50 protein-coding genes and 4 pseudogenes (1 of these 54 running past the window's edge) are annotated in these 56,163 nt (G+C 70.5%); 26 read left to right on the top strand and 28 right to left on the bottom strand.

The genetic code is table 11. The features are described from left to right. Window positions 1-14 precede the first annotated feature (14 nt). Window positions 15-1,223: a hypothetical protein gene (locus ACH4S8_RS08540; RefSeq protein WP_398391952.1), complete on the bottom strand. Its 1,209-nt coding sequence runs from the start codon at window positions 1,221-1,223 to the stop codon at window positions 15-17. Between the two features lie 281 nt (window positions 1,224-1,504). Between ACH4S8_RS08540 and ACH4S8_RS08545 the strand changes: the two are divergent. After that, a pseudogene (locus ACH4S8_RS08545) lies at window positions 1,505-1,621 on the top strand (transposase family protein); the annotation flags it as partial. 917 nt (window positions 1,622-2,538) lie between these two features. Here the strand turns inward: ACH4S8_RS08545 and ACH4S8_RS08550 are convergent. After that, entirely contained in the window at window positions 2,539-3,708 is a 1,170-nt protein-coding gene (locus tag ACH4S8_RS08550; RefSeq protein WP_398391953.1) for a hypothetical protein, read from the bottom strand. A gap of 40 nt (window positions 3,709-3,748) precedes the next feature. Continuing rightward, window positions 3,749-4,855, bottom strand: a complete 1,107-nt coding sequence (locus ACH4S8_RS08555) for a hypothetical protein (protein ID WP_398391954.1) — start codon at window positions 4,853-4,855, stop codon at window positions 3,749-3,751. Window positions 4,856-5,027: 172 nt separating this feature from the next. Between ACH4S8_RS08555 and ACH4S8_RS08560 the strand changes: the two genes are divergently transcribed. The 4 genes and pseudogenes from ACH4S8_RS08560 to ACH4S8_RS08575 all read left to right on the top strand — a co-directional run bounded on the left by ACH4S8_RS08560 (window position 5,028) and on the right by ACH4S8_RS08575 (window position 9,751). Then, on the top strand, window positions 5,028-5,180 hold the full coding sequence (locus ACH4S8_RS08560) for a hypothetical protein (protein ID WP_398391955.1): 153 nt from the start codon (window positions 5,028-5,030) through the stop codon (window positions 5,178-5,180). 328 nt (window positions 5,181-5,508) lie between these two features. After that, window positions 5,509-5,638 (top strand): annotated as a pseudogene (locus ACH4S8_RS08565) (DNA-directed RNA polymerase subunit alpha); the annotation flags it as partial. Window positions 5,639-6,123: 485 nt separating this feature from the next. Beyond that, window positions 6,124-8,277: an ATP-dependent nuclease gene (locus ACH4S8_RS08570; protein ID WP_398391956.1), complete on the top strand. Its 2,154-nt coding sequence runs from the start codon at window positions 6,124-6,126 to the stop codon at window positions 8,275-8,277. Continuing rightward, on the top strand, window positions 8,270-9,751 hold the full coding sequence (locus ACH4S8_RS08575) for a UvrD-helicase domain-containing protein (RefSeq protein WP_398391957.1): 1,482 nt from the start codon (window positions 8,270-8,272) through the stop codon (window positions 9,749-9,751). The genes ACH4S8_RS08570 and ACH4S8_RS08575 overlap by 8 nt, the downstream gene beginning before the upstream one ends. 632 nt (window positions 9,752-10,383) lie before the next feature. On the opposite strand, the gene ACH4S8_RS08580 is transcribed toward ACH4S8_RS08575, so the two are convergent. Further along, window positions 10,384-11,046, bottom strand: a complete 663-nt coding sequence (locus ACH4S8_RS08580; RefSeq protein ID WP_398391958.1) for a hypothetical protein — start codon at window positions 11,044-11,046, stop codon at window positions 10,384-10,386. A gap of 997 nt (window positions 11,047-12,043) precedes the next feature. On the opposite strand from ACH4S8_RS08580, the gene dhaK reads away from it, so the two are divergent. From dhaK to ACH4S8_RS08595, 3 genes are all read left to right on the top strand, one after another. Beyond that, window positions 12,044-13,036, top strand: coding sequence for a dihydroxyacetone kinase subunit DhaK (gene dhaK, locus ACH4S8_RS08585; protein ID WP_398391959.1), 993 nt, complete (start codon window positions 12,044-12,046; stop codon window positions 13,034-13,036). Window positions 13,037-13,138: 102 nt separating this feature from the next. After that, window positions 13,139-13,738 carry a dihydroxyacetone kinase subunit DhaL gene (gene dhaL, locus ACH4S8_RS08590; protein WP_398391960.1) on the top strand — a complete coding sequence of 200 codons (600 nt, stop codon included), beginning with the start codon at window positions 13,139-13,141 and terminating at the stop codon, window positions 13,736-13,738. After that, a complete protein-coding gene (locus ACH4S8_RS08595) occupies window positions 13,731-14,147 on the top strand; it encodes a PTS fructose transporter subunit IIA (protein ID WP_398391961.1) in 417 nt (138 codons plus the stop codon). The genes dhaL and ACH4S8_RS08595 overlap by 8 nt, the downstream gene beginning before the upstream one ends. A gap of 29 nt (window positions 14,148-14,176) precedes the next feature. Here ACH4S8_RS08595 and ACH4S8_RS08600 read toward each other — a convergent pair whose 3' ends face one another. Further along, window positions 14,177-14,842, bottom strand: a complete 666-nt coding sequence (locus tag ACH4S8_RS08600; RefSeq protein WP_398391962.1) for a TetR/AcrR family transcriptional regulator — start codon at window positions 14,840-14,842, stop codon at window positions 14,177-14,179. 176 nt (window positions 14,843-15,018) lie between these two features. Here ACH4S8_RS08600 and ACH4S8_RS08605 point away from each other — a divergent pair, with 176 nt between their 5' ends. Continuing rightward, window positions 15,019-15,783 (top strand): SDR family NAD(P)-dependent oxidoreductase, encoded by a 765-nt coding sequence (locus ACH4S8_RS08605; RefSeq protein ID WP_398391963.1) that lies wholly within the window; start codon window positions 15,019-15,021, stop codon window positions 15,781-15,783. A 142-nt stretch (window positions 15,784-15,925) separates the two neighbouring features. Here ACH4S8_RS08605 and ACH4S8_RS08610 read toward each other — a convergent pair whose 3' ends face one another. Continuing rightward, the gene (locus ACH4S8_RS08610) at window positions 15,926-16,636 is read right to left on the bottom strand and encodes a glycoside hydrolase family 75 protein (RefSeq protein ID WP_398391964.1); all 711 of its coding nucleotides are present in this window, start codon (window positions 16,634-16,636) and stop codon (window positions 15,926-15,928) included. Window positions 16,637-17,001: 365 nt separating this feature from the next. Here ACH4S8_RS08610 and ACH4S8_RS08615 point away from each other — a divergent pair, with 365 nt between their 5' ends. Then, window positions 17,002-17,991, top strand: a complete 990-nt coding sequence (locus ACH4S8_RS08615; protein WP_398391965.1) for a fibronectin type III domain-containing protein — start codon at window positions 17,002-17,004, stop codon at window positions 17,989-17,991. A gap of 299 nt (window positions 17,992-18,290) precedes the next feature. Then, the gene (locus tag ACH4S8_RS08620; RefSeq protein ID WP_398391966.1) at window positions 18,291-18,845 is read left to right on the top strand and encodes a hypothetical protein; all 555 of its coding nucleotides are present in this window, start codon (window positions 18,291-18,293) and stop codon (window positions 18,843-18,845) included. 184 nt (window positions 18,846-19,029) lie between these two features. Here the strand turns inward: ACH4S8_RS08620 and ACH4S8_RS08625 are convergent, their stop codons facing one another. The 4 genes from ACH4S8_RS08625 to ACH4S8_RS08640 form a co-directional block, all read right to left on the bottom strand. Next, complete coding sequence (locus ACH4S8_RS08625; RefSeq protein ID WP_398391967.1) at window positions 19,030-19,575, bottom strand: PadR family transcriptional regulator; 546 nt, start codon at window positions 19,573-19,575, stop codon at window positions 19,030-19,032. A 123-nt stretch (window positions 19,576-19,698) separates the two neighbouring features. Next, window positions 19,699-21,714, bottom strand: coding sequence for an FAD-dependent oxidoreductase (locus ACH4S8_RS08630; protein WP_398391968.1), 2,016 nt, complete (start codon window positions 21,712-21,714; stop codon window positions 19,699-19,701). A gap of 152 nt (window positions 21,715-21,866) precedes the next feature. After that, window positions 21,867-22,670 carry an alpha/beta fold hydrolase gene (locus ACH4S8_RS08635; RefSeq protein WP_398391969.1) on the bottom strand — a complete coding sequence of 268 codons (804 nt, stop codon included), beginning with the start codon at window positions 22,668-22,670 and terminating at the stop codon, window positions 21,867-21,869. A 110-nt stretch (window positions 22,671-22,780) separates the two neighbouring features. Then, the gene (locus tag ACH4S8_RS08640; protein ID WP_398391970.1) at window positions 22,781-23,596 is read right to left on the bottom strand and encodes a putative protein N(5)-glutamine methyltransferase; all 816 of its coding nucleotides are present in this window, start codon (window positions 23,594-23,596) and stop codon (window positions 22,781-22,783) included. A gap of 409 nt (window positions 23,597-24,005) precedes the next feature. On the opposite strand from ACH4S8_RS08640, the gene ACH4S8_RS08645 reads away from it, so the two are divergent. Then, complete coding sequence (locus ACH4S8_RS08645) at window positions 24,006-24,440, top strand: MarR family winged helix-turn-helix transcriptional regulator (RefSeq protein WP_398392353.1); 435 nt, start codon at window positions 24,006-24,008, stop codon at window positions 24,438-24,440. Window positions 24,441-24,483: 43 nt separating this feature from the next. Here ACH4S8_RS08645 and ACH4S8_RS08650 read toward each other — a convergent pair whose 3' ends face one another. After that, a complete protein-coding gene (locus ACH4S8_RS08650; RefSeq protein WP_398391971.1) occupies window positions 24,484-25,254 on the bottom strand; it encodes a GNAT family N-acetyltransferase in 771 nt (256 codons plus the stop codon). A 338-nt stretch (window positions 25,255-25,592) separates the two neighbouring features. On the opposite strand from ACH4S8_RS08650, the gene ACH4S8_RS08655 reads away from it, so the two are divergent. From ACH4S8_RS08655 to ACH4S8_RS08665, 3 genes are all read left to right on the top strand, one after another. After that, window positions 25,593-26,198, top strand: coding sequence for a sulfite oxidase-like oxidoreductase (locus ACH4S8_RS08655; protein WP_398391972.1), 606 nt, complete (start codon window positions 25,593-25,595; stop codon window positions 26,196-26,198). Then, complete coding sequence (locus ACH4S8_RS08660; RefSeq protein ID WP_398391973.1) at window positions 26,191-26,952, top strand: ferredoxin reductase; 762 nt, start codon at window positions 26,191-26,193, stop codon at window positions 26,950-26,952. The genes ACH4S8_RS08655 and ACH4S8_RS08660 overlap by 8 nt, the downstream gene beginning before the upstream one ends. Window positions 26,953-27,146: 194 nt before the next feature. After that, window positions 27,147-28,340: a M48 family metallopeptidase gene (locus tag ACH4S8_RS08665; protein WP_398391974.1), complete on the top strand. Its 1,194-nt coding sequence runs from the start codon at window positions 27,147-27,149 to the stop codon at window positions 28,338-28,340. Window positions 28,341-28,370: 30 nt separating this feature from the next. Here the strand turns inward: ACH4S8_RS08665 and ACH4S8_RS08670 are convergent, their stop codons facing one another. Beyond that, window positions 28,371-28,544 (bottom strand): hypothetical protein, encoded by a 174-nt coding sequence (locus tag ACH4S8_RS08670; RefSeq protein WP_398391975.1) that lies wholly within the window; start codon window positions 28,542-28,544, stop codon window positions 28,371-28,373. A 45-nt stretch (window positions 28,545-28,589) separates the two neighbouring features. Then, window positions 28,590-29,237 carry a class I SAM-dependent methyltransferase gene (locus tag ACH4S8_RS08675; RefSeq protein ID WP_398391976.1) on the bottom strand — a complete coding sequence of 216 codons (648 nt, stop codon included), beginning with the start codon at window positions 29,235-29,237 and terminating at the stop codon, window positions 28,590-28,592. Between the two features lie 558 nt (window positions 29,238-29,795). Here ACH4S8_RS08675 and ACH4S8_RS08680 point away from each other — a divergent pair. Further along, complete coding sequence (locus ACH4S8_RS08680; protein ID WP_398391977.1) at window positions 29,796-30,761, top strand: acetylxylan esterase; 966 nt, start codon at window positions 29,796-29,798, stop codon at window positions 30,759-30,761. A gap of 8 nt (window positions 30,762-30,769) precedes the next feature. Beyond that, window positions 30,770-31,171 carry a nuclear transport factor 2 family protein gene (locus tag ACH4S8_RS08685; protein WP_398391978.1) on the top strand — a complete coding sequence of 134 codons (402 nt, stop codon included), beginning with the start codon at window positions 30,770-30,772 and terminating at the stop codon, window positions 31,169-31,171. Window positions 31,172-31,278: 107 nt separating this feature from the next. Here ACH4S8_RS08685 and ACH4S8_RS08690 read toward each other — a convergent pair whose 3' ends face one another. Together ACH4S8_RS08690 and ACH4S8_RS08695 are read right to left on the bottom strand one after the other, a co-directional pair. Continuing rightward, complete coding sequence (locus ACH4S8_RS08690) at window positions 31,279-31,980, bottom strand: hypothetical protein (protein WP_398391979.1); 702 nt, start codon at window positions 31,978-31,980, stop codon at window positions 31,279-31,281. An 88-nt stretch (window positions 31,981-32,068) separates the two neighbouring features. Then, on the bottom strand, window positions 32,069-32,995 hold the full coding sequence (locus ACH4S8_RS08695; RefSeq protein WP_398391980.1) for an aldo/keto reductase: 927 nt from the start codon (window positions 32,993-32,995) through the stop codon (window positions 32,069-32,071). A 500-nt stretch (window positions 32,996-33,495) separates the two neighbouring features. On the opposite strand from ACH4S8_RS08695, the gene ACH4S8_RS08700 reads away from it, so the two are divergent. After that, window positions 33,496-34,221, top strand: coding sequence for a GntR family transcriptional regulator (locus ACH4S8_RS08700; RefSeq protein ID WP_398391981.1), 726 nt, complete (start codon window positions 33,496-33,498; stop codon window positions 34,219-34,221). Between the two features lie 22 nt (window positions 34,222-34,243). Here ACH4S8_RS08700 and ACH4S8_RS08705 read toward each other — a convergent pair whose 3' ends face one another. Continuing rightward, window positions 34,244-35,068 (bottom strand): class I SAM-dependent methyltransferase, encoded by an 825-nt coding sequence (locus ACH4S8_RS08705; RefSeq protein ID WP_398391982.1) that lies wholly within the window; start codon window positions 35,066-35,068, stop codon window positions 34,244-34,246. A 129-nt stretch (window positions 35,069-35,197) separates the two neighbouring features. Here ACH4S8_RS08705 and ACH4S8_RS08710 point away from each other — a divergent pair, with 129 nt between their 5' ends. From ACH4S8_RS08710 to ACH4S8_RS08720, 3 genes and pseudogenes are all read left to right on the top strand, one after another. Then, the gene (locus ACH4S8_RS08710; RefSeq protein WP_398391983.1) at window positions 35,198-36,805 is read left to right on the top strand and encodes an alpha-amylase family glycosyl hydrolase; all 1,608 of its coding nucleotides are present in this window, start codon (window positions 35,198-35,200) and stop codon (window positions 36,803-36,805) included. A 608-nt stretch (window positions 36,806-37,413) separates the two neighbouring features. Next, window positions 37,414-37,698 (top strand): annotated as a pseudogene (locus tag ACH4S8_RS08715) (winged helix-turn-helix domain-containing protein); the annotation flags it as partial. Window positions 37,699-37,725: 27 nt separating this feature from the next. After that, window positions 37,726-40,431 carry a BTAD domain-containing putative transcriptional regulator gene (locus ACH4S8_RS08720; RefSeq protein WP_398392354.1) on the top strand — a complete coding sequence of 902 codons (2,706 nt, stop codon included), beginning with the start codon at window positions 37,726-37,728 and terminating at the stop codon, window positions 40,429-40,431. On the opposite strand, the gene ACH4S8_RS08725 is transcribed toward ACH4S8_RS08720, so the two are convergent. The 3 genes from ACH4S8_RS08725 to ACH4S8_RS08735 form a co-directional block, all read right to left on the bottom strand. Further along, window positions 40,395-41,375, bottom strand: a complete 981-nt coding sequence (locus ACH4S8_RS08725) for an aspartyl/asparaginyl beta-hydroxylase domain-containing protein (protein ID WP_398391984.1) — start codon at window positions 41,373-41,375, stop codon at window positions 40,395-40,397. The genes ACH4S8_RS08720 and ACH4S8_RS08725 overlap by 37 nt on opposite strands. A gap of 4 nt (window positions 41,376-41,379) precedes the next feature. After that, a complete protein-coding gene (locus tag ACH4S8_RS08730) occupies window positions 41,380-42,150 on the bottom strand; it encodes a TSUP family transporter (RefSeq protein WP_398391985.1) in 771 nt (256 codons plus the stop codon). A 61-nt stretch (window positions 42,151-42,211) separates the two neighbouring features. Beyond that, complete coding sequence (locus ACH4S8_RS08735; protein WP_398391986.1) at window positions 42,212-43,201, bottom strand: TauD/TfdA family dioxygenase; 990 nt, start codon at window positions 43,199-43,201, stop codon at window positions 42,212-42,214. A 176-nt stretch (window positions 43,202-43,377) separates the two neighbouring features. On the opposite strand from ACH4S8_RS08735, the gene ACH4S8_RS08740 reads away from it, so the two are divergent. After that, complete coding sequence (locus ACH4S8_RS08740) at window positions 43,378-44,136, top strand: hypothetical protein (RefSeq protein WP_398391987.1); 759 nt, start codon at window positions 43,378-43,380, stop codon at window positions 44,134-44,136. Window positions 44,137-44,188: 52 nt separating this feature from the next. Here ACH4S8_RS08740 and ACH4S8_RS08745 read toward each other — a convergent pair whose 3' ends face one another. From ACH4S8_RS08745 to ACH4S8_RS08775, 7 genes are all read right to left on the bottom strand, one after another. Beyond that, window positions 44,189-44,665: a hypothetical protein gene (locus ACH4S8_RS08745; RefSeq protein WP_398391988.1), complete on the bottom strand. Its 477-nt coding sequence runs from the start codon at window positions 44,663-44,665 to the stop codon at window positions 44,189-44,191. A 313-nt stretch (window positions 44,666-44,978) separates the two neighbouring features. Then, a complete protein-coding gene (locus ACH4S8_RS08750; protein WP_398391989.1) occupies window positions 44,979-45,221 on the bottom strand; it encodes a hypothetical protein in 243 nt (80 codons plus the stop codon). A gap of 94 nt (window positions 45,222-45,315) precedes the next feature. Next, entirely contained in the window at window positions 45,316-46,593 is a 1,278-nt protein-coding gene (locus ACH4S8_RS08755; RefSeq protein ID WP_398391990.1) for an RNA polymerase sigma factor, read from the bottom strand. Next, entirely contained in the window at window positions 46,590-46,931 is a 342-nt protein-coding gene (locus ACH4S8_RS08760) for a YciI family protein (protein ID WP_398391991.1), read from the bottom strand. Before ACH4S8_RS08760 ends, ACH4S8_RS08755 begins: the two co-directional genes overlap by 4 nt. Next, entirely contained in the window at window positions 46,928-47,674 is a 747-nt protein-coding gene (locus tag ACH4S8_RS08765; RefSeq protein WP_398391992.1) for a nuclear transport factor 2 family protein, read from the bottom strand. The genes ACH4S8_RS08760 and ACH4S8_RS08765 overlap by 4 nt, the downstream gene beginning before the upstream one ends. Before the next feature lie 115 nt (window positions 47,675-47,789). After that, window positions 47,790-49,043, bottom strand: coding sequence for a cytochrome P450 (locus tag ACH4S8_RS08770; RefSeq protein ID WP_398391993.1), 1,254 nt, complete (start codon window positions 49,041-49,043; stop codon window positions 47,790-47,792). Window positions 49,044-49,121: 78 nt separating this feature from the next. After that, a complete protein-coding gene (locus ACH4S8_RS08775) occupies window positions 49,122-49,955 on the bottom strand; it encodes an alpha/beta fold hydrolase (RefSeq protein WP_398391994.1) in 834 nt (277 codons plus the stop codon). 131 nt (window positions 49,956-50,086) lie between these two features. On the opposite strand from ACH4S8_RS08775, the gene ACH4S8_RS08780 reads away from it, so the two are divergent. From ACH4S8_RS08780 to ACH4S8_RS08795, 4 genes and pseudogenes are all read left to right on the top strand, one after another. Next, a complete protein-coding gene (locus tag ACH4S8_RS08780; protein ID WP_398391995.1) occupies window positions 50,087-50,536 on the top strand; it encodes a MarR family winged helix-turn-helix transcriptional regulator in 450 nt (149 codons plus the stop codon). Between the two features lie 170 nt (window positions 50,537-50,706). Next, window positions 50,707-51,504, top strand: a complete 798-nt coding sequence (locus ACH4S8_RS08785; protein ID WP_398391996.1) for a nitrilase-related carbon-nitrogen hydrolase — start codon at window positions 50,707-50,709, stop codon at window positions 51,502-51,504. A 542-nt stretch (window positions 51,505-52,046) separates the two neighbouring features. Beyond that, the gene (gene rho, locus ACH4S8_RS08790; protein WP_398391997.1) at window positions 52,047-53,186 is read left to right on the top strand and encodes a transcription termination factor Rho; all 1,140 of its coding nucleotides are present in this window, start codon (window positions 52,047-52,049) and stop codon (window positions 53,184-53,186) included. Between the two features lie 312 nt (window positions 53,187-53,498). Continuing rightward, window positions 53,499-54,404 (top strand): annotated as a pseudogene (locus ACH4S8_RS08795) (D-alanyl-D-alanine carboxypeptidase family protein); the annotation flags it as partial. An 11-nt stretch (window positions 54,405-54,415) separates the two neighbouring features. Here the strand turns inward: ACH4S8_RS08795 and ACH4S8_RS08800 are convergent. Both ACH4S8_RS08800 and mptB read right to left on the bottom strand, forming a co-directional pair. Next, entirely contained in the window at window positions 54,416-55,906 is a 1,491-nt protein-coding gene (locus ACH4S8_RS08800) for a glycosyltransferase 87 family protein (RefSeq protein WP_398391998.1), read from the bottom strand. Beyond that, on the bottom strand, window positions 55,903-56,163 hold the end of the coding sequence (gene mptB, locus ACH4S8_RS08805; RefSeq protein ID WP_398391999.1) for a polyprenol phosphomannose-dependent alpha 1,6 mannosyltransferase MptB. 1,155 nt of this gene lie beyond the right edge of the window; only the last 261 of its 1,416 coding nucleotides appear in the window; the start codon falls outside the window, past its right edge; its stop codon occupies window positions 55,903-55,905. The genes ACH4S8_RS08800 and mptB overlap by 4 nt, the downstream gene beginning before the upstream one ends.

Below are 56,163 nucleotides of genomic sequence, written 5' to 3' on the forward strand. Positions count from 1 at the left end.
CGCCTCCGCACTAGTCACATGGGCCTCCGCTCTCGCTCGAACACGCCAGGAGTAAGCCAGGACGGCACGCTGCCCGCCCGTACCTGGACAGGGCCAGACCATGTCAGCCGGTAGCCGAGCCGGTCGTTGTTGCTCGCGGCAACTAGGTCGGCCAGCACGCGGCGCGCCGTCACCCAGTCCATGCCCGACAGCAATTGCTCGACCGCAACAGAGTCCCGGCCACTGAGCACCTCTTCGGCGACTCCCGCCAGTCGCTCGGCCTCCGCGTCTGACCGTTCCTGGGAGGGCTGCTCATCGCCATCGGGAACGCGGGAACGCGGCGGCGTCGAACGGCTGCCGTTCGGCTGCGACCTACCAGCAACGGCCTCCGCCAGGTCGGCGACATCGTGCCACGGGGAAGGCGCGTCGAAGACTTGATCAGCCAGGACCGCCGCGAGCTCATCCACGGTTGCCCGCCGCGCAAAGCGCTTCCACATCTCGGGCGGTAGCAGGTTCAGCGCCCTCGTGGTCCCCGCTGCGGTCATCAGGCGTGCCGACGCGTTCGTCGAAGCATCTTCGTAGGCTGCGATCGCCGATCGCAGCTCCCCGCACATGCGGCTGAGCCCCGGCCAGAACTCCAGCAAGATCTCATGCACCGCAGATGCTTGGTCGATGAGCGACTTCGCGTTCCACAGCAGCGGCGCGCGCTCCCGCAGCGCCTCCACGGTGCCGCCGACGGTCAGCGCCACAAGCTCGGCGACGAGGAGCCGGAGCGCCGTGGTTATTCCGACGACAACCTCAAGGGCTTCCTCGGGTGTACCCTGCCCGCCCTCCAGCCTGATCTTCTCCATCGTCAGAAGCTGATGCAATTCCGACTGCCCCCCACGGGCCAGCATCCGCTGGACGAACAGCATCGACACGTAGCTAGTGAACGAGGCCCGGTACTCACGCTGGTAGGGCTTATCAAACGCGGGCTGAATCGCTCCAAGCCTCCGCAGGACGCCCAGCCGATTGTCGACCACCTCGTCCGGGAAGGCGGAGCACGCCGCCCTGATCTGCTCAGCTGTCAGCCCGTCCTCACCCGCGCGGGCAAACGCAGCAAACAGCGTGTCCGCCAGTCGGAACAGAGCCGCGTCATCGATCGCCGCGTTCGCCTGGCGTGCAAGGACGGCGACAATCTGCTCAAACACAGAAACGACGGCCTGCTCGGCCGCCACTGTCTCCAGTCCAAACTGCTCGTCCACCACTGAACCGTTCCTGGTTGTGTCCTGACTCTAGGGTTGAGGTTCCAGCTGCGACTTCGCCTAGTTGAGGTAGAACTCAGATTCGTAGTTGACGGTGACGTACTTGTACAGGGGAAGCTGGCACTCCAGGCTGATCTCGTCACCCCCAGTCCCACTCATAGAACGTAGGGTAGCCGAGCTGATGGGAAGGGCGGGGGTAGATGGCGATCACGGTCATACCCAAGGGCGTGGTCGACGTCGAGGCCGTGGTGCTCAATCCAGCCAGGTCGGCGTGCACACGTGATCGTCGTTGCAAGCTCCCACCACACCAGCACACTCTGGCCGGCCTGGCGTACCTGCGCTGGCACAACCCCCTCGGCCAGTTCGCCGCTGGATTTGGCATCTCCGTCAACACGGCCACGCCAGCCGCGATCCGCGTGATCGCAGGATGAACCAGAGTAGGTGGTCGCGCCCGGACTGGCCTTCGAACCGAACCGATGTCAGTGCGAGAGCCGGGCATCCACGAGTAGGCGCACGACGAGCACTCCGTCCCGAAGTCACTCAACGAGTTTCACCGGGACCTGACTCCGGACGCTTGCCCCTACCCCGGCACATCGGCTGGGGCCCGCACAGCGAGTACGACCTAGGCGGTTTCGTTTGGGTCCGGCTCTTGATGGGGATTCGCAATTTCCCCCACAGATGCTCTTCGATCCCCACTCGGTTGCTGTGGGCAATGAGGGCCGGGGCCGCCCGCTCGTGGAGTGTGCGGGCCGTGCCGGCCGGTCAAGGGCGCCTTCGGCGGCGCTACGCGCTGGGCTTCGCCCACCCTGGACAGTCCGCCCCGTCCCTGGACCTGGCTGGCTATCGGGCGGCCCCTCCCTTGTGGTGCCCGTCCGCAGGTCAGCGGCCTGCGGGTGGGGAATCAAGGCGCGCAGGTCTGTCCCACCCCCGAGCACGGGGTGGGGAGATTCAAGATTCAAAAGTCGCCATCACCCTCATGTCGAGCCTGCGCTCGATGTCCCGTCGCGGATACGACAGAAGGTCAAACGCTGATAATGCCGCACGCCCACCCCCTCGCGATCGACGGAGCCGTACGGGCGTGCGAGGCATGCGACGCCTGTCACGACTGGGGGGTGATCAGCCTCGGTGACGAACTGCAGCTGCGCTGCCTTACAGGCCACGAGCAGGAGATGCGCAGACGCAGCTGGGAGGGATCTCCAGCCAGTAGGGCTGGTACATCACCGCTGCAGCGTGGCGACGCACCACGGGCAGCACGCCAGCTGCCAAGACCAAACTCCGGTGGCTAGCCTGCCGGCCGACGTGCGCGATACGGGCTTCAGGACTGCTCCACCAACTCTCCGCTGATCCGGTCCCAGCTCGGTCGGGGGCCGTCGACCGAGCGCACGACTGTGAGCAGGCGGCCGTCGAGGAACGTATCGAGCCGATCGCCCGTCAGGGTGGCCAGCCGCTCGCGTTGAGCACGGCGGTTCACCTCTACCCGCTCGCCCAAAACTCCGAGCAGTACCTCGTGACGCGCCTCGCCGAGGGCGTCGCCGCGGATCCACCGTCCTCGGACCGGTACGTCGGCGAGCGTGCCGAGCTGGTGCTCCTCGCGGCTGAAGGCCCGGTCCATCGCCTCCTCGGCCACCAGTCCCACCCGGCTGATCGCCGCCCGGCTGGCAGCCCCCTCACCCCTGAACTCCGGCCTCGGAAGGTCGCCCATGAGGTTCCCTTCCGGGGCCAGGTCCACAACACGGCGAGAATCGGGCCGGGGAACACGGAATTGCCAGGGCTTTGCGTCTCCTGGGGCGTCGATCCATCCGGTCTTGAGGCCCGTCAGTGCGGCGGAGCCGTCGGGCAGGAAGATGTCGACGTAGACGCCGCCCGCACCAAGCCAGACCCAGCTCATGAAGTAGGCGTGATCGCCATGGTCAACGGACCACTGCGCGAGCTTCTCCAATCGCTTCCTCTGCTCTGGGGTGCCCTTGCCCGCTGGGAACATCTGCTTGGCGCGCCGTCGCCGTCCCCGTGCCTCTCCAGCGACCGGCCCCGCTGCCAGGTCGTACAGCAGATCTGGCCGCACACCCGTCTTCGAGTAGACCCCGGAGAGTTTGCCCGGCAGCACGTCGAAGCTGCTCAGTCCGCTGGCGCCGGGCTTCCAGTCGAACAAGGCCTCGCTGGCGGCGGTCATCACGCCGAGCCCGGTGCACTCGCTGACAAAGCGCTGGATGTGACCGGCGCTGGAGTCGAGGGCGGGGCACTCGACTCCGAACGGTCCTTTGCCCTGGCCGCCGATGATGTAGCTGAGGAGAAGGCTGATCTCGTGATCGCGCACACGCTGGTCGACCGTCCTACGCAGGTCGCAGGCGAGGGCGTTGATGTTGACCATGGCGGCCAAAGAGACCGGCAGCGAGCCCTGCCCGATCTCGACAGCCTGGACAGCCTCCGCGCTGGCCTGCCCCTTCTCGATCGTGAAGCGCCACACCCGGGCGCGCACCGTACTCATAGGAGAAGCCTAAGATCTGCCTTGCGTCGCGATTCATGCGTCAGCACGTAGGTCTGGGACCAGGATCCAATTCGCCCTCCAGGAGGGCCTTGATGATCCTTTGGGTGCGGTCCCGCATCTCGGGCCCGTGGCCGGCGAGATTGTGGTCGAGTTCGTGCTGCGGCATGTCCAGCACCTGCTTCATCTCGCCGACCAAGGCGGGCCATGGCGCCAGCGAGTCACTCAAGCCCTCTACGTTGCCGGACCAGTCGGCCCGGCGTGCTCCCAGGGCGAAGGCAACCAGAAAGACGGCCATGATGGGCTCGCTGTCAAGAGCGATGTGCCCGCCCATACCTGCGAAGTTCTCCTTCCCGGTCATGGCGGCGATAGCGCGGGTGACAACGGGGAGTTGGAGGAAGAGGGCTGCGGCTGGGGAGCGGGCTTCCTCCCATTCGGAATCGGTGGCGTCGGCAAGCGCTCCAGCCATTCTCGGCAGGGAGACGAAGTCAGCGGCGCCAACGAGGGCGCTCGCCGGACCGGTCAGCCAGGGATCGACGTCTTCCACGCGCTGTCGTCTGCCCGGGGAAACGCCGAGGACCTTCTCGATCGTCTCCGCTTCCTCCTCTGTCACGTTCGGCTGCTTGCCGAGAGCGAAGATCTGCAGCAGATGCGCGACCGCTGTTGCCCGTTCGCCGGCCGGGACGCGGATCGGGCGGGGCAGGGCGTTCTTGCCGCGCTTAGCAGCCATGGTCATAGCGACGGCACTCACCACCGCGTCCTGTTCGGCAACCGGGTCGAGGCCTTGGCGAGATGCCTCGGCCTGAAGGTCCTGTTCCACCTCGTGCAACAGCCTGGTCAGCACGGCGGTCGCCGATGCACGGACTGCGTCCAGGGCGAGGGGGAAGCCCTCGATCCAGAGCACGACGCGCAGCACGTCCACGTTCTGCGTGTGCTCACGCCAACGCAGGAGTCGGACGAGCTGCTGGTCGCTGCCAAGCGGGTAGATCCAAACGGGCTGGCGCCCATCGTTGCCGACGCGCACGGGGCGCGGCATGAGGCCGTCTTGACGGAAGTCCTCCAGCCGCCTCTCGGTCATCGCGCCGAAGCCGGCAGACATCGCGGCGCGAAGGAGGTCGTCGCGCTGCAGGACACGGGGTTCAACTGCCATGCGGGACAGCGTAGAGGCGCAGCGGGCAGCAGAACCAGCCGAGTACTCCCGTCCCGGGCCGCTCTAACTTGCAAGCGTTCCTTTGCCCGTTGTCGCCTGCGGCTTTGCCCTGCTTCTGTGAGTCCACGACGCCAACACGGGCGTCTTTCCCTTCTCTCGAAAGGACTTGATCATGTCCAGGAATCAGGTTGCGGCGGTGACCGGTGTGATCGTGCGAGCTCTCGCGAAGCGGTGGGCCGACGACAACGGCCTCACCAGGGGTCAGGCTGTGCTGCTCGCCTGGGCGGCTGGAGCCCTCGCGTCGGTGGCCGTCATGCATGTCTGATCCTTCCAACCGGGCGCTGCGCCTGCCGCAGGCGTCGTGCGCGGTGAAGTCTTCGCCGGATATGCCGATGCCCCCGGGAACCATGTGGTTCCCGGGGGCATCGGGTTGGGGTGGACGTGCATCAGATGGTGGCAGTATGTCGGCGCCGGTCTGTGTCGAGACAGACAAAGTTCCCGAAGGAGGCGCCCTCTTGGGACCTTGACAGTGATCAGTTCGTAGCCGCTCTACCGGCCAGCTGGTGGTCTGAGTCTCTTCCTCGGCTTCGGACTGTTTTCGTCATGCCGCGATGAGGGCATTGCCTCCAGCGGCAGTTGTCTTCTAACAATCTCAGGCGAAGCTGGCCAGCTTTGGCCTGAGCCTCAAAAACAGCCCGCCCGGATTCGACCCGCCCGCCGCCGACGCCCATCGGCGCGAGCGACGACACGGAAACCGGCTTCGTCGAGACCGAGCAGTACTGAACGCTGCGCCGCGCCGGTCATAGAGACACTTCGCGTACTGGGGCAGGGAACCTCCACACTGTTCCCTGGCCGCCGGGCGGTCTCGGCCGGGTCCGCGCCCGCGCACAAACCCGGCGAAGGTGGCCAGCGGCAAAGCGGCGCAGCTCCGATGCTTCACGTACAACCCGCCGCTCGGTCAGCCGACGGTTTCCGGCCCTGCCCGCCGGCAAGGAGCGGCCCGCGTAGGCCGGCCACCCGCCTCGATGCTTGGCGCCGTCCTGTGCTGCCTGCGGATCGCGGCGGTGGCAATGGTCCCGTTCGGGCAAGTCACCCTGGGGGACACAGCGTTCCGGAGGGGAATCTGCGCACCGCTGAGCGATGATGTCGACAGAGTGACGGAGTCGATCAGGGGGCCTGCCATGTATCTGAGTCGCGTCAAGGTGAGCGGTCTGCGTGCGAGCGCAGAAATACCAATGAGCTGCGACCTTCCGGGCAGGTTCAGTGTGATGATCGGGCCGAACGGCGCGGGCAAGACCACACTCACAGACGCGCTCTACCTCGCGCACCCAGGGAACCGGTTTCCGGTGCTCCCGAGGCCGACTTCAGCCGCGCTGGCATCCCCTGATGCCGGCGTCGAGCGCAGCATCGACATCACGTACAACCTGGCCGACGACCTCCAAGCCGAGGGGCGCCTCGGCCACGAGATACACACCACAGGGCACAGGCGGCCCGGTGGAGAAGCTGAATCCTGGAGTGTCTCCCTGCACCGACAACTGGGGACAGTCACCTCGCGCCTGACAAGCAGCCACGGCCTCGCCCGGAGGGTCGACCAGTTCAAGCTCATCTATCTTCCCGCCTGGCGTCATCCACTGGACGAACTGGCACGCCGCGAGGTGCGCATCTTGGTGGAGTTGCTACGCGCACGGCAGCAGGAACTCCATGGCAGCCGCAACCTAGTGGCTCTACGGGCCCGTGCCTCCCGACTATTGGAGGATCTAGCCAAGGACAGCCTGATCGACGCCGTTGAGGCCCGCATCGGCGATCAGCTGGGCAGACTGTCGGCTGGCGTGAGCCCACAATGGCCCTACGTGCGCGGCCAGGTCATCGACGACACCTATCTCGCCCGCGTCCTGGAAATCATGCTCGCCGTGATCGAAGGGCGTTCCGCAGCCCGTCCTCTGGAAGTTTCTGGCCTTGGGTACGTCAACCTGCTTCATATTGCCGTGACGTTGGCTGCCATACCTGATTCAACAGAAGTCCCCCTCGCCTCCGCGGACCCACCGGAAAGCAGCGACCACGAATCCCCGTCCGAGGAGGAGCAGGCGCGGCAAGCGTTCGAGAACTTAGCTCAAGCGCATGCTGAGGCGGCCTCCGAGGAAGACTCCTTCTTCTCCACGGCCCCGTTTCACGCAACGGTCATCATCGAGGAGCCTGAAGCCCATCTCCACCCTCAGCTGCAGCACTCGTTGGTCCGTTACCTGCGCAGAACCGTCAAAGCGCGCCCCGAGCTACAGGTGATCCTCACCAGTCACGCGACTGACATCATCACAGCGTGCGACCCTACGGAGCTCGTCGTCGTGCGTCGCACCGACCATGGAAGTGTGAGCCGCTGCGTCAAGGACGTGGTCCCGTCCCAGCATCGCGATGCCACGCTCCGCATGGCCAGATTGCACCTCGACGCGAGTCGTTCGTCAGCTCTCTTCGCCGAACGCCTGCTCCTAGTTGAAGGAGTTACCGAGGGCGCGGTGGTGCGCGAGTTCGGCTGGGCCTGGGCAGGCGACGATGAAGCGAAGCAAGCCTTCATCGATGCCCTGAGCATCGTCCCGATGGGCACCAAAGTCGGCCAGTGGGCCGCCCATCTGCTGGCGACACCGGGCAAGGAGCTGTGCACAAAGCTGGCCATCCTCCGTGACAGCGACAGCGACCTTCCCTTCGACAGCGCTCGCGACGTGCCCAAGTGGGCTGCAGAGCACGATAGGTCCGTAGTCCAGGTTTTCATCAGTCATCCCACCCTCGAGCCGGCGATCACTCCGGGCAACGAGAGCCTTGTCGCGGAAGCCCAACAAGCGGTCGACCCAAACCATCCATTGGCTGAAGTCACCGTCGACAGCGTCCGGTCCTACTTCGCCAGCCGAAGAGCAGGAAAGAACGGCGAGGAAGCAGCCAAGGAAGGCCGGGGTGCACGGCGTAAGGCCGAGTTCGCCCTCGCTCTCGCCGCAGTGCTCCGGGAAGCCAACGACACCGACCGCGAGGCGGCCGACGGCCTTTCCCTCGTGACGGTCCCCGAGCACCTCGAGGACCTCTTCGACTTCCTGTATCCGGCCGCCACTCCAGACACCACCGGCGATCTGACGTCCGAGGATGCCGCCATGGAGCCGCCGGGGTGGCTTACTCCCGACAACATCTGGGACAAGCTGCCAGACAACATCGAATCGGATGACGATCTCGACGACCCGGCATACTGGCCAGAAGTCGAGCCCATCGACGCAGAGCACGAGTTCGAGGCCGCGGCAGGCGAAGCGCAGGAAACCCAGAACTGGGACGATCTTCTGCGCTCACGTCCAATCCGGCAGAACCAGACAACAAGTCGTCAGCCAGGAGGCTGGCCCACACACGTGCAGATACCTGGTCCCTGGCCACAGGGACAGCACAATGCCTAGATCCAGCACAGGGCTTCACGCACTGACACGACAGCAGCTCACCGCAAGTGGCAGCCCGCACAGCCGCGTCTACGTCGAAGCGGCACCCGGCTCCGGAAAGACCACCGTGTCGGCCCTGCGATTCGGCCTGCACCGATTTGCCGCCCCCACCGACGCACGCGCGGTCGTAGCGGTCAGCTTCACCAGGTCAGCCACCGAGGAACTGCGAACGCGTGTCGCCCGGCAATGGGGGTCGGCATCACTGCGCTGGCCGCACCGTATCGTGACCCTGGACACCCTTCTGCGCGACCTGCTCTTCCACCTGCTCAATGAAGGCGTTCTGCACTGGCCAGGAGGACACACGGAAATTGACGTGTTGGACTCATGGCGGACAGCCCTCCCGACAAAACCCAGCCGCATAAAGCCCGTTCTGCGGGTCGACGGCGGCCACGTCGTCATAAGAACCGTCAACGAGCCCCAGACCGCGAGCCACCCATCAGCCATGCACTTCAAGGAAGCGGTCTCCGCTGGCGCATGTACCCATGACAACGTACGGGAGGTCCTTCAAGAGGCCCTCACAGCTGGTCCCGCACGCCGAGCACTGATCTCGTACTTCGAGACCTCGGTGCGCTCGTTGACGGTTGATGAGGTGTTCGACGCCAACGATCTGGACCGGGACATCTTCTCACTCGCTGCGTCAGCATCCAGCTCTCTCACCTTGGTCGGCGATCCGTGGCAGGCCCTCTACCAGTTCAGAGGCGCCCGTCCCGCTGCTATGGCGGCATACATAAGGGAGAACGGCTTCTCCACGCACTACCTGGACGACTCCTTTCGGTGGGGAACCGACAGACAGGCATGGCTTACGCGGCGCCTGCGACGACGCGTGCCCGTCACGCTGCCAGCCGGTTCTGCCCGCGATGCCGACATGGTCCTCGCACTCAAGTGGAAGGCACTGTGGGAGTGCGATCCGTGCGTCCTGCCCCTCGCCATCAAGCCTGGTGTCGGTCAGGTTCAAGAGGCGATCTGCACCCTGCTCCTCAATGAGATCGCGCAGAATGCGCTGGGCACACAGGCAGTATTTCTGCACGATGCTCTGGTCACGCTCGGGCTGGACAAAGAGGTGCTAGCAACAACGATCCGCCCCTGCCTGCAGGCCACGGTGGCTGACCTCAAGAACGGTCACCAACCGGCCTTGGTGTGGCAGAGACTGGCTCCCAGTCTCGCGGACCTCATTCCGGAGATCGCTACGACACAACTCGCGCGCAAACCGCTCCGCGCACTGGAGCGCCTACAACTCCGTCTCGCATACCACCAGTTGAGACCTGGCCTTACCTGTCACCAGTCCAAAGGGCGAGAGTGGAACACGGTAGCGGTCAAGCTGAGCCCGGCAGACGCCTCGGCCCTGGCGCACGGCCTCGACCCGGCACGGGAGGACCATCGCGCCCTGTACGTGGCGCTCACGCGTGCCCGCCTCAACACCTATGCCATGAGCTGAATGTGGCAGGTCGTGTGCACCGAGGCCGACCGTCGCGGGCGTGTCCCCACAGGGAAGAAGGAGTTGCTCCTCGGCGGACAGGCGGCCGCGAAGTTGCGCCAAGGCACCTCTGACCAATCCCCCAAGGGTTCCAAGAGGGCGGTTCATGACTTTTTGAGTTGTTCTGAGTTCGCCTGATGGTGTGGTCGGCGGGGTATTTTGGAGTCTCGGTCAGACCTCCGTCAGCGCGCCCCCGACAGGTGTGTGGACGCTGCTGACCCGGCTCTACTCAGGTCGCGGACCGCCCATGCGGCGGAACCGTGGAGGTCAGAGCCTGGCACACCGTCCGTCGGTGCACCCCGTACTTCTCCGCCGGAGTTCGCTGCGACATCTCCGGATCGAGACGCTTGCCCCTCCGGATCGCCGCGAACAGCTCAGCGCGCGACAAACTCACCCGGCCTCCCGGCACGACCGTGATCGACGCACACCCTGCCGTCGCCGGGCGACGGAGCAGCGCATTCGCTCCAAGGAGGGCACGCCGCGGACCTTCCTGTCGGCGTACTCGCGAACGTCGCCGGCCTTCGGTGCGGCGCTGGGTGCCGTTGGCGGATGCGGGTGGATCTCGCTGGGCACCCGGCTGGGCTGACGGTCTTCTATGGCCTGCTGTCAGCGCGGGGAGTGCCGTACCAGCGCCACTCGGTAAGGCGCGGCCGGCCGGGAAGTTCCGCGCGGCCGGTGGCCCAGAGGAGGGTTGGCCACCGGCCGGTATCGGTCGGGGCATCGGGGAAGAGCCGGTCCAGCACCCGGCCGCACAGGTCTGCGGGCGGGGTCCAGTCCAGGCCCAGACCCTCGGCGACGTCGTGGGTGTGCACCAGGGTCTCGACGATGCCCATCGCGGCGAAGCCTTCGGGGTCGGCGGGGCCGAAGACGTGATGTGCCCGGACCGTGGGGGGCGTCGTGCGGACAATTGCGGTCAGCAAGGCGCCGCTGGCATCAAGTACTTGCAGCAGACCTGCTGGGCCGGCCTCGCGGTCCGCGAAGACAGCATTCGCGGGGCCGCCCGGCCTCTTGCGGCTCCACGCGAACGGCACGTGGGTGTCCAGCGGCGGGCTCGCCGGGCTCAGTTGGACGGCGTAGGAGAACAGGTCGTCGGCCAGGTGCTCCACCGTCTCCCAACAGTCCCACTCCAAGGAACCGGCCTTGGCACTCCAGTCCGGCGCGGTCGCCCCGCGCAGAGCGGCGAGCGCCAAACGGACGGCATGTTCGACATCGGCCGCGGTAACCGGGCCGTTCGGTGATCCCCGTACTCCAGCCATGACGGGACCGTATCAATGATCACCCGACCCCAGTGAACCCGTGTTCGAGTTGAAGGCGGCAAGAGCCAGGCCGTTTCCGGTGAGTCTTTCGCGGCTCCGCCCGCAGTGGAGCCAGATCAACTTCTTACGCCGTGGAGCCACTTCCGGTCCGTGCAGTGGAGCTCAAAAAAGTGCTTACAAACAGGGTGCTCCGTGCTCGGGGTTGAAACGCGGCAGGTCCTTGTCGTCCTCCCCACCCCAATGTGGGAGTGCTCCGTCCACGGCCTTCACCCTGTCGGGGATCACGGCGCCCTCCCCAGCACCAACCGAATCACCGACATCGTGAAGACTGCCCTCGTCCTTCACCACGCGTCAGCGTGAGGCTGGAAAACGCTCACGGGTCGGATCCCACGGCGGTACTTGTCGTGGTCGCAGCCGCGGTCGGCCGACAACGCGTCGGGGCGTCGGCACGGTCTGCCCACCCGGCCCGCGATCGCCGGGATCTTGCCCAGCAGAGACAGAAGCCGGGTCACGCCGCCCGCCGTTTCCGCCGGTCAGCGACACCGCGAGCGGTATGCCCCGCCCGTCGACGATGAGGTGGCGCTTGCTGCTCGGACGTGCTCGGCAGACCGGGCTGGGACCGCTTTGGGGCCCCGCCGGCCAGCCTGCACGTGCGAGGAGCCGATCGCCGCCCGGAACCGGTCCAGCCCCGTCCCCCGCCCCAGACGTAGACGCAGAGAGCGGTTCCAGCATGCGCGCACATCCCCGAGCGTCCGCACGCGTGACCTTCGCTACCGCAAGGTCAATACTGGGAGTGACAGCCCTCCCACCGACTCACCTCTCACCACTCCACACACCTGACAGGCCGTCACTAAAGTCAGCATCGGGTCAGCATCAGTACCGCCAGAACCCGACAACGAGCGCCATGAAGCGTCAAGATCAAGAACCGTCCGCACCAGGCTTGACCAGGGAAAACGCAGGCCAGGAACCCTTCTGCTAATCTCACCGGGAGGTACCCATGAGGATGCTCATCAACGTGGCGGAGACGGTGGTGGCGGACGCGCTGCGGGGCATGGCGGCGGCCCATCCGGAGCTGACGGTGGACGTCGACAACCGCGTGATCGTACGCAGGGACGCCCCGGTCGAGGGAAGGGTCGCCCTGGTCTCCGGCGGCGGGTCCGGGCACGAGCCGCTGCACGGCGGATTCGTGGGCCCCGGGATGCTGTCGGCGGCTTGCCCCGGCGAGGTTTTCACGTCCCCCGTTCCGGATCAGATGGTGCGGGCCGCGGCCGCCGTGGACAGCGGCGCGGGCGTGCTGTTCATCGTCAAGAACTACACCGGCGACGTCCTCAACTTCGACATGGCGGCCGAGCTGGCCGAGGACGAGGGCATCCGCATCGCCAAGGTCCTCGTCAACGACGACGTGGCCGTCACCGACAGCTTGTACACCGCCGGGCGACGCGGCACGGGCGCGACGCTGTTCGTGGAGAAGATCGCGGGCGCCGCCGCCGAGGAGGGCGCGCCCCTGGAGGCGGTCGAGGCGCTGGCCCGGCAGGTCAACGAGAGCTCCCGCAGTTTCGGTGTCGCACTCAGCGCGTGCACGACTCCGGCCAAGGGCAGCCCGACGTTCGATCTGCCGGCCGGGGAGCTCGAGCTCGGGGTCGGCATCCACGGCGAGCCGGGCCGGGAGCGGCGCGCGATGATGACCTCGCGCGAGATCGCCGACTTCTCGGTGCACGCCATCCTGGACGACCTCGCGCCGCGCAATCCCGTGCTGCTCCTCGTCAACGGCATGGGCGCCACCCCGTTGCTGGAGCTGTACGGCTTCAACGCGGAGGTGCAGCGGGTACTGGCCGAGCGGGGCGTCCCCGTGGCGCGCACCCTGGTCGGCAACTACGTCACCTCCCTCGACATGGCGGGCGCCTCGGTGACCGTGTGCCAGGTGGACGAGGAACTGCTGCGTCTGTGGGACGCGCCGGTGAAGACTCCGGGGCTGCGCTGGGGCGTGTGAACCCGGGTCGGCGGGCCGGGAACGTCCACCGGATCCGGCCCAGCGGTCCTTGACCGACCATCAGGTCAACAGGTCGACATTCGTACCATGCAAGGAGATTCCGTGCTCGACGCCGATTTCTTCCGCCGCTGGATGACCGTAACCGCCGCTTCGGTGGACCGTGAGGCGGAGCGGCTCACCGACCTGGACTCGCCCATCGGCGACGCCGACCACGGCAGCAATCTGCAGCGCGGATTCGCCGCCGTGGCCGTCGCGCTGGAGAAGGACGCTCCGGACACTCCTGGCGCCGTACTCACCCTCGCCGGACGGCAGTTGATATCGACGGTCGGCGGCGCGTCCGGGCCGCTGTACGGCACCCTGCTGCGCCGGACCGGCAAGGCGCTCGGGGACGCCGCCGAGGTCACCGACGAACAGTTCACGGACGCGCTGCGCACGGGCGTGGACGCGGTCATGGCGCTGGGCGGGGCCGCGCCCGGCGACAAGACCATGATCGACGCTCTGGTCCCCGCGGTCGACGCGCTCGCCGAGTCGTTCGCCGCGGCGAAGTCCGCAGCCGAGGAGGGCGCGGTGGCGACGACGCCGCTGCAGGCCCGCAAGGGCCGGGCGAGCTATCTGGGCGAGCGCAGCATCGGGCACCAGGATCCGGGCGCCACGTCCTCGGCCCTGCTGATCGCGGCACTCGTGGAGGCGGCCGGTGAGTGACACCGAGGAAGGACTCGTGGGCATCGTGCTGGTCTCGCACAGTGCCGCCGTCGCCGCGTCCGTCGCCCAACTGGCCAGGGGCCTGGCCGGTGGTGGCACGCTCGCTCCCGTCGCGCCGGCGGGCGGCACCCTGGACGGGGGCCTCGGCACCAGCGCGGACGTGATCGCCGCCGCCGCGGCCGCCGTGGACCGCGGCGCCGGGGTCGCCGTCCTCGCCGACCTGGGCAGTGCCGTGCTCACCGTCAAGGCGCTGCTCGCCGAGGGAGGCGAACTCCCGGACGGCACACGGCTGGTGGACGCTCCCTTCGTCGAGGGCGCGGTGGCGGCGGTCGTCACGGCCTCGGCGGGCGCCGACCTCGCGGCGGTGGAGGCGGCGGCAGCGGAGGCGTACACCTACCGGAAGGCGTGAGGAGGGACCGGGGCGGGTGAGAACCGGGGTCAGGTGATTCCGGTCGCCGCGAAGGTCAGGGCCGAGCGGATGGTCCCGGCCAGTTCCGACCGGGCCGTCGCGGGATCGGGCTCCGCTTCGTCGGTGCGCCATGCGTAGTGCTCGACCGCCGCGCGCAGCGCCGCGTTGAGCATGGCGGCCTGGATCTCCGAGCGCAGATCGACGGCGCCGAGCCCGGCGCGATCGGCGAGCGCGCGGGCGAACACCGGCTCGGCCTCGTCATGGGCCTGGAGCCAGACGGCACGCAGTCCCGGCTCGGTCCGGGTGAGTCTCAGCAGCGTACGGACCCTCGGCGGCTCCGGCCGCGCCATCAGCACCTCGCCGTTCGTGGACGCCTGTTCCAGGGCGTCCTCCAGCGGAACACCCGCGGGCCAGGCCCGCAGCGCCGTGGCGATCGCGTCGATCCCGGCCGCGAACAGCGGGCTCACGCAGGCTTCCTTGCCCGGGAAGTAGCGCCACAGGGTCCGCGTGGACAGGCCGACGGCCTGGGCGATCTGGTCCCCGGTGGTGGCGGCCACGCCCTGGTCCACGAACAGTTCCACCGCGGCGCGGGCGATCTCCTGCCGGATCTCGGCCTTGCGTTCGTCGGTGAGCGGCGGCCGCCCGGTACGGCCGCGTCCCTGGCCGGGGTGTTCGCCGATCGCGCCGTCCGGCACTGATGACTCCTCGGTTCTCGGTTCCGTCCCTCGAATGCCGCCCGGGATCGCGGCTGCGGCGATTCTAGCGATCTCCGGATTCCCTCGAAGACTTTCTGTCATTCAGCGACAATAAGTCGTACTGTGGCGGCGCGCGGCACTTCGCCGACGCTCGTACACGCTTCTGGGAGAACGTCATGAGCAGCACGGAACCGGACGGCCGCAGTGTCATCGTCACCGGCGCCGGATCGGGCATCGGCCGTGCCACCGCCCTCGCCTTCGCGGCCCGGGGCGCACGGGTGGTCGTGGCCGATCTCAACGCCGAGGGCGCCGTGGCGGTCGTCGGCGAGATAGAGGCGGCCGGCGGCAGCGCCGTGGCCGTGACGGGCGACCTCAGTGAGCAGGAGGTCGTCGACCGCGTGACCGCGACCGCCGTCGAGCGGTTCGGCGGCGTGGACGTGCTGGTGAACAACGCCGGGATCATGGACCGCATGTCGGCGGTGGCCGAGGTCGGCGACGCGGAGTGGGAGCGGGTCATCCGGGTCAACCTCACGGCCCCGTTCATGCTCACCCGGGCGGTGCTGCCGCACATGCTCGCCGCGGGCAAGGGGGCCATCGTGAACACCGCCTCGGAGGCGGGTCTGCGGGGCAGCGCCGCCGGGGCCGCGTACACCGCCTCGAAGCACGGAGTCGTGGGACTCACGAAGTCCCTCGCCGTGATGTACCGGGACAAGGGCATCCGCGCCAACGCCATCGCCCCGGGCGGCACCAGCACCGGCATCACCGTGGACATCGAGGCGGGCGCCCACGGCCCGGCCGCCCTCGGCGCCTACATGGGCAACGTCGGCCGGCTCGCCGAGGCCGAGGAACAGGCCGCGGCGATCGTGTTCCTCGCCTCGGACGCGGCGAGCAACGTCAACGGCGTGATCCTGCCCGTCGACAACGGCTGGGCCGCCGTGTGACGCCGGTACGACCGAAAGCCGCCGACCGTCGCAGAAGGCCGTCGGCCGTCACCGGACATGCCACCAGTCGGCTGCCAGGGTCAGATGTCGGCTGCCAGGGTCTGATGTCAGGTGTCAGGTGCCAGCCGTCGAACGTCAACTGTCAGCCGTCACCCAGGAGTTTCCGGGCCAGCCTCTCCCCCGCCGCCACCGCCGCGGCGTGGTCCTGGATGGGTGACACCCGGGCGTTCTTGAACACGAGGTAGGTGACCCCGGAAGGCGTGCCGCCGCCGCGTGGATCGGGGCGCACCCCGAGCCCCACGGCCGTCGCGTACGAGGCCTCGCCGATGATGCCCTGCGGGCCGATGTCACCGACGACGGCGTACTGGACCCGGTCCCGGTAGATCACGGCCGCCACCGAGCCGGGCCCGATGCCGTGGTCCCGGTAGTCCCAGATGACGCTCGGCGCCGGTACGACGATGTAGGGCAGGGTCTCGGCGCTCAGGTACCGGCCGTCGGGCTGCTGGAAGGCGGTGGACTCGGAGAAGAGCGGGTCGGTACGGCTGTTGCACGAGGGTCCCGCTCTGCCGTCGCAGTCGATGTCCATGTCGGCCGTCCAGAAGACCGCGTCCGGGGCGCCGCAGACCGGGATGTCCGCACGGGTGCCGTCGTCACTGCGGTAACGCCCGTGCGAGACGGCGGTACAGCCACCGAGTTTCGCCAGCAGGTCCGCGGCCCGGACGGAGCCTTCCCGCACGGGTGCGGCGGAACTTCCGGGGCGGCCCGTGGTGGAGGTCGTGGACAGCAGCACCGGGGCCGAGGCGAGCAGGGCGGCCGCCGCGGCCCCGGCCAGCGTCAGCGACTGGACACGCACGATGGGAGACCCTCTCCTGGGGGACATGGACGCTCATTTGGCCAAATCTGGTGGGCCTTTGACGGCGCGGCCACCGGGAGGGGGCCGGACGGTGCACGGCCGCGCCCGCGGGAGTCGCACGGCCGAGGACTCGAGCCGGACCCGGCTCGGGCCGCTCGGCCGCACGCGTCGGCGCGGGATCGGCGACGACGGCGTTCCGCGCCGCGGGCAGGAACTCCCCTGACGATGGGGAGAGTTCACACCGCGCCGAGAATCGGCACGCATACCCCCGCGTCGGCCCGGTCGACGACGCCCACCCTCTTGATGTGGCCGCGTCACCCATGTCTTATAGGTACAGACCAATCCCGTCGAGGGAGGGCTGACCCGTGCGACGACGCATTCCCCCCGCCGTCCCGCGCGCGCTGGTGTGCGGCGCGCTGTTCGCGCTCGTCTCCTGCGGATGGGGTGCCCCGGAGTCCGGCCGGGACGAACGGACGCCTGCCGCGGCGACGGGCGTGACCGCCGCCGCGGGCAGCTCGACCAGCGTGCACGTCATGTGGAACCTGGCCACCGAGAACCCGAGGATCACCCGCTACGAGGTGTATCGCGGCACCACCAAGGTCAAGGAGGTATCGGGTTCGGAGCACATGGTGGACATCACCCGGCTCGAACCGTCCACCTCGTACGTCTTCAGGGTCCGGGCCCGGAACGCCGACGGGGTCCCGGGGCCGCTCAGCCGACCGGTGCGGGCCACCACCCCGGCGGCGGTCGCGGCCGACCGCACCGCGCCCACCCGCCCCGGGAGCCCGCGCGGGAGGGCCCTCGGGGGCCGGGCCGTGCAACTGTCCTGGACGAAGGCGTCCGACGCTCGGGGCGTGGTGTCGTACGACATCTACCAGGGCACGTCGAAGATCCACAGTGTGGGCGGCGCACAGACGGCCGCCGTCGTCACCGGGCTGCGGCCGAACACCGCGTACGTGTTCACCCTGCGGGCCCGCGATGCCGCGGACAACGTCTCCGCGCCGAGCGGCTCGGTCCGCATCACCACCGCGCCGGGGCCGGCGGACGACCGGAGCACGGCACCGGCCGGTTTCCGGGCGACGGCCCACCGGCGCGACGGGGCGTACTACATCGACCTGGCGTGGACCGCACCCGAGGTCGACGGGGTGGTCACGGAGTACCGGATCCAGCTCGACGGGCGCGGTGTGACCTCACTCGTCTGGGGCGGCAGCCCGCCCAGCGGCACCTGCACCTACAGCTTCTACATCGGCCGCGAGGCGGACGTGACGCACCGGGTACGGATCCGGGCGAAGCTGCCGGACGGCACCTGGGGCGCGCTCTCCGCGGAACGCTCCGTCACGACGGGCGGGAAGTGACGGGCGGGAAGTGAGGCGCCCCCGCGCCCGGTGACGGAGGCGGCGGCGCGGATCGCACGGAGGACGCGGGCCGCCGGTCGCGTCGACAGCGCATCGACAGCGCATCGACAGCGCATCGACAGCGCATCGACAGTACGTCGGCAGTGCGCCGGACGATGGAATTCGTCACCTGGCCGGTCCCCGTCCGCATGCGGGCCCCGGCCCGGGCGCATTGGCTCGCACCGAGGCAGTACGGGCCTTTCCAATCCTCGGTGGTGCATGGGATGTACCGCCAACCGTGCCGCTGGAGGGCAGTTCCTATGCGTACCACTCAGAGACTTCTCCGCTCCGGCCTGACCGTGGCCGCCACCGCTGCGCTTCCGCTCACCCTGGCCGCCCCGGCGGCCGTCGCCTGGGGTTCCGGGATCTCCGTGAGTACCAGTGGCACCTCGGTCTCGGTCACCACCAGCGCCTGCCCGAGCAACGGGAGCAGCTTCGGCAACGCCTCGCTGCTCTCCAGCGGGCAGACGAACTTCGCCCAGGGCCGCCAGATGTCGCTCACCGGGACGAGCGGCAACCAGTCGGCGGCCTGGACGGGCGTGAGCCCCGGGACGTTCACGGTCATCGTCGTCTGCCAGGACGGTACGACGGCGGGTACCCAGGCGATCGTCGTCGCCGCCAGCGTGGCCCCCGCGACCCCCACGATCTCGACGACGGTCTCCCCGTCGCCGTCGCTGGGCGTCATGGGCGGGCTGGGCGGAGCCGTGAAGGACTACGGCACGGCCACGGTCGTGGGCGGCGGAGTCCTGGTCGTGACCGGCCTGGGGGCGACGGTCTGGTTCCTGCGCCGCCGGTCCAAGCCCCACCGGCTCTGACCCGGGGTCCGTCGCGACGGACGGCCGTTCCGCCGGCCCCGGCCACGGACGGCCGCCTGGTGCCGGTTCGGCCACGGACAGCCGCCTGGTGCCGGTTCCGGCCGTCCGCGCCGGATTCCGTACGGGACGGACGTGTTCCCGGGCCGGGCACGGGTGCGGCCGCGGCCCGGCTCCCGGGCGGCGCTCAGTCGCCCGCCTCCATGCTCTCGAACTCGGCCAGGGCGTGGGTCAGCCACTGGGTCCAGAAGGTCTCCAGGTCGATGCCGGCCCGCAGCACGAGGTGGCGCAGCCGGTCCTCCGGGGTGCTCTTCTCCGGCGGGAAGTCCCGGTCCTGGATCTCCTCGTACTCCGCCAACTGACGCCGGTGCAGGGCGAGATGGCGACGCAGATCGGCCTCGACGCCTTCGGTCCCGACGACGGCCGCGGCGCGCAGGCGCAGCAGCATCGTGTCGCGCAGCGGCTTCGGGTCCTGCGAGGCGGCGGTCCAGCGGGCGAGTTCGGCGCGGCCGGCGGGCAGGACTTCGTAGCTCTTCTTCTGGCCGCGGGCGTGCTGCTCCTGGGGCAGCGCCCGGATGTACCCCTCGGCCTCCAGTTTTCCCAGCTCGCGATAGATCTGCTGGTGCGTCGCCGACCAGAAGTAGCCGATCGACTTGTCGAACCGCCGGGTCAGTTCGAGGCCGGACGAGGGCTTCTCGAGCAGGGCGGTGAGGATCGCGTGCGGGAGAGACATGAGGTCATCCTAGGGAGGGCCGGGGGCGCTGCCGGATGACCGGCCGTCCGGCGCCGGACACCACGGCGGCCCTCCCCCGGTCCGTCTTCCGCGGGAGGGCCGCCGTTCGTCTTCTTCGGCGTCCTAGAGGGCCGCCGCCAGTTCCGTGCCCTGCTTGATGGCCCGCTTGGCGTCCAGTTCGGCGGCCACGTCGGCGCCGCCGATGAGGTGGACACCGCGGCCCGTGGCGCGCAGCGCCTCGTACAGGTCGCGGCGGGGATCCTGTCCGGTGCACAGCACGATCGTGTCGACCTCCAGGACCTGGCTGTGCCCGTCGACGGTGACGTGCAGTCCGGCGTCGTCGATCCGGTCGTACCGAACGCCCGGGACCATGGTGACGCCCCGGTGCTTGAGCTCGGTGCGGTGGATCCAGCCGGTGGTCTTGCCGAGTCCCGCGCCGACCTTGGACGCCTTGCGCTGCAGGAGGTGCACCGTGCGCGGCGGGGCGGGCCGTTCGGGGGCGGCGAGTCCTCCGGGGGTCCGGTAGTCCATGTCGACGCCCCAGCCGCGGAAGTACGTCGCCGGGTCCTCGCTCGCCTTGTCGCCGCTGTCGGTGAGGAACTCGGCGACGTCGAAGCCGATGCCGCCGGCGCCGAGGATGGCGACGCGGTCGCCGACGGGGGCTCCGTCGCGCAGCACGTCGAGGTAGCCGACGACGCTCGGGTGGTCGACGCCCTCGATCTCCGGGGTGCGCGGGGTGACGCCGGTGGCGACGACGACCTCGTCGTACGTCTCCAGGTTCTCCACGGTGGCCGGGGTGTTCAACCGGACGTCCACGCCGTGCAGTTCGAGCTGGGTGCGGAAGTAGCGGATCGTCTCGTCGAACTCCTGCTTGCCGGGAACCCGGCGGGCCACGTTCAGTTGACCGCCGATGTCGTCCGCGGCGTCGAACAGGGTGACCTCGTGGCCGCGTTCGGCGGCGCTGACGGCGCAGGCGAGTCCGGCGGGCCCGGCGCCGACGACGGCGACGGTCTTGCGCAGCCGGGTCGGCGCGAGGACCAGCTCCGTCTCGTGGCAGGCGCGCGGGTTGACCAGGCAGGAGGTGATCTTGCCGCTGAAGGTGTGGTCGAGGCAGGCCTGGTTGCACCCGATGCAGGTGTTGATGGCTTCCGGGCGTCCGGCCTCGGCCTTGGCGACGAAGTCGGGGTCGGCGAGCATCGGCCGGGCGAGGGAGACCATGTCGGCGTGGCCGTCGGCGAGCAACTGCTCGGCGATCTCGGGGGTGTTGATGCGGTTGGTGGTCACCAGCGGGATGGAGACGGAGCCCATGACCTTCTTGGTCACCCAGGCGTACGCGCCGCGCGGCACCGAGGTCGCGATGGTGGGGATACGGGCCTCGTGCCAGCCGATACCGGTGTTGATGATCGTCGCGCCGGCGGCCTCGACGGCCCGTGCGAGCGTGATGACCTCGTCGAGCGAGGAGCCGCCGGGCACCAGGTCGAGCATCGACAGGCGGTAGATGATGATGAAGTCGTCGCCGACGGCCTCGCGCACGCGGCGGACGATCTCGACGGGGAAGCGCGTCCGGTTCTCGTACGAGCCGCCCCAGCGGTCCTCGCGCCGGTTGGTCTGCAGGGCGATGAACTCGTTGATGAGGTAGCCCTCGGAGCCCATGATCTCGACGCCGTCGTAGCCTGCCTGCCGGGCGAGCCGGGCGGCGCGCGCGTAGTCGTCGATGGTCCGCTCGATCTCGGCGTCGCTGAGCTCGTTCGGCACGAAGGGGCTGATGGGGGCCTGCAGCGCGCTGGGGGCGACCAGGTCCTGGTGGTAGGCGTACCGGCCGAAGTGCAGGATCTGCATCGCGATCTTCCCGCCCTCGCGGTGCACCGCGGCGGTGATCTCGGCGTGCTGCTCGGCCTCGGCCTCGGTGGTCAGCTTGGCGCCGCCCTCGTACGGGCGTCCGGCGTCGTTGGGCGCGATGCCGCCGGTGACGATCAGACCGACGCCGCCTCGCGCGCGGGCGGCGTAGAACTCCGCCATGCGCTCGAAGCCGCGCTCGGCCTCCTCCAGGCCCACGTGCATGGAGCCCATGAGCACGCGGTTGGGCAGCGTGGTGAAGCCCAGGTCGAGCGGGTTCAGCAGATGCGGGTAACGGCTCATCGGGCCCTCCGTGCGCGGTGTCGTACGTCTGTTGTAGACGACGGGCCGCGGGTTATGCAACTAGTTGCACAATGAGGAGGATCACTCGGCCGACCGCCCGGGGAGGGCCGGGCACGGACCGCAGCACACGTGGTGCGGACCCTGCGGCACGGTCAGCCGAGAGCCACCCCCACCACCAGTTCGGCGACCGCGTCGGGCTGTTCGACCATCACCAGGTGGCCGGCGTCGGGGACGGACACCATCGTCACGCCGGGGGCCGCCTCCAGTCCGGTGCGCTCCTCCTCGGACAGGCCGATGTCGTCGTGGTCGCCGCGCACGACCCAGGCGGGCACACCCGAGTCGCGGAGCCGGGCGACCAGGTCCGGGTACCGGTCCAGGTAGTCGAAATAGTGCCGGATCACCTGGCGGCAGAACGCCGGATCGTTCTTCTCGAACTCGGCGGTCAGCGCCTCGCGCCGGGCCGGCGGCAGCCGGTTCGCCATGGCCCGGGGCGCCAGCTTGACCAGGCCCGCCCAGGCCAGCATCCCGACCCCCGGCACCCGCCCGAGGCTGTTGGCGATCGCGAGCGCCTTGTCCTCGTCGGATGCCGAGAACGCCGGGGAGAGCAGGACCACGGGCCCGGCGAAGTGCCCGCCGGCCGCCATCTCCAGGGCGACGTTGGCACCGATGCTGTGGCCGACCACGACACCGCAGTCGCGCTCCGCGGCCAGGGCACCCGCCAGCGCCGCGTAGTTCTCCATGGACAGATCGTGCGGCGGCGTGGTGCCCGCGTGCCCCGGAAGGGTCGCGGCCACCAGCCGCACCGGCGCCGAGGCGAGCGGCGGTGCGGCCGTCAGGTCGTCGTAGAACGCGGTGCTGCACATCCCGCCGGGCAGCAGCAGCACCCGGACCTTGGCGTCCGCGGGCCCCGATTCCTTGATGTCCCAGGCGTCGAACCTCTCGGGGGCTCTGCTCATGTCCGGACCCTCCTCTGGCAGCTGCGGTCAGCCAGAGTGTGGCGCGCGGGACGGGACGACCGGCCGACCAGGGGCCGAACGCGGCATGTCGCCCGCGCCGGCCCGACGGATCAGGGCTTCACGCCGATCACCACGTTGGCGTACCGCTCCTCCGAGACGGCCAGGCGCGCGATCAGCCCGGCGCGGGCGAAGGCCTCGACGGCCGTGGGCGCCTGGCGCTCGCTCGTCTCGATCAGCAGGCAGCCGCCGCGCGCCAGCCAGCGCGGCGCCTCGGCGGCGACCCGGCGCGCGAGGTCGAGCCCGTCCGCGCCCCCGTCGAGGGCGACCAGGGGTTCGTGGTCCCGGGCCTCCGACGGCAGCAGGCCGACCTCGTCGGTCGGGACGTACGGCACGTTGGCGGCCAGGACGTCGACACGGCCGCGCAGGGTTGCGGGCAGCGCCGCGAAGAGGTCCCCTTCGTGGACCCGGCCCGCGAACGGCGCGACATTACGGCGGGCACAGCGCACCGCCGCCGGGTCGATGTCGGCGGCGTGCAGCTCGGGACCGCCGAGGGACGCGGCCAGCGCGGCGCCGACCGCGCCCGAGCCGCAGCACAGGTCCACCACGACGGACGCGCCCCGCGCGAGCGCGACGGCCTGCTCGACGAGGAACTCGGTACGGCGGCGCGGCACGAAGACGCCGGGATCGAGACTGACGCGCAGACCGTGGAACTCCGCCCAGCCGAGGACGTGTTCGAGGGGCAGTCCCGCGACGCGCCGGTCCACCATCGCGGCGGCCTCGTCCGGGGTGCGGGCGGCGGAGCGGATCAGCTCCGCCTCGTCCTCGGCGAAGACACAGCCGGCGGAGCGGAGCGCGGCGACCATGGGGTCGGCGGCGCCGGGAACGTCAGGGGAGACGCCGGGAACATCAGGAGAGAGAGGAGGCATGAAGCCGAGGCCTTTCGACGAACCGAAGGGCGCTCCCACGGCCACCGTCAGACGGCGACCACGTTGCCTGGAGAGGAGAGCACCCGACCTGACACAGCGGTAATGGGTCTCACCTCCTGGGCGACTCGTCGGCCGCGACGGTCCGCGGCCGGGACGGCCACCCTACAGGAACGATCAGCCGACGGACACGGACAACCGGACGTCGCGTGCCGTCCGCCCGCCTCCGGGTGCACCGGGGGCCGACCTGCGTCACTCCTCCCCCTCCCACCTCAAGTTGTAGTATGCAACCAGGACAGCTCGAGGAGGTCCTGCCATGCCGTCCGAGGAGTCCGTTCACCACGTCGCCGACGCCGGGGCGCCGGCCGACGGGGTGCCGCCCGAGTCGGCCGTGGAGATCATCCAGCGGGAGATGACGGTGTTCGCCCGCCGGGCCCGGGCCTCGGCGGAACGCATGCATCCCGAGCTGTCCCTGGTCTCGTACACCCTCCTGGGCCACCTGCGGGAGGTCGGCGGCTGCCGGGCCACGGACCTCGCCGCGCACTACGCGCTGGACAAGTCCACGGTGAGCCGTCAGGTGGCGGCGCTGGAGCGGGCCGGGCTGATCGAGCGGCGCCTGGACCCCGAGGACCACCGTGTCCATGTGCTGCATCTGACGCCCACGGGCACGGCGGTCCTCGCCCTGGTGACCCGCAGCCGCCGGGCGGCGTTCCGCGAGCGGCTCGCGGGCTGGCCCGACGAGGACCTGGCCCGGTTCGCCTCGTATCTGATGCGCTACAACGCCACGGCCACCGCGTACGACACGGAGAAGCAGGAGAAGCCGGAGGCGAGGCCGCCGGGCGGCTGACCCGGCTTCACCGTGGTCCGCCGGCCCCGCGGGCCGCACGCCGTCATCCCGTGTCCGCGGTCCGGACGTGGCCGGGCCGCTGCGGCACCCGTGCGGCCATGAAGCGGACCGGACGGCGCAGCCGGAATCCCAGTGACTCGTAGAGGCGGATGGCGCCGGTGTTGCTCGCCGCGGTGTGCAGGAACGGGGTCTCGCCGCGTTCGCGGATGCCGTGGGCGACGGCCAGGATCAGACGCGTGGCCAGCCCCTCGCCCCGGTGGCCGGGGTCCGTGCAGACCGCGCTGATCTCGGTCCAGCCCGGCGGGTGAAGCCGCTCGCCGGCCATGGCGACCAGGGCGCCGTTCCGGCGGATCCCGAGGTACGTTCCGAGTTCGACGGTGCGCGCCTCGAAGGGGCCCGGCTGGGTCCGTTCCACCAGGTCCAGCATGTCCGGCACGTCGGCCGGGCCGAGCCGCACGGCCTCGGCGTCGGGCGCCGCGCGCAGTCCGTCGTCCACGAGCTGGACGCCGTCGAGGCTGAAGATCACCTCCCAGCCGTCCGGGGTCCGCCCGTCGAAACCGGCCAGCGGAGCCTCGCCCCCGGGGCCGACCAGGTCCGCCAGATCCGCCCAGTCGGCGGCGCCCGGATCGTCGGGCAGCGCCAGCCACGGGGACACGTCACGGGGGTAGCGCAGCACGCGACCGCGCCGCTCGGCGAAGTGCGCGTGGGGCCCGGTGAGGGAACCGAGGGCCGGGTTGTCGAGAGGGTGACGGACGGCAGGAGCCTCCCGCGTCTCCGGGCTCCCGAACTCTGTGGAGACGTACGCCTCGGTCATCTGTTCCCTCACTCTCCTTCGCTGCGGTCACCGGTCGCCGTCACACCGCTCACCGATTGTGCGTGTACGGGCCAACGGGTCGACTCCAAGGGCAAGGAAGATCGGGGCGCGGCTATTCCCGGACGACGGGAGAGTTCATGCGTACGCAATGATCAGCGCCCCTCACCGGCTCGGAGCACGATCCATGTGCGCGTACCGTTGAATGGTCAATGAGCGGTGCGCACCCGGGACACCGACCCGCGCTCGCACCGGTCACCCCGATCCGCGGGCCGCCGTCCCCGGCGACCGCGCTCGATCCGCGGGCCGTCGCCCCCGGCGGTCCTGGAGGCACCACCCGTATGAACGTCACGCGAGGCTTCACCGGGCGCCCGCGCGTCCACAACCCCGGACTGCCACCCGGCCAGTACGACGCCGGCGACGACTGGCCCGTCCTGTCCGCCGAGGTGACCCCGGACCTGGCGCCCGCCGACTGGAACCTGCGGATCGACGGCCTGGTGACCGAGCCGCGGACCTGGGACTGGGAGCAGGCGCACGCGCTGCCCGGCTCCTCGTACGAGGGCGACATCCACTGCGTGACGAGCTGGTCGAAGTTCGGGGTGCAGTTCGGGGGCGTGTCCCTGGACACGTTCCTGGAAGCCGTACGGCCGGACCCGGCCGCCACCCACGCGGTCGCGTACGCGCACACCGGGTACACCGCGAACCTCCCGCTGGCCGACCTCGCCGGCGGCCGGGCCTGGATCGTGTGGGAGTGCGACGGACGCCCGCTGTCGGCCGAGCACGGTGGCCCGGCGCGGCTGATCGTGCCCCATCTGTACTTCTGGAAGAGCGTCAAGTGGATCGCGGGCATCCGGATCCTCGACCATGACGAGCCGGGATTCTGGGAACAGAACGGCTACCACGCCCGCGGCAACCCCTGGGAAGAGCAGCGTTACTCCGGTGACTGAGACCACGACCTTCGTACCGCCCACCCGGTTCGCCGTGCCCGGACGCATCGCGGTGGACACGCGGACGGCCACCACCTGGCAGACCGCGACGCTCACCGAGATTCGCCGCGAGACCCCGCACGCGGCGACGTTCCGGTTCGCGGTGCCCGCGTGGGAAGGACACCTTCCCGGCCAGCATCTGATGCTGCGGCTCACCGCCGACGACGGATACGCGGCGCAGCGCCACTACTCCATCGCGTCCTCGCCCGACGACACCGGTCACATCGAACTGACCCTGGACCATGTCGACGGCGGCGAGGTCTCCGGCTGGTTCCACACCGTGGCCCGGCCCGGCGACTCCGTCGAGGTCCGCGGCCCCAACAGCGGCTTCTTCGCCTGGCCCGGGGACCGGCCGGCGCTGCTCGTCGGCGCCGGCTCCGGTGTCGTACCGCTGATGTCGATGCTGCGGCACCACCGCGCCCGGTCGCTCGACGTGCCGGTACGCCTTCTGGTCTCCGCGCGCAGCCCCGAGGAACTCATCTACGCGGCGGAGTACGGCGACGAGACCACGGCCGTGTTCACCCGCGCGGCCCCGGACGGTGTGCCGGTCGGACGTATGACCGCCGCACAGGTGGCGCCCCTCGTGGCCGATCAGCCGCCCGGTGGGTGGGAGGCCTACATCTGCGGTTCCAACGGCTTCGCCGAGCACGCTTCACGCCTGCTGGTGGCGGCCGGGCAGCCGGTGGGCCGGATCCGGATCGAGCGGTTCGGCTAGGGGGTGTCGCTCGGATCGGGTTCGGATCGGTCCGCGACCGCCGCGAGTCGTCCCGCGGGCGGAACGTCGACGCCGTCGGCGCCGGGCCGTCTTGTCCCTGTTCCGCGAGAGGAGGAGGATGCCGCTTTCGGTGTCGGTCGGGATCGGGGCCGAATCGGGGACGGGGTCGGGGGAGGGTCATGCATGGTCGAGGGGTGGCCGCTGAGGCCGAGCCCGACATACCGTTCCGGGAGCATGTGGCGACGGCTGCCGCCTGTGGCGTCGCCTGTCTGCTGCACACCCTGACGGCGAGTCTGCTGATCGGCGGTCTGCTGCTGATCGTTCTCCGCCTCGAGACGGTTGTGCAGCCGCTGATCGGGGTGCTGCTGGTCCTGTGCGCCGCCGTACTGCGCCCCCGTTTCGACAGGCTCGACCCGAATCTGCCCACGCTGCTGCGGGAAGAAGCGCCCGCTCTGTACGCGCTGTTGGACGAGGTGGCGGACGCGGTGGGCGTGCGGCGCCTCGATGCCGTACAGGTCGGCACGGATTTCTCCGTACGAGCCGGCACCTACGGCATACGGCGCAGACGACGGCTGGTGCTCGGCTATCCCCTGTGGCTGGCCTTCGCACCGCAGCAGCGAGTCGCCGCTCTCGCCCATGAATTGGGCCACTTCGCGTCGCGCGATGTCCGACGGGGGGCGCTGGTCGGTACCGCACTCGCTTCCCTGGCCGGCGGGGCGGAGCAGATGGAACACCGGACGAGCGCGTCCGAGGCGGCCTTCGACGCGTCCCCGCTCTCCCGGTATGCCGATGAGATGGCCGTAGCAGCCGTGCGCTTCAAAGTCCATGGCCAGACCGTGAATTGGGTGCTGTGGATCCCGGGCCTGCTGATGAAGGGCGCCGTTCGGCTGCTGGTTCGGCTCACACGGTCCAGCGCCCGGCGCGCGGAGTTCCGGGCGGACGCTGCGGCTGCTCGCATCGCTTCCACCCAAGCGGCTGTCTCGGCGTTGCACGACCGGCAACTGGCCGACGCCATCGACATCGAGGTGCACCGACTGGGCGTTGCGGCGCGAACATTCGGCTGGGCCGGCAGCACCCAGAGCGTCGACCAGGACTTTTGGGCGAAGGTCGGCGCATACGCGTCCTCCTGGCGCGACAGCGGGGGGAGCACGCGCGATCGAGCCGACTCGGGCAACAGGGCCCCTGCGGATTCCGACCCGTCGAGGCGACAGGACAGGGATTTCGGTCTCCCGGCCATCGGGCTGCGTGTGGCTCGGCTGTCCACGGGGACGAAGCACCCGGCCACCGTCATGCTCGACACGGCCCGGGCCGACGCCATCGAGGACGAACTCCGCGAACCGAAAGGCCTGCTGGCTCGCAAGATCGTTCAAGACTGCGTCCAGCCCTGAAGTTGTCGCCCGTGCCGGTTCCGCGCACGATCAGGCGGTTCCGGTGATCAGCGGGCCGGTTTCGCGGCAGGTCAGCAGGCCTGCCGCGACTCTCGACGTCCACCTCGGCAGGAGGAACGCGTACGCGCGGATCCGCGCGGCGGCACCCTGCTCGATCCGGGCGAAGACGAACACTTCGTCCACGACACGCTCGCCGTCCGCCACGAGGCGACCGTCACCATCGCCGCCATCGACGAGTGGCCGTGCCGGTTACCCCTTACGGACCAGCAACTGCACCGCCTGGGACCGGTGGCCGTTCATCGTGGCGACATCGATCCGCTGCTCGTCCACCATGTCGAAGTCCGACAGCAGGGCACGCAGCTCTGTGATGTCGTGGTGCCGGCACACCGCACCGTCGTCCGTGGCGAAAACCCCATGAGGTGTGCCGAACTGCTGCGCATGGGCGGCGTAACGACTGTGGTTGCGTTCGTCGTCCTGCAGGACCAGGTCGCTGACGTAAAGCAGCCCGCCGGGCACCAGAACACGGCTGAGCTCGGCGATCAGAGCCCGCTGGGCATCTTCCTCAGGGACACAGGTCAGCACGGCGAACAGCAGGACGACGTCGAAACCCGCTGACGCACACATCAGGTCCGGAGGGGATTCCAGGACGGCGAAGCGCAGGTCAGGACTCAGCCGACGGCCCCGCTCGATCAGCGTCGGAGACAGGTCCACGCCGGACACATCGGAGAAGCCGTGATCGCTCAACTCCGCCATGACACGGCCGTATCCACAGCCGTAGTCCAGGATCCGAGCGCTTGCACCCACCCCTGCCAGCCAGCTGGGATTCACCGGATGGGTGAATGTCTTCGTCGCGCCGACGCCGTCCCAGTATGCGATCTGGCTACCGAGATCCTTCATGCGAGTGCAGCATACGGCTCCGCCGACTCCCGCACTCGCCGCTTGATCCACTTATCGCGAAGGACGGGCCACCAGCCGTGGAGGACGCGCGGAGGGCGAGGCCCTCGGCGCCGGGCGGTGGGACGCGCTCACTCTCCCGCACCTGTTCACCGGACGGGGTCCGACGGAACGGTGTGGACCGTTCCGGCGGGTGTGCCCGCGGGTCTGCGGCGTGGTGCGCGCGTCGATGTGTGGACCGATGCCCGGGGCACGATCGCGCGTCCGGCGGCGAGTTCTTCCGGACAGGCTCTGGCCATGGGTGTTTTCACCGGCGCGGGCGCCGTATTCGCCGTCCCGGTCTCGTATCTCTGCGTAAGTGGGCTCTGGTACGCCGCCGACCGGCCCGGTGGGGCACGACCGGGCGCGGACGGAACCGGACCGGACCCGGCGAACGGCCTGAGAAGCGGCGCGCTCCCGGACCGCCGGGAACCGCCCTGTTCCCGGCGCGGCCGAGACGGGCCCGCGAAAGCGGACGTACGGTGTGATCATCCGTGGTCGTTTGCCGAAAGGTGGTCCCCGATGGCCCTGTTCGACCTCCCGCTCGACGAACTCCGCGCCTATCGCAGCGCGTCCACCGAGCCCGAGGACTTCGACTCCTTCTGGGCCAGGACGCTCAAGGAGGCCCGCGAACACGACCTCGCCGCCCGTTTCGATCCGGTCGGGATCCCGCTGAAGACCGTCACGGTCCACGACGTCACGTTCGCCGGGTTCGGCGGGCACCCGATCAAGGGCTGGCTGACCGTTCCGGCGTGGGCGAACTCCCCGCTGCCCACGGTCGTCGAGTTCATCGGGTACGGCGGCGGACGCGGGCTCCCGCACACGCATCTGCTGTGGGCGTCGGCCGGCTTCGCGCACTTCGTGATGGACACCCGCGGCCAGGCGAGCGTGTGGGGCGGCGGCGAGACCCCGGACCCGGTGGGCAGCGCGCCCGCCTTCCCGGGGTTCATGACGCGGGGGATCGAGGACCCGGAAACCTACTACTACCGGCGGCTGTTCACGGACGGGGTACGCGCCGTGGAGGCGGCCCGCTCGCATCCGCTGGTCGACGCGGCGCGCGTCGCGGTGCTCGGCGGGAGCCAGGGCGGCGGCATCGCCATCGCGGTCGGCGGTCTGGTGCCCGATCTGGCGGCGGTCGCCCCCGACGTACCGTTCCTGTGCGACTTCCCCCGCGCCACGACCCTCACGGACCGCGCCCCCTACCGGGAGATCGGCAATTACCTCAAGACCCACCGCGGCCGCACGGAACAGGTGCAGCGCACCCTCTCCTACTTCGACGGCGTCCACTTCGCCGCGCGCGGCCGGGCACCCGCCCTGTTCTCCGCCGCCCTGGAGGACCAGACCTGCCCGCCGTCGACGGTCTTCGCAGCCTTCAACGCCTGGGGGAACACGGACAAGGAGATCGAGGTGTACGACTTCAACGACCATGAGGGCGGCGGCCCTTACCAGCAGGCGGCGCAGCTTCGCTGGCTGCCCGCGCGGGTCTGAGGCCGGCGATGGACACGACCACCGCGGCACGGCACTTCGTCCAGGTCTGGGAACGCGCCTGGTCGGCCCACGACGTCGAGGCGATCCTGGAGCTGTACGCGGAGGACTGCGTCCACCGGTCCATGCCGTTCCGGGAGCCCCACCGCGGCCGGGACGAGCTCGCCGCGTACCTCCGCTGGTCCTTCGAGTCCGAGACCACGACCGACGTCCGCTTCTCCGAACCCCTGGTCGGCCAGGAAGGCCGGGCGGTCGCCGAGTTCCGCGTCCTCGCGCGGGAGGACGGCCGGCCCACGACGCTCGCGGGCTGCGTCCTCGTCCGTTTCGACGCCGCGGGACTCGCGGTGGAGACACGGGACTACTGGCACAGCACCCCGGGGTCCGTACCCGCTCTCCCGTGGCGGACGGCCTAACGCGGCGCTCAGACCGTCGTCGACAAGCGCGGGGGCCGGGCCCGGAAGCCTCCCGGAGAAACGGCGCCGGACCGGTCGGGTCCGGCGCCGTCCGCCGGGCGGTCATGTCAGAAGAGGCTGTCCCACCGCGTGTCCACGCTCCAGGTGCTCGCTCCTGCCGCGTAGTCGGCGAAGAGCGCGGCCACCTCGTCCCGCTCGCTCAGCACGCAGCGGTAGTGGTGTTCCATTGAGCCTTCCCGGTGTTCGACGGCGAACCCGTCCGCGGCGAGGCCCGCGTTGGGGCCGTGGCCGACCTGCAGGAAATGGCCGCTGCGCCGCTCCAGGACCAGGAACCAGTTCTCCGCGGACAGCCGGCGCACGGCACGGTCGATCACGTCGGGGTCCGGGTCCTCCACCTTCAGCCCGACGCACGGCCGAAGGCTCGGTGCGTCCGTGCCGCGCTGCGCGGGCGGACGGTGCAGCACCTGGGCCTGCGGGTCGAAGCAGACGAGTCCGTGCCGGCCGGCGAGGGCCACCACCTCGGGCGCGGTCCCGTCGGCCCGGCTCCAGGACATGGGCATGATCACATGTGCGGCGGAGACGTCGAGGCCCGCCGTCCACGGCGACGCCTCCGCCCCCGGGCCGAGGTCCGCGGTGGCCGAAAGCTCGGGGAACCGGTCGGTCAGCTCCCGGTGGAACACGGCCACGGCCTCGCTCACGACGACTCCGGCCCCGGCCACGTCGCCGTCGCACAGCCGCTCGTACGTGCGCGTGGCATCGGCGACCGGAACCCGCCCGGACTCGAACCACACCGCAAGGTCAAAACTCACGTCGCCTCCGTCCACCGAACCCTGACGCGGCGAGCGTACGGCCGGCCACTGACAACGCCCTCCCGTCGCAGGAGTGTCGAGGCGCCCTTCACGCCGGCGCCCCGTCCACGGCCGCCGCCCCGCCACCGGCCGGTGCTCCGAGCAGTTCCTGTTCCTCCGGGGTGAGCCGCAACGCGCCCGCCGCGATGTTCTCGTCCAGGTGGGCCGGGTCGGCCGTGCCGGGGATGGCCAGGACGTGCGGCCCGCGGTGGAGGGTCCAGGCGAGCCGCACCTGGGCCGGCGTCGCACCGTGGGCGCGGGCGACCGTACGGACCCGGTCGTCCGCCTCCGGCTCGGCGGCCGCCTCACGGCGCAGTCCGGAGACCGCGAAGAAGGGGACGAAGGCGATGCCGAGCTCGCCGCAGAGGTCCACCAGGCCGCTGCCGTCGGCCCGGTGCCGGTCGAGTCCGTAGGAGTTCTGCACGCAGACGACCGGAGCCAGGGACCGGGCCTCGGCGACGTGCTCGGGGCGCGCGTTGGAGAGTCCCAGATGGCGGATCAGACCCGCGTCGCGCAGCTCGGTGAGCGCCCCGAAATGCTCCGCGACGGAGTGCGCCTCGGAGCCGGTCCAGCGCAGGTTCACCACGTCGAGACGGTCCCGGCCCAGCTGCCGCAGGTTCTCCTCCACCTGACCGCGCAGCTGGTCGGGACGGGCCATGCCTTGCCACGCACCGGACGGATCACGGCCCGGTCCGACCTTGGTGGCGACGACCACGTCGTCCCTGCGGGAGGACAGCGCGCGATTGATCAGCTCGTTGGCCGAACGCAGCGGGGAGAAGTAGAAGGAGGCGGTGTCGATGTGGTCGACGCCCTGGTCGACCGCCCGGCGCAGCAGGCGGACCGCGAGGTCGCGGTCGATCGGGGGGCCGTCCGAGTTCCCGGCCATGCCGTTGCCGGTCAGTCGCATCGCCCCGTAACCGATCCGGTTGACCTCCCGGTCGCCCAGTTTCCATGTCCCCGCGTCCGCCGCGTTCACTGTGGCCCGCCTCCCTCGTCCCGGTGTCCGGCCGTCCCGTCGTCCGGCCGGAGCCTGGAGTATGAGGCGGCCGCAGGACGGACCGACAGGGGCGCGGGGTGGGCGAATTGTCACAGCAGGATCGGGAACGAACCGTTGTCGCCCGGCCGTTGGACCTGGCGAGGGATGTTCGGTCCGGGGTGACGCGCCATTCGCCCGGCCGGGCACTTTCGGACACGGCGGGTCCGGCGGTTCCCGTGGTCTCGTGGACCCTCGGAGGGCGTCCCGCCGACGTGGGCGGCGAGGCGCCCGGGCCGCACATCGCAGTCGGCCCAAGGGAGCCGGGGCCCGGCGCCGCTCGGGCGGGGCGCTCCGAGCACGGCCCGCTCCGGCCGGGGGCGCGGACCGAAATCGGCCGAAGTCACCGGACCCCCCTTTCCTGGTGGTTTAGACCAATGCTAGATGTGGTGGCGCACCGAGCTCACACGGCTACGTTTTGTCACCACGCAGGAGGCGCGGTCATGGCCCGCACCACCCATCCGTCCGACCACGAACCGCTCTACGCGCGGATCGCCGCACAACTGCTCGGCGAGCTGCGCGACGGGATCATCCCACCCGGCGAACGCCTGCCGGGCGAACGCGAGTTGGCCATGCGTTTCGGCGTCAGCCGGGAGACCGTACGGCAGGCGCTGCAGATGCTGCGACGCGAGGGCCAGGTCTCCACCGACCGTCGCGGCAGCCACGCCACGCTGTCCGGCACCGGCGCCGAGCACGTCCCGTCCCTGGACTTCCCCGTCGGCGCGCACACGGGCGAGCCCGACGGCTGCCGACGGACCACCGTGACCTGGGAGACTCCCCCGCCGGAACACGCCGAGGCCCTCGGACTCGCCCCGCGGCGGGCGACGCTGGTCCACCGCTACGAGTCCGCCGCGGCCGACGGCAGCGGCCTGCGCTCGGCCGTGACATCGTTCTCCGCCATCGCCGTGACCGAGGTGGAGGAGCTCGCCCGCTACCGCGACCGCGCGAACGGCCATTCCTCGGCGCAGCTGTCACGGGCCTACGACTGGATGCGCAAGGCGGGTCTGACCCTGCACCACCGGGACGCGATCACCAGGCTGCCGCAGTCGGTACGGGTCACCCGGCGCGTGCACGACCAGTACGACCGCCCGCTGGAAATCACCGACCTGACCGTGGACGCCCGACAGGACGCCCTGGTCTACGAGTTCACCTTGCCGGCCGCCAAGTGAGCACCGGGGGCCGGGACCAGCGTCACGCGCCGCCGACGGGCGCTCCCGGGGTGTCCTCACGTGTGGCCACGACCATGCGGGCCCGCGGGCTGCCGTCCCGTCGGCGGCCGAACTCGTCCAACGCGTAGAGCTCCGTCCGGAATCCGGCCCGCGCCAGCTCCCGCTCGACGTCGCCGAGCCGGAACGTGCGGTAGTACATGACGAAGGTCGGACGCCGGACGGCGTTGCGCACCCGCATCACCATGTCGAACCCCAGCAGGGCCCAGTACCAGAGCGAGCCGGGGCCCGGCGGAGCCGTGATCGGGAAGGCGAAGCGCCCGCCCGGGCGCAGGACGGCGTGGACGCCGGAGAACAGACCGGGCAGCTCACGCGGCAGAAAGTGCCCGAAGGCGCCGAAGCTCACGACGAGGTCGAACACGGGCCTGAAGGGGAGGTCGCGGGCGTCCGCGCGCACGAAGGCGACCGACGGGGCCCCGCCCTCACCCGCCGGAGACCGATCCTCGCTCACCGGCGACCGGTCCTCCCCCACCGGAGCCGGCGGATCGCCGGCCCCGAGCCGCGAGCGTCCGACCGCCAGCATGCCCGCGCTGATGTCGACCCCGGTGACGCTGTCCCGGCACAGCTTCCGCAGGACCTCCATGCCCGCGCCGGTGCCGCAGCAGAGGTCGAGTCCCGCGGCGAACGGCCCCATCGGCTCGAGGGCGCTCCCCGCGGCTTCGAGGATCGCGTCCGGCGTCCGGAACGGCGTGTGGTCGAACTTGGGCGCGAGCAGGTCGTAGCCGTGCTCGATCGACGAGAGAGCCTGCACGGCCAGCTCGCGGAGGGTGGGACCTTGCGGGGTGAACATCTCGCCGAGCTTAGGACCTGTCCGGCCGGTCAGGGTGGAGGATGCCGACGGCGCCGGAGGGCCGGACGACGGCCGAACGGCGGCCCGTGGGGCAGCGGACGCCCGGTGCGCTGATCTATCGTCCGAGGCATGACCTCGTTCCGCCCCGCCCCCGCCTGGCTGGCCGACGCCGTCTTCTACCAGATCTACCCGCAGTCGTTCGCCGACTCGAACGGCGACGGCATCGGCGACTTCGCCGGAATCACCGAGCGCCTCGACCACCTCGCGTGGCTGGGCGTCAACACCGTCTGGCTCAACCCGTGTTTCGTGTCCCCGTTCGGCGACGCCGGATACGACGTCGCCGACTACCTGAACGTCGCGCCCCGCTACGGCACCTCCGACGACCTCGCCCGCCTCGTCGACGCGGCGGGCCGCCGCGGCATCCGCGTCCTCCTCGACCTCGTGGCGGGCCACACCTCCGACCGGCATCCCTGGTTCCGGGCCGCGATGGACGATCCGGCCGACGACCGGTACATCTGGGCGCCCGAGGGCCACCGCCCGGACGGATTCGTCCCCTCCCCCGGGACCCGTCCGGGGGCGTACCTGCCGAACTTCTTCGCCTTCCAGCCCGCCCTCAACTTCGGCTACGGGCGCGCCCGTTCGGCCGAACCCTGGCGCCTGCCGGTCGACGCGCCGGGTCCGCGCGCCAACCGGGCCGCGCTGCGCACCGTGATGGACCACTGGCTGGGCCTCGGCCTGGCCGGCTTCCGTGTGGACATGGCCGCCTCGCTCGTGAAGGACGACCCCGGCAAGAGGGAAACAGCCGCGATCTGGACCGAGTTGAGGAACTGGCTGGACGACGCCCATCCGGAGGCCGTGCTGCTCTCGGAGTGGGGCGAGCCCGAGGTGTCGGTCCCCGCGGGGTTCCACGCGGACTTCTTCCTCCAGTTCGGCGGCCCCACCGACGGGCACGCCCTGCGCTCGCTGTGGAGCAACGGCGAGGGCACGGTCAACGAGGCCTGGGAGCAGCTCGACTGCTTCTTCGACGCCGAGGGCCGCGGCTCGCCGCGCCCGTTCGTGGACGCCTGGCGCGGTGCGACCGCCGCGCTCGGCGAGAGCGGCTTCATCGCGCTCCCGACCGCCAACCACGACTTCTCCCGTCTCAACTGCGGCCCCCGCACGGCCGGTCAGCTGCCCGCCGCCTTCGCCTTCCAGCTCACCTGGCCGACCCTTCCGGCGATCTACTACGGCGACGAGATCGGTATGCGCTACGTTCCGGGGCTGCCCGAGAAGGAGGGCAGTGTGCTGGGTCCGCGCTACAACCGCGCGGGTTCCCGTACGCCGATGCAGTGGGACCAGAGCCCCAACGCCGGTTTCTCCACGGCTCCTTCCGACCGTCTGTATCTCCCCCTCGACCCTTCTCCGGACCGCCCGACGGTCGCCGCCCAACGGGCCGACGACACCTCGCTCCTGCATCTCGTACGCCGTCTGATCGCGTTGCGTACGGCCACGCCGGAACTGGGGCCGGGCGGCTCGGTGGAGGTGGTGCACGCCGGGTACCCGTTCGTGTACGTACGGGGCGGCCGGTATCTCGTCGTGGTCAACCCGCGCCGGGAACACGCGAGTTGCGCCGTCGAGTGGACCACCGGCGTCCGCTCCCTGGAGTCGGACGGCGTCGGGATCGAGGCGGGCACGGTGAGCGCCCGGGGATTCGGTTATGGCGTCTTCGAACTCCCCGACGCGCGGGCCGGATCCTGAACGACCGCCGCTCTCGGCGGGGCCCCGCAGCGACGACTGCGGGGCCCCGATCGTCTCGGCGGTCAACACGCCGTTGCGGGCCGTACGGCCGTTCTTGTCACCGCCGGCACGGCCTTGGCGAAAGCGCCCCACTTCGCCGACGGAGCGAATTCGCCGAAGAAGCGATCATGTACCAGATCCGGCCAGTCGCACCGCCCCCCCTGACACAGACACGGACATGGACGCGGAGGGGTCAGGGGCCCGCTCCTGCCACTCAGCCGGCGGCCGCCGCAGGGCCCGCCCCGAACCGCGGCGCGTCCTCCGCGATCACATCCAGGCGCAGCCGCATGAAGCGCAGTGGATGGCGAAGGACCCTGCCGCGGCCTGTGGCCCGGTTCACGCTGATGAAGTGAAGACGAGTGCGGCAAGGACTCTTCCTCTCGACAGTCCCGAGAGGCGGGGAGTCTTCGACCTCCGGCCCCGGACGCATGGCCAGATACGGTCAATTCCCCAGGTCATAGAGGTGATGCCAAGATCACAAAGTGTGGCGGGCCCACTGGCGGCGTGATATTCGTTTGATCGATCATTACACCTGCATACAATTCGCTGGGGGCGATGTGCTGTCTACGGTGCCGTCGGGGGGCGGCCTGTTGGAGTTAGGCCTTCTCGGGCCACTTGAAATCCGAGTCGACGGGCAGCTGTTGGACATATCTGCGCCACGGCTCAGGACGGCCCTGGGGACGCTCCTGCTGAGTCCCGGAAAGACGGTTTCCACCCGGCACTTGGCGGAAAGCATTTGGGAGGACAATCTCCCAGCGGATCCAGCCAATCAGGTAGCCGCCTGCATCTCCATGCTGCGCCGTATGTTCAGGCAGGGTGGAGTGTCACCGGAACTCCTTGTCACTCGGCGGCCGGGTTACCAGCTGATGGTGGGGGCCGGGGTGCGCATCGACGCGATGGTCTTCCGTGACCTGCAGGAAGAGGCGCGCGCGTCCAGCCAAGCGGACGATCCCAGGCGGGCTCTGTCCCAGCTGAAGTCGGCGCTGGGGCTGTGGCGCGGTGGGGTTCTCTCCGGGATGGACTGCCGTACCTGGCAGCCTGAGATCCGTCGGCTGGAGGAGGAGTACATCGCCCTGCGCGAGCACTGCTCCGACGTCCAGCTCGGTCTGGGGCTCAACGAGGACGTGGTCACGGAGCTGTCGGTATTCGTCGAGCAGTATCCGCTTCTCGAGCGGCCGCGCGCGCAACTCATGCTGGCGCTCTTCCGGTCCGGCCGACAGGCCGACGCGCTCCAGATGTACCGGGCCACAGCAGAACTGCTGCGTGAGGAGCTGGGCGTTTCGCCGGGCGAAGACTTGCAGCGGATACACAAGAGCATGCTGCAGGGAACTGCAAACGCTCCTGCCACGAAGAGGACCTCGCGCGAGCGGACCTCCATATCGCATGCCGGTTCTTTCACCGATCCGTACGGTCCGCCCTGCCAGCTTCCCGGCGATCTGGCCGAGTTCGTGGGCCGCAGGGAAGAGATCGACACCCTGCAATCGGCGATCGCGCCCGGAAGCGGAACCGTTCCGGTCGCGGTGATCGTGGGTCCGGGAGGCACGGGGAAGACCGTTCTTGCTGTCCACACGGCACATCAGCTGCGTCAGACGTTCAACGACGGGCAGCTGTACGTCAACCTCCGCGGCATGGACAGTGATCCGGTGTCGGCGGAGGAGGCCCTGGCCCGCTTTCTGCGGGAGCTCGGGCTGTCGGGCGCGGCGATACCCGATTCCCTGGACGAACGCGCGGCGCTCTTCCGCAGCCTGGTCGCGGGCCGGCGGATGCTGCTGGTCCTGGACAACGCCGGCGACGTCCGACAGATCAGACCGCTGCTCCCAGGAACGGACACGTGCGGCGTACTTGTCACCAGCAGGACCCGGCTCACGACCGTGCCGAACGCGCATGTACTCGAGCTGGATGTCCTGGGCCGGGATCAGGCCCACATGTTGCTCTGCCAATTGGTCGGGGAGGACCGTGTCGAGGCGGAGCCCGACGTGGCTCGCAAGCTCGTCGAGTACTGCGGCCGCCTGCCGCTGGCCGTGCGGATCGTCGGGGCGAAGCTGGCCTCCAAGCCGCATTGGTCTTTGCGCAGGGCCGCCTCCCGACTGGTGGACGAGCGACGTCGGCTCGACGAACTCGCGCACGAAGGACTGGAGGTACGAAGCAGCCTCGAGCTCTCACATCAAGGACTCAGTCCGCAGGCGCGCCGGCTCTTTCGCAGATTGGCACTCCTGGCAGCGCCGGACTTCGCCGAGTGGGTCTGCGCACCCCTGCTGAGCCTGCCCGTCCTGGAGGCGGAGGACTTTCTGGAGGAGCTGCTGGACGCTCGTCTGGTGGACGTCGTCACGCCCATGGGGAGCCCGCAAGCTCGCTACCGGATGCATGATCTCGTACGACTGTTCGCCTCGGAGTGCCTTTCCGAGACAGAGCCCGGCGTTGAGCGGGCGGCGGCCCGGCAGCGTGTGGCCGCGACCACCCTGGCCCTGGCGGATCTGGCGCACCGTGAGGTGTGCGGCGGGGACTTCACCGTGGTTCACGGTCTTGGCCCGCGGCCCTCCGTATCCGAGGACGTGATCCAGCTGGCGGCAGGTGACCCGCTCGACTGGTACGAGGCGGACCGGTCGACCATCACCGCCTTGTGCGCCCAAGCCGCGGAGCACGACGAGGACGAGATCGCCTGGGACCTGGCTGCCACGTCGAGGTGCCTTTTCAGCATACGTTTCCACTTCGACGACTGGCAGCACACCCACGAGGTCGCTCTCGCCACCGTGCAGCGGCAGGGCAACAAGCGGGGAGAGGCCGCCCTGCTGCTGGGGCTGGGCGATCTCAACCTCACGCGGCGGCTCTACGAGCGGGCACTCCCGCTGTTGGAGCGCTCCCGGGAGCTGTTCCTGGAGGTCGGTGACCGGCATGGGTACGCACTCGCCCTACGCAAGGTCGCGTGCGCGGACCGCATCCAGGGGCGGACCACGATTGCCCTGGAGCGTTGGCGGGAATGTCTGCCGATCCTTCGGGAGGCAGGAGACCTGGAGGCGCAGATACAGGTGCACCGGTGGATGTCGCAGACCCTCTTGGAGCTGGGCAGGGATGAGGAGGCGGAGGGTTCTCTGCGCGTCGCGGTGCGGATGGCCGAGTCGTTCGAAGGGCGCAGTGCGGCGCAGGTTCACCTCGCTCAGGCAGATCTCCGGCTGGCCCGCGGTGAACTCGATCAGGCGGCAGCGGCGTACGAGACCAGTCTTCGGGCGACCAGTCGGCTCGGCGATCTCAGCGGCCGTTGCGCAGCTCTGCTGGGGCAGGGCACGGTCGACGTACGACGACGTAGGATCGCGCGGGCGCAGGAGCGTTTGGGTCAGGCCCTGGATCTCGCGCACAGCATCCAGGACCCCTTGCTGCAGGTCGAGGTGCTGCTGAGCCTCGCGGCCGCGCACGTGGCAGAGGGCCATCGGACCAAGGCCTTCGTACTGCTGACCGAGGGTGAGGGGTTGTGCCGTCAGATGGGTGCCACTTCTCGGAGGGAGCGCTTCACCGCGGCCCTTGCGGGGCTGGCTGGGCAGTCGACTGACGTCGGTCAGGCGACCGACCTTGCCGGCAGGCAGGTGGAATAGGTGTTGGAACCATCCCGGGCGCAGATCACCACGGTCGTCCCCTGGCGGGGGTCGGCCTGGACCTGCAGGGTACGTTCGTCGCTCCAGCCTCGCATCCGGAACTCGCCTTGGCCCAGGTGCTCCAGAGCGCAGAAGGGCCGTCCGGCCAGGAGGAGCCGGGGTGTGCCGCTGCTCATCGCGATCTCCGCAGTGACGACGGCGCGCAGGGCATTGCGCGGAAGGAAGTGCCCCGGCTGTTCCCAGTTCGCAAAGGATTCGGGGAGCGGGAAGCGGCACGCGTAGCGCCGTTCCTCGTCCGGGATGAGCGCGACCCTCGGGCGTAGTTCCAGGGACGCGGGGGCTGTCAGCCTGTCCTGGAGGCGTTGGGGGAACAGCTTGGCCAGTTCCTCGGTGTGGTAGAGGTCGATGACGAGGTGGACCAGCTCCTCGTCCTCGTCATTGACAAGAACGTGCTGGCGCCAGGAAGCGGCGAACGACATGGTGCCGGGGGTCCAACGGTGACTGTCCTCGACGAAGACGGCCCGCGCGCCGTGGTTGCTGACGATGGGCAGGTGCAATCGGCACAGCCCCCACGGCGGACCGCACTTCACGGACTGCAGGCCTGTGAACCGGGCACCGGGCGAGAGGGCTATGAGGCGTACGGATCGCAGTGGTGCCGGCAATGATCGGAGGACCTTCCACAAGGCCGGCAGGCGCCGCAGCCAAGGTGTCGCCGCGTAGTCCTGAAGGCTCGGTCCTCCGGTGTCGGTGCGGTTCGGGTCCCCTCCGAGGCTGTGGAGGGCAAGGACGCGGCGGCCCTGGAAAGCAGCCAGCGGCGCGGCACCCCGCGCCGAGAGTCCGCCGATCTCGGCGCGCAGGCGGTCAGGGTCGTACGCAGCGGAGATCTCGGCGCTGTTGGGCAGCCCTCTTCCCAGCGGGTCGTGGATTCTCGGGAACTCGATCACGGCTTCACCGGAACTGGTCGAACGCGAGCTTCACGACCATGCCGGTCACGACGACCAGCAGGACGATACGGACGAAACCGGATCCGCGTTTCAAGGCGGTCCGCGCGCCCAGTGTGGCTCCGGCGATGTTGCAAAGGGCCATCCCCGCGCCCAGGAGCCAGAGCACCTGTCCCTGGGCCGCGAAGACAGTGAGTGCGCCCAGGTTCGTTCCGACGTTGACGACCTTGGCGAGCGCCGAGCTCTGGAGGAACTCGAGCGACAGCAGACTGGTGAAGGTCATGATCAGAAATGTGCCGGTGCCGGGACCGAAGACCCCGTCGTAGAAGCCGATCCCGCAACCGGCGAACGCCACCACCATGAGCCGGCGGCGCCTGCTGACGGCGTCCGCGTCCTCGATGACCGAGCCGAAGTTCGGGCGAAGGGTGACGAACACGGCCACGGAGATCAGCAGCGCCATGATCACCGGACGGAACCAGTCGGCCGGCAGGCTCGAGGCCGAAAGTGCCCCGAACCCGGCTGAAGGCACGGCCAGGGCGGCGGCCGGTAGCGCGACCGATCGGTCCAGTTTCGTTCGGCGGGCGAAGGTGACGGCCGCCACGGTGGTGCCGGTGATGGCCGTGAGCTTGTTCGTGCCGAGCGCTGTGGAGGGTGGAAGCGTCGGAAAGGCCATCAGCAGTGCCGGGATGAGCACGAGCCCTCCGCCCCCGACCACGGCGTCCACCCAACCGGCAGTTGTCGCGGCGACGAGCAGCCCGGTTATTCCTACGGCGTCCATCAAGCCCTTCCTGTGGTGCGTGACCAGCCGATCGAAGACGTTGCGTCGATGAGGACGAGGCTCACAGCACTCCCGTGATCTTCATGAGCGCGGGCAAGACCCGGGGGCTGGGCATCATGCGCTCGGCCCAGCGCGGAGTGGACCGCAGGGAGTAGCACCGGCGCAGCCACCGGTCGGTGCCGTCAAAGCGCGGGGTGAACGCGGACCGGCCATGAGCCGCAATGTGGTTGTCCACGACGACCAGGTCCCCGGGTGCGAGCACGACCTCGTGGCATACCTCTTCCAACGCTTCCGACAGGGCCCGCAGAGCGCTGGAAGCCACGGTGTCGTCGCTGGTCGTGGTGTGGGAGTTGAAGCGCATGAACAGGTCCGGTTCCTGGCCGAACAGCACGGGGTGAAGGCCCGACGACGGGCGAGGCCCGGCGATGTTGCGGGAGAACGACGTCGGGTAGGCACTCTTGAACACGGGGGTGCGCAGAACGTCTCGCTGCCCGTCAGTCAGCAGGGCGTACGCCTCACGGACCGACGCGACGCGGGTGGCCGCAATCCCTTCGTGGTCCTGACGGAGGCAAAGCAGACCCAAGAAGTCGGGACGCAGCGGGTGGTGAACGTTCTCGGTGTGGAAGTCGAAGGCTACGGATCCGCTGTTCTCGATGCGATGTTCTTCCCCGGGAACAGGATGGACCTCGTGTATCAGGGTCCCGTCCTTTTCGTCCTCGTAACCAACCAGGGTGCCCAGTAAGTCCGCCACCAGAGTGAGCAGCCCGGCCGAGCCGTGCTCGGCAAGCTCGCCGGCACGGTGCTCCAGCGGGGTGGCGGGGAGCTCTCCCACCGGCAGGCCCCGGATGAGGAAGAAACCCTGCCTGGAGGCGCCGGCAGAGAAGTCGATCAGCTCGGATCGCAGCTCTGACGGCATGTTGAGCAGCAGGTCGCTCAAGTCGGAAACGTTCTCCGCCTTGCGAGCCGCCGCGCTCAAGGCGAGTGTCCACATTTTCCGGGCGTCGGTCTCCGACAGCTGATGTCCACTGCGTGTGGTCGTCGTCGCGTGCACAACTGACTCCTGAATCAAGTGTGTTGTCCCTGATCTCCTGACCTGGGACGACAGACGCTACGGAGCAGCCCTGCGGCTTCGGTGTCAGGTCTCTGTCGAAGTGATGCCAAGGTCGAACAGAATGATCACGTAGCTTCCCCGGACGTCACTTCACGCACGACCCAGGGGAGGTAGCCGTGCCTGTTCCACGTCACGCGGGCAAGGAAGGCGAGCGCGTCTCGGACCGGACCTTCCAGGTACTCGGGGCGATACGCGAGCTGGGCGACGGCCCGCATGCGCTGCGCGCCATCGTCGGCCGGACCGCACTCAGCCGTTCCACCGTCCAGCGCCACATCCTGTCGGGCTTGCGGTACGGATTCATCCGGCAGCCCAGCCACGGGCACTACGCGCTCGCCGAAGAGCCGGAGGACCGGACTGTCCTGGCGTACCAAGCCCTGCCCGTCTCGGGCGTAAATCGGCGGTTCCTCGCCGCGCTCAGCCGGGAGTCCGGACACACGGCACGCCTTCACGTGGCGGTCCTGACCGACGTGCCGATGCAGATGTGTGTCGCCCGGCAGTCGGAAGCCGCGGATCCGCCCCTGCTCGACGGGGAGCTGGGCAGCACTCACCCTCTGGACGCCGACGCCGCAGGACACGCGATCCTGGCCCATCTGGCCCTTCCCCACATGGACCGAGAAGAGCGTCAGGGGATCCGGACCCGCGGTTGGGTCGCGTCAGCGGGCCCCGTGGCGGGGACCCGGATGCTCGCCGCCCCGATTCTCAGATTCGGCGTGCCCGTTGGGTCGCTGAGTGTGACGGCGCCGGCAGAGGCTCTCCGCAGCACGCTCCCGCACTGCGTGGGCTCACTGCGCCGCGCCGCCACGGCGCTCTCCAGAGCTGCCGTTCAACCGGCCGCGACCGGACTCGTCGGACACTCCCGAATCGATCACGAGTAGATGAAACGCAAAAGTGCCTCCGCCGGCAGGCAGAGGCACTTTCATACTGGATTCAGTAAACGTATCGATTCCAACCCTGGCCGGGGACATTCACCTCATGCCCCTTCCGGTTGACGTAGGCGAATCCGCAGTCGGCGGTGACGCTTCCCGTACCGGATACATATCCGCTGGTCTTCTGGAAAGTGCCACCGCTCTCATTCACGCATTCGGCCCAGGCGCGAACCTGGCGGCCACAGGGGTTGCTGGTGACCTTGACCGTCACCTTCTGCCTGGCGGTGTTGACCGTGGCGTTCGCGCTGGTGATGCAACTCGGGTCCGCACTGGCCGACGTGGCCGTCAGCACCGGGACACCACCGACAACAGCGACCGCCGCCGCCGCGGCAAGGAACTTCTTGAACATAGCGGTGACCTGCACGGGAGTCATCCCCTCGAAAAGTAATCCTTTAAGGAGGACCTTCTGTCCACCTGGAGACAATGAGACGTGCGACAGGAACAAGGTTTCAACGAAGTCGTCGGAAGAGGTCAGCAACTGACCTGTCGGAACAGGCCCGCCACCGAGGGAAACCTCAGCACCTCCCGCCGCCGCGCCTGCGCAGGTAGTGGCGGGTGCGGCGGTCGGAGCAGGCCTTGTCCGCGCTGACGCCGTCCGGCCTCGCGCGGGGGTCGGCGGGATGCCCCGCACGAGCGGCTCCAGGCCCTGACTGTCGTTCGGACCTATCCCGCGGTTTCGGACCGCCGTCGTCCGCTCCCTGGAATCGGACGGCGTCGGGATCGACGCCGGCACGGTGAACGCCCGGGGATTCGGTCACGGCGTCCTCGAACTCACCGGCACGCGGGGCCGGTCAGCTCCCCAGGCGCAGCCCGGCGAGCCAGACGTCCGGGACAACTTCGGCGGGCGGGGTCACCGGCGCGGTGGCCCCCTTCGGCCGTGCACGGTGGGCGAGCAGCAGGCGGAGGGCTCTCCTGGCACGCGGCGCCGAGGCGGACTCCGGCGCCGGCGCGGCCGCGCCGGAAGCGACGCGGGCGGCGGCAGCACCTGCCGGGGACATCTGGGCCGACGAGGTCGTGGGAGCCGGGGCGGTCATGGAAGGGAGCCTCCTGAAGCGTCGAAAGGGCGGTGTCGTCGCTCCCGGCGGACCATCGGCCGGGAGGTGGTGTCACCCCACCGACGAAGGCTCCCTATGCCGATCGACACTCCGCGAGCCGCTTCTCCAGGAATCTCCGCTCGGCCGCGTTCTCGACCAGTTCGAGAGCCCTGCCGTAGGCCTCGGCGGCCTCCGTCGTGCGTCCGGCACGGCGCAGCAGGTCCGCGCGGGTGGCGGGCAGCAGGTGGTACGCGTCCAGCTCGCCCTCCTCCTCCAGTTCGGCGACCAGGGCGAGCCCGGCGTCGGGGCCGTCCGCCATGCCCACGGCGACTGCCCGGTTGAGCCGGACCACGGCGGAGGGCACGAAGCGCCGGAGCTCGCCGTACAGGGCGGCGATGTCGGCCCAGTCGGTCTGATCGGCCGTGGCCGCGGTGGTGTGGCAGGCGGCGATCGCGGCCTGGATCTGGTACGGGCCCGGGCGCCCGCGGCGCAGGGCGGTCTCCAGCAGCGCCGCCCCCTCGGCCGCCTCGGACGTGTCCCAGGCCGTGCGGTCCTGGTCCTCCAGGGTGACCAGATCGCCGGAGGCGTCGACACGGGTGCCGCTCCGGGCGTCGTGGAGCAGCAACAGCGCGAGCAGGCCGAGGACTTCGGGCTCGTCGGGCATCAGGCGGGCCAGGACCCGGGCCAGGCGGATCGCCTCCGCGGAGAGGTTCGCGCGGGTGAGACCGGCGCCGGCCGTGGCGGCGTACCCCTCGTTGAAGAGCAGGTAGAGGACGCCGAGGACACCGGTGGTGCGTTCGGGCAGGAGGTGCGCGGGCGGTACGCGGTAGGGGATGCCCGCGTTGCGGATCTTCCGCTTGGCGCGCACCAGCCGCTGCGCCATCGTCGCCTCGGGGACGAGGAAGGCGCGCGCGATCTCGGGCGTGGTCAGCCCGGCCAGGGTGCGCAGGGTGAGCGCCACCCGGGCCTCGATGGCCAGCGCCGGGTGGCAGCAGGTGAAGATCAGCCGCAGCCGGTCGTCACCCACTCCGCTGTCGTCGTCCGGATCCGGTTCGTACGGGTTGTACGAGTTGTGCGGTTCGTACAGACCGTCGTCGCGTGCCGACACCGCCACCTCCCGCAGTTTGCGCGCACCGACCGCCTCCCGGCGCAGTACGTCCAGGGCCCGGTTGCGCGCGGTCGTGGTCAGCCAGGCGCCGGGGCGGCGCGGTACCCCGTCGCGCCGCCACCGGTCGAGCGCCTGGGCGAAGGCGTCCTGCGCGCACTCCTCGGCGAGGTCCCAGTCGCCGGTCATCCGGATCAGGGTGGCGACGACCTGCCCCCACTCCTCACGGAACGCGGCCCCGACCGCCTCCTCGACGCTGTCGTTCATTCCCAGACCGGCCGCACCTCCACCGAACCGCCGCCCAGCGCCGCCGGATGCCGGGACGCGAGCGCGATGGCCTCGTCGAGGTCGGCGACCTCGATGATGTCGATGCCCGCGACGTACTCCTTCGTCTCGGCGAACGGTCCGTCGGTGAGCAGGACTTCGTCACCCTGTACGCGGACGGTGGTGGCGTCGCTCGCCGGCCGGAGCCGGGCGCCGCCCTTCACGATGCCGCGCTCGCGCACCTCCTGGATGTACGCGGTGAACCGGGGGTCGTCGGCGATCTCGTCCGGGCCGATTTCCTCGCCGCCGACCGGAGCGCAGATGAACAGGGCGTACTTCATGACCGTGCCTCTCCGGCCGGCGGGAGGCCCGTGTCCGACGGGACGGACGTGTGCTGGTGGACGATCTGCCAGCGGTCGCCGGCCGCGCGGTAGCCCGTGGTGACGCGTGCGGTGGTGTCCAGGGTGGTGCCGTCGGCGAGCGGGGCGCGCAGACGCACCAGGGCGTGGCCGAAGGCGACGCTCTCGTCGATCCGCAGCCGGAAGTCGAGCACCTCGCGGTCGGCGGGACCGGCGAGCGCCGAGAACCACTGCTCCTGCGCCTTGCGCAGGGCGTCGGCGCCGCTCTGTTCCATGCCGCTCACGGGGTGGAAGACCTCGACGTCGGGGGCGTAGCAGGCCATCGCCCGGTCGAGGTCGCGTTCGCGGAGGGCCTCGGTGAGCTCGGCGTCGAGGCGGCGGATCTCCCCCTCGGCGTCCTCGTCGTCCCAGAAGGCGCGGACCTCCATGGCGCCGATCGTCGCGACGGGGTGTTTCGCGGCGGCCTCGACCGCCTCGTCCATGGAGGCGCAGTCGAGGATGTCGAAGCCGGCGACGTACTCCTTCGTCTCGGCGAACGGCCCGTCGGTGCGCAGCACTTCACCGTCGCGCACCCGGACGGTGACCGCTTCGGCGGGCAGCCGGAGACGGTGGCCGTGCAGCCGGACGCCGCGCTCGGCGCCCAGCTCCTCGACCCAGGGTTCGACGGGTGCCATCCCGGAGGCGTCAGCGGTGTCGTCGCCGCAGACCAGCAGCATGTACTTCATGGTTCCTCCTGATGCTCATGAGCTTCCTACACCCCACCGACGCACGGCGCCCCGGCGAATCGACAGGCGGCGAAAGTTTTTCTCGAGCGCCGTCGGACGCGGTCCGCGCGTCCCGTCAGACGCGGGAGGCGCCGGGCCGCACGGGCAGGACCTGGACGCTGTTGCCGACGAAGCTGGCCTGCTGGGTGAGCTCCGCCTCGGACACGGCGAGATCGAGGTCGGGGAAGCGGGTGAACAGCCGCTCCAGGGCGACGGTGGCCTCGATCCGGGCGAGCGGGGCGCCGAGGCAGTAGTGGGCACCGTGCCCGAGGGAGAGGTGGCGGGCGGCGCCGGGCCGCCCGGGGCGGGTGACGTCGAAGCGGTCGGCGTCCGGCCCGTGCGCGGCCCGGTCGCGGCCCGCGGCCGAGTAGCCGGCGAGGACGGGCGTGCCCCGGGGAATGACGGTCCCGTCGACGGTCAGGTCGCGCACCGGGTAGCGGAACGGGAAGTAGCTGACCGGAGCGTCCCAGCGCAGGGTCTCCTCCACGACGTCCCCCCAGCTCGCCTCGCCCTTCAGGACGGACTCCAGCTGGTCCCGGTGCCCGCACAGCGCCCGCACGGCGTTGGTGATCAGGTTGAGCGTGGTCTCGTGCCCCGCGATGATCATGAGCACCAGCGTGCCGATGAGTTCCTGCTGGCTGAGCCGGTCGCCGTCCTCGTCGCGGGCGGCGATCAGCGCGCTGGTGAGGTCGTCGCCGGGGTTCTCCGCGCGCGCGGCCGCGACGGCGCTCAGCACGGCCACCAGTTCACGGTTGGCGGCCACGGCCTGCTCGGGGCCGATGTCGGTGGCGACGACCTGGTTCGTCAGATGGTGGAGCCGGTCGCGGTACTCGGCGTCCACGCCGAGGAGTTCACCGATGACGCCCATCGGCAGCGGGAGGGCGAAGTGCTCGCGCAGGTCGGCCACTCCCCCGCCGTCCTCCGCCGCCGCGTGCAGTCCGTCGAGCAGGTGCGAGGTCAACTCCTCGATACGGGGACGCAGTTCCTCGACCCGTCGCACGGTGAACGCCTTGCTGACGAGGGACCGCAGCCGCCGGTGGTCGTCGCCGTCGGCGGTCGTCATCCCCTGCACGGTGGCGAAGGTCATGAGCGGCCAGCCGGCGGTTATGCGTCCCTCGCGCAGGTCCGTGAAGTGCCGGGCCCCCTTGGCGACATCGGGGTGGGCGAGGAATTCCTTCAGCGCCTCGTGCCCGAGGACCACCGCGCCCTGCACCTCACCGGGCAGCACCACCGTCGCGACGGCGCCCCGCGCGAGCAGCCGCTCGTTGTCGGCGTGCGGGCAGCGGCCCGCGGGGTCCATGCGGTGCGGCGTGACGGGCGAGGTGTCCACCGTGTTCTCCTTGCTGCTGGGCCGAGTTGACGGTCGTACGACACCGACGGGCGCCGCACGAAGATCGATTGTGCCCGCTCAGAGCACCGTGCGCAGCACCTCGGCGAAGCCTTTCGGGTGGGTCAGGTTGCCGTTGTGGCCACCGGGGAAGTGCACCGGTGCGACACCGAGTCCCGCGGCCAGTTCCTCGGCGCAGCGGTAGTCGAACACCTGGCGCGGCGTGGTGAGTCCGGCCGCCGGGACGACGCGGACCGGTCCCCGGCCGAGCGCGGCGATCTCGTCCGGGCCGAGTTCGGCCCGGCTCATGGTCACGGCGTCGTGCTCGATGAAGAAGGTGAAGTTCGCCTCGCGGGACGCGTCCAACGGGGCCATTTCGGCACCGGGTTCGACCTCCTGGCGGGCCGGGTCGATCCCGAGGATCTCGCCGATCCGGCGCACTCCCGCGATCCATCCCTCCCGGCGGAAGACCTCACGCATCTCGTCCAGCTCCCGCCGCGCGCGCAGCTTCTCGGCCTCGGGCAGCATGCCCGGGATGGCGGGTTCGTGGGCGACCAGGACGCTCAGCCGCTCGGGCCGTCGCCGGGCGAGCCGGAGCCCGATGACCGCGCCCATGCTGCAGCCGAGCATCCGTGCGGGCCCGTCGGCGAGGTGGGCCAGCAGGCGGTCGACGTCGTCCACGTGCTCGTCGAGCGTGGCGCCGCGGGCCGGGTCGTCGAGAACGCTGCGGGACAGGCCGCGCCGGTCGTACGTCACCACGGTGTACGCGTCGACGAGGTGGCCGACCATCGCGTCGCTACGGTTCGCGTCGCCCTCGCCGCTCTGCGACACGAGCAACAGGGGTCCGTCACCGCGCACTTCGTAGTGGAGGACGGCGCCGGGGACGGACAGTCGGCCGGTACGGGCGGCAGGCATGACGGGCTCCTCACACGGTCGGTCGCGGCCACCCCTCGGTGCCGCGTCCCACCGAACGTACTCCATCATTTTTGATGCATCAAGAGAGATGCATTATTTCTGATGCATCTTCCTTGATACGATCCGGAGTCATGAACGGAGCGGAACTCTTCCTGCTGGGCCGGACCCTGATGAAGATCGGCGAGGAGGCCATCCCCGCCGAGGGAATCGGCCGACGGTCCACGAGCACCCGGTCCATGCTGATCGTGATGCTCGACGTGTACGCCAACCCCGACACGACCGTCGGCGAGATCGCCGTACGCACGGGCATGCCGCAGAGTGCCGTGTCCGCGTGCGTGGCGCGCCTCAAGGAGGCGGGCTCGGTCCTCACCGTCACCGACCCCGCCGACCGCCGCCGCTCCCTGATCCGGCGGAACCCCGAGATCACCGGGCGCCGGGCCGAGGTCGCGGCCACCCCGGTCGACGCGGCACTCGGGGCCGCTCTCGGCACCGAGGACGGCGCGGAGATCGCCGAGACGGTGGCCCTCCTGGAACGGCTGGCCGAACGGCTGTCGCCGGACGTCCTCGGGCGCCTGCGCTGACGCCGGACGGCTCCGTGGCGGCACCGGCCCGAAAGGCGCCGGACGACTCCGCCGAGGTCGCGCCCGGCGAGGAGGCCGCCCCACGGGAAGCGGGAAGCACGGGTACCTCCTTACGCTCGTAGGGACGGGTTTCCTTGGACCGCACGGACGCGGTCCCGGAGGTGACAGCCATGCGTGCCTCGCTGATCCAGCTGTCCGTGGACTCCTCGGACACCGCGGACGAGCGCCGCCACCGGGCGGCTTCGCTGGTGCGCGGTCGGGCGGGCGACGATCTGGTGGTCCTGCCCGAACTGTGGGCGGCCGGCGCATGGGCGTACGACCGCTGGGGGCGCGACGCCGAGGGGATCGAGGGCCCCACCGCGGCGGCCATGTCCGCCGCCGCGCGTGCGGCCGGGGTGTGGCTGCACGCCGGATCCGTCGTCGAGCGGGACGCGGACGGGACGCTCTACAACACCGCGCTGCTCTTCGACCGGTCCGGCGATCTGCGGGGCCGCTACCGCAAGATCCACCGGTACGGCTTCGACACCGGCGAGGCGACCCTGATGGGCGGGGGCGACGACATCGTCACCGTGCCCACCGACTTCGGCGTGGTCGGCCTCGCCATCTGCTACGACCTGCGCTTTCCCGAACTCTTCCGGGGCCTGCTCGACGCGGGCGCGGAACTGATCGCGGTACCCGCCGCGTGGCCCGCCGCCCGGCTCACCCACTGGCGGCTCCTGACGCGCACCCGGGCCCTGGAGGAGCAGGTCTTCCTCCTGGCCTGCTGCGCGACGGGCACCCACGGCGACATGCGGCAGGCCGGGCACAGCGTGGTCGTCGACCCCTGGGGAACCGCCCTGGGCGAGGCCGGCACCGCGGAGGAGACGCTGACGGTGGACTTCGACATGGCCCAGGTCGCCCGGATGCGCTCCGAACTCCCCGTCCTGCGCGATCGCGTCCTCGCCATCGAGGCCCCCCGGAAGCGATGAATCCGGGGCGATCCCTACGGGTCCGGAAACCCTGGAGGCACCGACCCCGGCGACCGGCCGTACGAGCCGGAGCGCCGGGAGGCTCGAATCCGGCGGCCGGTCGTGCGGGGCGGAACGCCGGGGGACGGTGAACCCCGCGGCACGGCGCATCCGGAGCGCCGCGGCGCGGACGCCCGTCGGCCGGTCGCGCGAGCCGACGCAGGGCGCGCCGATGCCGGGTGACGGGTGACGAGCGCCGGACCCACGACCCCTTGAGACGCGGATCACACACGAATCCGCCCCACAGGTGGTACTCTCCGTACAGCACTCGTGTACGCCTCCTTCTTCAGGCGCCGGTGCGAGTTCCTTTCTCCCGCTGTCACGCCGTCGGTTCCGACGAGCGGACCGGCATTTCGGCACCACCTCCCGCAGACGAACGGGGATCCCTCCCGTCCTGTCCGAGGTGATGTTCCCGCCGCACGGAGGCGCGCCCCGCGCCCTGTCTTCGCGGCCCTCCCCCCTTCCCGCATGTCCATGCGATCCCGTCCCCGAGAGGACATCCCATGACCACCACACTCGAACACCCTCCTGTACAGCAGCGGCCCCGGACCCGGACCGCCACCGGTGTCCTCGACATCGACGGCAGCGGGAAGGGGCACCTGCGCTCCGCGAACCTCCTCCCGTCACCCGAGGACCTCCAGGTCTCCCCCGCGCTGATCCGCCGTCACGGCCTGCGCAAGGGCGACACCGTGGAAGGGGTGTGCGACGGGCCCCGGGTCCTCACCGAGGTCGAGCGGATCAACGGCCGTACGCCCGAAGAGCTCCGCCGCCGCCCGCACTTCAAGGACCTCACCCCGCTGCACCCGCGGGACCGGCTCCGGCTGGAGCACCCGGCGAGCGGACCGACCGGACGCGTCATGGACCTGGTGTCGCCGGTCGGCAAGGGCCAGCGCGGTCTGATCGTCGCCCCGCCCAAGACCGGCAAGACGGTACTGCTCCAGCAGATCGCCGCCGCCGTGGCCGGCAACCACCCCGAATGCCGTCTGATGGTGCTGCTGCTCGACGAACGCCCCGAGGAAGTCACCGACATGCGGCGCTCCGTCCGCGGCGAGGTCTACGCCTCCACCTTCGACCAGGCGCCCAGGCAGCACATCGCGCTCGCCGAGCTCGTCGTCGAACGGGCCAAACGGCTCGTCGAAGCGGGCGAGGACGTCGTGATCCTGCTCGACTCGCTCACCCGGCTGTGCCGGGCCCACAACAACGCGGCCGCCGCGGGCGGGCGCACCCTCAGCGGCGGTGTCGACGCCGCCGCGCTCCAGGGCCCCAAGCGGCTCTTCGGCGCGGCGCGCCTCGCCGAGGAGGGCGGCTCCCTCACCATCCTCGCCACCGCCCTGGTGGACACCGGCTCCCGCGCCGACGGCTTCTTCTTCGAGGAGTTGAAGGGCACCGGCAACATGGAGCTCCGGCTGGACCGGACCCTGGCCGACCGGCGCGTCTTCCCCGCGGTCGACATCGCCCCCTCCGGCACCCGCCGGGAGGAACTCCTGGTGCCGGCTGCCGAGTTGGCCACCGTACGAGGACTGCGCCGGGCCCTGCTGGCACGGGACGGGCAGACCGGTCTGGAAACGCTCCTGGAGCGGCTGCGCGCCACCCCCGACAACGCCACCTTCCTGCGCCGCATCCAGCCCACCCTGCCGTCCTGACCGCCCGCACCACGTCCAACCCTTTTCCGACCTGACCGCCCGCGCCACATCCAGCCCCTTTCCGACCCGACAGCCCGCGCCACATCCGGCCCCCTTCCGACCCGACCGCCCGCGCCACATCCGGCCCCCTTCCGACCCGACCGCCCGCGCCACATCCAGCCCCCTTCCGACCCGACCGCCCGCGCCGACCTGACCCCGTGCCAGAACCAGCCCCGTGCCGTCCTGGCCCGCGCCTGCGGCATCCGGGTGCTCGGCGGCGCCGCTCGGCCCGGCCACCCCGGCGTGTCGCGCGTCCGTTCCTACGTTTGCGGTATGACGATCGGATTCTCATTTCGGACCGCTGCTTCGCGCTCCACGGTCACGCGTGCCGCCCTGGCCTGCTCCGCCGTCTGCGCGACCGGTCTGCTCGCCGCGGCGCAGAGCCCGGCCACCGCACTCACCACCGCGGGCGCCGGGGCGCCGCGGCCCGCCGCGCTGCCGCCTTCGTCGCTCCACCGGCCAGGCGCGCAGGCGCGGTCCCGGCCCGGGGTACCCGACGTCCCGGACGTCTCCGCGCTGTCCTGGGTGGTGGCCGACGCCGGCACCGGCGACGTCCTCGCCTCGCACAACGCCCACCGCCGGCTGCCGCCCGCGAGCACCCTCAAGACCCTGTTCGCCCTCACCGTCCTCCCGATGCTGCCGGGCAGCACCCTGCACACCGTCAGGGAGCAGGAACTGGAGGGCATCGGCGCGGGCAGCAGCATGGTCGGCGTGGTCCCGGGCATCACCTACCGGGTGGCGGACCTGTGGCGCGGTGTCTTCCTCAACTCCGGCAACGACGCCGTGCACGTGCTCGCCTCGATGAACGGCGGCTGGACGAGCACCGCCGCCCAGATGCAGGCCAAGGCCCGTTCCCTGGGCGCCGACGACACCCACGTCGTCTCGCCCGACGGGTACGACACACCCGGGCAGGTCTCGTCCGCCTACGACCTGGCGGTGTTCGGGCGGGCCGGACTGCGCAACCCCGACTTCGCCCGGTACTGCTCCACGGCCGAGGCGATGTTCCCCGGCGAGGCCGGCTCCTCGTACGGGATCCAGAACACCAACCGGCTGTTGAGCGGCGCGAACGGGGTGGAGCCGTACCCGGGGCTGATCGGTGTCAAGAACGGCTACACCACCAACGCGGGCAACACACTGGTCGCCGCCGCCAAGCACGGCACGCGCACCCTCGTCGTCACGGTGATGAACCCTCAGGCGGGCGGCGGACTGACCGTGTACGAGGAGGCGCGCTCGCTGCTCGACTGGGGCTTCGCGGCGGACGGCCGGGTCGATCCCGTGGGGACGCTGGCCGACACACAGGCCGCCCCCGCGGCCGGACCCTCCGCCGCCTCCGCCCCCGCATCCGCCCCGGCCGGGCACGGCGGGCCCGGCGCGCGCCCCGGCCGTGGCGCCCGGCCCACGGCCACCGCCCGGCCCGCGATCAGCGCCCGCCCCGTGGTCGCCGCGCCCTCCGGCGACGCGGGGCTCGGCTGGTCCGGCGCGGCCGGGATCGCCGGGGCCGCCGTGCTGGGCGCCGCGGGCGTCGCGCTGGTCCTGTGGCTCAGAGCGGGCCGGTCCGGCCGCGGCTGACCCACCGGCAGCCACAGCAGCAGCCCGAGCGTGATCCACACGTAGGTGTTGCTGCCGAGGAAACCGCCGAGGCCCGACGCGTCGTCGAACCACAGCCACACCACGCTGCTGCACAGCACCGCGTACAGGGCCGCCGCGACCCGCAGCCGGCGCCGCCGCAGCAGCACGGCGAAGGAGGGCAGCAGCCAGACGAGGTGGTGCACCCAGGTGATCGGGCTGACGAGGCAGGCGGCCAGCCCGGTCAGGGCGAAAGCGGCGGCCCAGTCCTCACCGGCCAGGGCTCGCGAGGTCCGCCGTACCCAGACGGCCAGGACCAGCAGGGCGAGGGCCGCCCACAGTGCCCTGCTCGGCTCCTGCGGTGCCACGAGCCGTGCCAGCACCCCCTGCAGCGACTGGTTGGAGACGTAGGCCAGGCGTCCGATGCGGGACGTGTCCCACAGTGCGTCGGTCCAGTAGAAGCGCGAGGCGTCCGGCACCACCCAGGCCGCCAGCGCGGTGGCCGCCAGGGCGACGGCCGTCGCGACACCGGCGGCCCGTCGGCGACGGCCGAGCAGCAGGAGCGCGATGAACAGCGCCGGGGTGAGCTTGATCGCCGCGGCGAGACCGATACCGACGCCCGCCCACCGGCCCCGTCCGCCCGACAGCAGCCAGGCGTCGCTCAGGACGAGGGCGAGCAGCACCAGGTTGACCTGGCCGAAACTGAAGGTGTCGCGGACCGGTTCGAGCAGCGCCAGCAGACAGGCCGTCAGGGCGCAGCCGAACCAGCCGTGGCGGCGCAGTTCGGGCCCGGCCAGCATGCCCGCCACCAGGGCCAGGGCGAGAAGGTTGAGCAGCAGCGCGAGGGCGATCGCCGTGCTCAGCCCGACCAGTGCCATCGGCAGCATGCCGAGGGCCGCGAACGGCGGGTAGGTGAAGCCGTACGCCGTTCCCGGCACCCGGTAGTCGTAGATGCTGCCCCCGTGGTGGACCCAGGTGTCGACCGCCCCGTAGTACACGCGCAGGTCGAACCAGTCGCGCAGCAGCGGCACCGTGGCCGTGAACGCGCCGACGGCCACGGCCAGTACGAGGACGAACAGGAGGCGCCGGCGGTCGGTGCTCGGCAGTGCCGTCATGCCGTCCGCTCCAGTACCGGTGTCTGCGGCTGCGCCGCCTGGTGGGCCTGCCAGAGCACCACGAGGGCGAGCAGGCCCCCGGAGACGGCGAGGACCACCTGTCCGGTGTCCGCCGGCGATCCGCTGGGCAGCACCGCGAGCGCGAGCACCGCGCTGACGGCCGCGACCCGGCCGCGCACCGACCCGGTGGGCGCCGCCGCCGCGATGAGGAACAGGCCCCACAGCGCGTACCAGGGCCGGACGGCCGGACCGAACAC

It is taken from the genome of Streptomyces sp. NPDC021080 (genome assembly GCF_044333225.1).
Classification (GTDB): Bacteria; Actinomycetota; Actinomycetes; order Streptomycetales; family Streptomycetaceae; genus Streptomyces.

Coding starts and splice junctions, on each gene's coding strand:
- ACH4S8_RS08650 (WP_398391971.1), bottom strand. CDS start 25,254: ATGACCGAGGCGTACGTCTCCACAGAGTTCGGGAGCCCGGAGACGCGG.
- ACH4S8_RS08780 (WP_398391995.1), top strand. CDS start 50,087: ATGAACGGAGCGGAACTCTTCCTGCTGGGCCGGACCCTGATGAAGATC.
- ACH4S8_RS08675 (WP_398391976.1), bottom strand. CDS start 29,237: ATGAAGGATCTCGGTAGCCAGATCGCATACTGGGACGGCGTCGGCGCG.
- dhaK (WP_398391959.1), top strand. CDS start 12,044: ATGAGGATGCTCATCAACGTGGCGGAGACGGTGGTGGCGGACGCGCTG.
- ACH4S8_RS08550 (WP_398391953.1), bottom strand. CDS start 3,708: ATGAGTACGGTGCGCGCCCGGGTGTGGCGCTTCACGATCGAGAAGGGG.
- ACH4S8_RS08750 (WP_398391989.1), bottom strand. CDS start 45,221: ATGACCGCCCCGGCTCCCACGACCTCGTCGGCCCAGATGTCCCCGGCA.
- ACH4S8_RS08760 (WP_398391991.1), bottom strand. CDS start 46,931: ATGAAGTACGCCCTGTTCATCTGCGCTCCGGTCGGCGGCGAGGAAATC.
- ACH4S8_RS08685 (WP_398391978.1), top strand. CDS start 30,770: ATGGACACGACCACCGCGGCACGGCACTTCGTCCAGGTCTGGGAACGC.
- ACH4S8_RS08635 (WP_398391969.1), bottom strand. CDS start 22,670: ATGAGCAGAGCCCCCGAGAGGTTCGACGCCTGGGACATCAAGGAATCG.
- ACH4S8_RS08785 (WP_398391996.1), top strand. CDS start 50,707: ATGCGTGCCTCGCTGATCCAGCTGTCCGTGGACTCCTCGGACACCGCG.
- ACH4S8_RS08575 (WP_398391957.1), top strand. CDS start 8,270: ATGCCTAGATCCAGCACAGGGCTTCACGCACTGACACGACAGCAGCTC.
- ACH4S8_RS08570 (WP_398391956.1), top strand. CDS start 6,124: ATGATCGGGCCGAACGGCGCGGGCAAGACCACACTCACAGACGCGCTC.
- ACH4S8_RS08700 (WP_398391981.1), top strand. CDS start 33,496: ATGGCCCGCACCACCCATCCGTCCGACCACGAACCGCTCTACGCGCGG.
- ACH4S8_RS08620 (WP_398391966.1), top strand. CDS start 18,291: ATGCGTACCACTCAGAGACTTCTCCGCTCCGGCCTGACCGTGGCCGCC.
- ACH4S8_RS08645 (WP_398392353.1), top strand. CDS start 24,006: ATGACGGTGTTCGCCCGCCGGGCCCGGGCCTCGGCGGAACGCATGCAT.
- ACH4S8_RS08640 (WP_398391970.1), bottom strand. CDS start 23,596: ATGCCTCCTCTCTCTCCTGATGTTCCCGGCGTCTCCCCTGACGTTCCC.
- ACH4S8_RS08560 (WP_398391955.1), top strand. CDS start 5,028: ATGTCCAGGAATCAGGTTGCGGCGGTGACCGGTGTGATCGTGCGAGCT.
- ACH4S8_RS08755 (WP_398391990.1), bottom strand. CDS start 46,593: ATGAACGACAGCGTCGAGGAGGCGGTCGGGGCCGCGTTCCGTGAGGAG.
- ACH4S8_RS08800 (WP_398391998.1), bottom strand. CDS start 55,906: ATGACGGCACTGCCGAGCACCGACCGCCGGCGCCTCCTGTTCGTCCTC.
- ACH4S8_RS08655 (WP_398391972.1), top strand. CDS start 25,593: ATGAACGTCACGCGAGGCTTCACCGGGCGCCCGCGCGTCCACAACCCC.
- ACH4S8_RS08555 (WP_398391954.1), bottom strand. CDS start 4,855: ATGGCAGTTGAACCCCGTGTCCTGCAGCGCGACGACCTCCTTCGCGCC.
- ACH4S8_RS08710 (WP_398391983.1), top strand. CDS start 35,198: ATGACCTCGTTCCGCCCCGCCCCCGCCTGGCTGGCCGACGCCGTCTTC.
- ACH4S8_RS08605 (WP_398391963.1), top strand. CDS start 15,019: ATGAGCAGCACGGAACCGGACGGCCGCAGTGTCATCGTCACCGGCGCC.
- ACH4S8_RS08765 (WP_398391992.1), bottom strand. CDS start 47,674: ATGAAGTACATGCTGCTGGTCTGCGGCGACGACACCGCTGACGCCTCC.
- ACH4S8_RS08705 (WP_398391982.1), bottom strand. CDS start 35,068: ATGTTCACCCCGCAAGGTCCCACCCTCCGCGAGCTGGCCGTGCAGGCT.
- ACH4S8_RS08730 (WP_398391985.1), bottom strand. CDS start 42,150: ATGGACGCCGTAGGAATAACCGGGCTGCTCGTCGCCGCGACAACTGCC.
- ACH4S8_RS08630 (WP_398391968.1), bottom strand. CDS start 21,714: ATGAGCCGTTACCCGCATCTGCTGAACCCGCTCGACCTGGGCTTCACC.
- rho (WP_398391997.1), top strand. CDS start 52,047: ATGACCACCACACTCGAACACCCTCCTGTACAGCAGCGGCCCCGGACC.
- ACH4S8_RS08625 (WP_398391967.1), bottom strand. CDS start 19,575: ATGTCTCTCCCGCACGCGATCCTCACCGCCCTGCTCGAGAAGCCCTCG.
- ACH4S8_RS08680 (WP_398391977.1), top strand. CDS start 29,796: ATGGCCCTGTTCGACCTCCCGCTCGACGAACTCCGCGCCTATCGCAGC.
- ACH4S8_RS08580 (WP_398391958.1), bottom strand. CDS start 11,046: ATGGCTGGAGTACGGGGATCACCGAACGGCCCGGTTACCGCGGCCGAT.
- ACH4S8_RS08775 (WP_398391994.1), bottom strand. CDS start 49,955: ATGCCTGCCGCCCGTACCGGCCGACTGTCCGTCCCCGGCGCCGTCCTC.